Source organism: Rhodococcus sp. As11, from assembly GCF_048957735.1.
GTDB classification, from domain to species: Bacteria; Actinomycetota; Actinomycetes; order Mycobacteriales; family Mycobacteriaceae; genus Rhodococcus; species Rhodococcus gordoniae.
Window position 1 is genome coordinate 342727 of the sequence record NZ_JARDJE010000001.1, and the last position, 57671, is coordinate 400397.

Below are 57671 nucleotides of genomic sequence, written 5' to 3' on the forward strand. Positions count from 1 at the left end.
AGGTTCTCGGCGCCCGCCCAGTCGGCGACATCGTCGCCGTTGACGACGGCCTCGCCACCGGCCGCGCGGATCTCCTCGACGACCAGTTCACCGGGGCTCTCCCCCGTGGCCGATCCGTCGCCCCCGACACCGATGTCGTTGACCACGACCTTCGCGCCCTCTGCCGCGAAGGCGAGGGCGTGGGCGCGACCCAGGCCACGTCCGGCGCCGGTCACAATGACGACGCGCCCGTCCATCAGTCCACTCACTTCGTCTCCTTCGTTCGGGCCGCTGCCAGATAGGCAGGGCTTTCGCCGCCGCCGTGGACGGTCAGTGTGGATCCGCTGACGTAGGCCGACAGCGGGGAAGCCAGGAATGCGGCGCAGTGGCCGACGTCCTCGGGCTGAGCCAACCGTCCCAGCGGGACGGTCGCGCCGACCGCCGCGATGCCTTCGTCGTCTCCGTAGAACAGGTGCGACTGCTCGGTTTCGACCATGCCCACGACCACCGAGTTCACCCGCACCTTGGGGGCCCATTCGACGGCGAGCGACTGCCCGAGGCTGTCGACGCCCGCCTTGGCGGCGCCGTAGGCCGCGGTGCCGGGCGACGGCCGCGACCCACTCACGCTCGAGATGTTGACGATCGATCCGCCCGTGTCCTGCTTCTGCATCACCGCGTTGGCGGCCTGCGCGACCAGCAGCGGAGACAGCAGGTTCAGCTCCACGATCTTGGCGTGGAACTTCGGACTCGCGTCGGCCGCCAGCGCATAGGGCGAGCCGCCGGCATTGTTCACCACTGCGTCGAGCCGGCCGTGGCGGTCGATGATGCTGTCGATCAAGGCTTTCACCTGATCGGCGTCCCGGACGTCGCACGGCAGGAATTCCGCGGTCCGCCCGTCCGTTTCGACGGGGTGTTCGGGTTCGTTGCGTGCACATGTCACGACGGTCGCTCCGGCGCGGAGGAACACCTTGGTGATACCTGCGCCGACTCCCCGTATGCCTCCGGTGACGAGCACGACTGCGCCGTCGAGTCCCAGATCCATTCACTGCCTCCACGTCGTTCACCCCGCAGGATGCGCGGGTTCCACGCCCACAACTTACCAAGCAATCGCTTGGTTCGGTACCGGCTTCCGGTGTCCGCCGTCACGCTCCTGCTCAGTGGGAATCGGGGGATCCCGCTTGTCGGCCCCCCTTAGCGTGACGACGAACGCGCGTGCCGAAGAGGAGTGAGTGGGCCATGCAGACCGTCGAGCAGGACTACGAGAAATACGTCGGGCAGGTGGCCGAACCGCCCCGTGTGGCCCGATACGTCGTCAACGACGCCATGATCCGGAACTGGGTCGAGGCCCACGACGACTTCAATCCGATCTACGTCGACGCCGAGGCCGCCCGCGAGACCGGGCGCGAGTCGATCGTCTGCCCGCCCGCGATGATCTCGACCTGGATCATGGCCGGCTACCGTCGCTGGCGCGAGGTCCAGCGCAAGCGCACCGAGGGCGTCGTGGAGGACTTCGCGTACTCCCGGATGCTCGCCGACCTGGACCGCGAGGGTTTCACCTCGGTCGTCGCGACGAACGTCGAGCAGGACTACCACCGCGAAATCGTCCCGGGCGACCACATCACCGCCCACTACACGATCGAATCCGTATCCGGAGTCAAGCGAACGGGTCTCGGCGACGGGCGATTCTTCACCCTGTACAAGCGCTACGAGGATCAGAACGGCGAACTCGTCGCCGAGGAACGATTCCGGATGCTCCGGTTCAACCCGAACACCGACAAGGAGACGCGATGACCGCCGTCCCCCGGCTCACCATCACCCAGGACAACCAGTTCTGGTTCGACGCCGTCCGTGAGGGCCGACTCGAGATCCAGCAGTGCAACGAGTGCGACACTCTGCGCCACCCGCCGGGCCCCGCCTGCCCCGCCTGCCGTTCGTTCGAATGGAAGACGGTCGAATCCTCGCGTCGCGGAACGCTCCACAGCTGGACCGTCATCCACCACCCCCAGGATCCGGCCTTCGAGTACCCGCTCGCCGTCGGACTGATCGACCTCGAGGAAGGCATCCGCATCGTCGCCGACATCGCCGGTGTCGACCACGACACGCTCGAGATCGGCATGGAACTCGAGGTGGGATTCTCCGAGCACGCGCACGGTGAGATCCTGCCCCAGCTGCGCAAGCCCGGAGGACACGCATGAACCTCGCCGAATGCACTGTCGGACAGGAACTTCCCGAACTCGTCCTGCCGATCGATCGCACGACCATCGTGGCCACCGCGATCGCATCACAGGATTTCGAGGACGTGCACCACGATCCGGATGCCGCACTCGGACGCGGTACCCCGGACGTGTTCATGAGCATCAACGCCACCAACGGATTCGTCGACCGGTACGTCACCGACTGGACCGGACCGTCGGCGCGCGTACGCCGCGCGTCGCTGCGTCTGGGCGTGCCCTGTTTCCCCGGCGACCCCATGCACATGAACGGTGAGGTGACCGCCGTCGAGGGCGCGACCGTCACCCTGAAGGTGCAGGGCCGCAACAGCAGAGGCGTCCACGTCACCGCCGAGGTCGTGGTGGAGCCCTACGAGAGGAAGACACGATGACCGTCAAGGGCTTCTCCGGAGCCGCTGCTATCGCCGGCATCGGAGCCACGGAGTTCTCCAAGAATTCCGGCCGCAGTGAATGGCAACTCGCGTGCGAGTCGGTCCTCGCCGCTCTCGAGGACGCACAAATCGGTGTCGAAGAGGTCGACGGCTTCGCGCTGTTCACCATGGAGACCAACCCGGAGATCGCCGTCGCCCGCGCGCTCGGCATCCCCGAACTCAAGTTCTTCAGCCGCATCCCGCACGGCGGTGGCGGCGCCTGCGCACCCGTGCAGCAGGCTGCACTCGCCGTTTCCAGTGGTGTGGCCGATGTCGTGGTCGTCTATCGCGCGTTCAACGAGCGCTCGGGCCACCGTTTCGGTGCCGGTCCGCCGCCGTTCGCGTACAACTCGAACACCGACCAGGAATACCGGAACTGGATCAACCCGTACGGTCTGCTCACTCCCGCTCAGCAGGAAGCCTTCCTGGCACGCACCTACATGCACAAGTACGGGGCGACCAGTGCGGACTTCGGGCAGATCTCGGTGCTCTCGCGCAAGCACGCGGCGAACAACCCCAAGGCCTGGTTCTACGAGCGGCCCATCACCCTCGACGATCACCAGAACTCCCGGATGCTCGCCGACCCGCTGCGCCTGCTGGACTGCTGCCAGGAGAGCGACGGCGGCCAGGCACTGGTCATCGTGAGCGCCGAACGCGCCCGAGATCTTCCGCACCCTCCGGCGATCATCACCGCCGCGGCGCAGGGCGTCGGTCCTCAGCAGATCTCGATGAGCAGCTACTACCGCGAGGACATCGACGCGATGCCCGAGGTCGAACTCGTCGCCCGGCAGATGTGGGCACAGGCCGGCTTCGGTCCCGAAGGTATCGACGCCGCGATCCTGTACGACGCCTTCACCCCGATGGTGCTGCTCCAACTCGAGGAGTACGGCTTCTGCGGCCGCGGCGAGGCCAAGGACTTCATCGCCGAAGGCAACCTCGAGGTCGACGGCCGCCTGCCGATCAACACCCATGGCGGGCAGCTCGGCGAAGGCTACATCCACGGCGTGAACGGCATCGCCGAGGGTGTCCGGCTCATCCGCGGCACCTCCGTGAACCAGCCCACCAAGACTCTCGACAACGTGCTGGTCACGGGCGGATCGCCGGTGCCGCACAGCGCGCTCGTCCTCTCGGCCGACCGTTAAGCCCGTAACCCCGGGCCCCGAACACTTCTCAGGAGACCATATGCATCCCGAGCTGTCCGACAAGTCACGGCGGCTGCGCACCGAACTGCGAGAGTACTTCGCCCGCATCATCGACGATGAGGATCGGCGTGCCCTGGTCGACCAGACCGAGGGTGGGCCGGTCTTCGACAAGATCTACCGGCAGATGGGCGCCGACGGCTGGCTCGGCCTGGGATGGCCGGAAGAGTACGGCGGACGCGGCGAGGACCCCGAAGCGCTCTACGTCTTCTACGACGAGACGATCCGCGCCGGCGCACCGGTATCGCTGGTGACGCTCAACACCGTCGCCCCCGCACTGATGAAGTACGGCACCCAGGAACAGAAGGATTTCTTCCTCCCCAAGATCCTGACCGGTGAACTGAAGTTCGCGATCGGCTACACCGAGCCCGGCGCCGGCACCGACCTCGCCGCACTCCAGACGCGGGCGCGCGTCGAGGGCGACGAACTCGTCATCGACGGCAACAAGCTGTACACGAGTTCCGCGATCTTCGCCGACTGGGTCTGGCTGGCCGTGCGTACCGATCCGGACGCTCCCCGCCACAAGGGCATTTCGGTCGTGCTCGTGCCGACCTCCTCGCCGGGCTTCTCGGCCACCGAGATCCAGACCGTCGGTGGTATCAGCACGGCGGTGACCTACTACGAGAACATCCGCGTCCCGCTGAGCAATGTGGTCGGTGAGCTGAATCAAGGCTGGACCCTGATCACCAGTCAGCTCAACCACGAGCGTGTGGCACTCGCCGCCCGCGGCGGCATCGCCAACGAGATGTACGACGAGGTCCTCGCGTGGGCCAAGCAGGAACCTTTCGGTCCCGGTGTGCTGTTCGACGTGCCGTGGGTCCGCTCGACCCTCGCCGAGGTCTACGCACTGCTGTCGGCGACCGATCTCGTCAACCTGCGCCTGGTGTCCGACATCGCCGCCAACACCCTCAGCGGTGGTGATTCCGCTGCCGCGAAGGTCTTCGGCACCGAAGGTGTCGTCGCGGCCTACGGCATGTTGCAGGAAGTGCTCGGAGCCCGCGGACTGCTGCGCCCCGGCAGCCCCGGTGCGGTGATCGAGGGCCGGGTCGAAGCTCTGGGCCGACGCGCCCAGAACAACACCTTCGGCGGCGGCAGCAACGAGGTGATGCGCGAGATCGTGGCCGCGAAGAACCTCGGAATGACCCTGGGCGCGCGCAGGCGTCCCGATGCAGCGGCCACCCGCTCGCAATCCGACAGGACGGCCCAGGCGGACGTGAAGACGCCGGCCGAGACGAGGAGCTGACATGGAATTCGAGCTCGATGACGACCTGATCGCGGTCGAGGACCTGGCATCGCAGGTCTTCGGTTCCCTGGCCAAGGTCGAGCGTGTGGTCGAGGTGGAGCGCAAGGAGGGCGGCTTCGACGCTCCCCTGTGGCAGGCACTCGCCGACTCCGGGCTTCTGGGACTGGCTCTTCCCGAATCCTCGGGTGGCGCCGGCATGGGCATGCTCGGACTGACGACGATCCTGCAGCAGCAGGGCCGGCGCGTCGCCCCCGTCCCCGTGTGGTCCACCGTGGCGGGCGCAGCTCTTCCGCTCGCGCAGTTCGGCACGGAAACGCAGGTGGGCCGTTACCTTCCGGGACTCGTCGACGGTTCCGTCGTACTGACCGGCGCCTTCGACGACACTCCCGGGGCGAGCCCCACCGTGACCGCGATCCGCAAGGGTGACGACCTCGTCATCAGCGGACAGATCCCGTCGGTTCCGTGGGCACCCATCATCGCCGGTGTCGTCGTACCCGTTCGGTGCGACGACGATTCGGTCGCCGTGGTGATCGCACCGGTGGATGCGCCCGGCGTCGAGGCCGTCCCGGCGGCCGTGACCGGCCGCGGCGCCGAGGCAGCCGTGCAGTTCACGGACGTACACATCGGAGCCGAGGATGTCCTGCCCGGCGACGGTGCGGAGATCGCGGCCTGGACGCGGCGCCGCATCCGCATCGCTCTGGCTGCCGTTCAGCTGGGGGTATGCGAGGAAACGCTTCGGGCCACGGCGGTGTACACCTCGGAGCGCGTGCAGTTCGGCCGGCCGTTGTCGACGAATCAGGCCGTTGCGTTGCGCGCGGCCGATGCCTACCTCGACACCGAAGCGATCCGGCTCACGATGCGCCGGGCCGCATGGCTGCTCGACGTCGGGCGCGAGGACGAAGCCGAGTCCGCGGCGCTCGTCGCCAAGTGGTGGGCATCGCGCGGTGGTGTGCGAGTCGGCCTGACCGGCCAGCACCTGCACGGCGGTATCGGCGCCGACATCGACTACCCCATCCACCGCTACTTCCTGTGGGGACGGCAGTTGGCGTTCACCTTCGGCGGAGCGGAAGCTACCGCAGCGGCCCTCGGGGACGCCCTCGACACCGCACCCCCGATCGGGGCGGCCGGGTAGCCGGCCGGTCGTGATCACGCGAGTCCCGTTCCCCGCACGACGGTGGAACGGGACTCGTGTCGTTTCCGGAGCCCTTCCCTAATCCCCCAGATGGGCGAGCAGCAGCTCGCAACTGCTTCGCACATCCGCCTCGGTCTCCGCGAGAGTCGCTCCGCCGTTGAGATATGTCACCAGCAGCCCGGACCACAACATCGACAACAGTCGCAGCGTGTTGCGATCCTCGTCGGTGGGGTCGTCGAGTCCCGCCTTGTCGAACAGGATCCGGAGGAACGTCCGCCGCACTTCCACGGAGTCGGGCACCACGTTCGCCGGCGCGGTGCTGTTGGACAACAGCATCGCGGACGCCAGGCGGGGCCGGTCGACGAACCGCCGGGTCATCTCGATCAGCACCTCGGTGATCGCATCCCGGGCGTTCATCCCCGGTTTCCGCACGGGAAGCCGATCCGCGCCGAGTTCGAGGCGATCGAGGAGCAACGCCACGAACAGATGCGTCTTCGATGGGAAATACCTGTACAGCGTGCCGATCGCCACCCCGGCGTTCCGTGCGATCTCCGTCATCTGGACGCGAGCGAGTTCGTGCTCGGAGCCCAGCCGTGCCGCGGCCTCCAGGATCCGCACCTGCCGTCGCCGCTGCTCGGCGGAGGTCGGCTCCGCCCCGTCGCGCGCCTTGCCGATTCTGGGCACCGGTTCCCCTCTCCACGATCACGGCCCGTCGTTTCCGCACCGCATCACCGGCCAGATTGTCGCATTGCGGATCCTTCGCGGTCCCGAACGGTGGGATGGAAGGGCCCAGACGTCCCGTGCACACGGCGCGGCGACCGGATGTCCACTCAGCGAGAAGCCGTTCCGGGGTGTCGCGCGTCACCCATACGCTCGATTCGTAGGACGTCGCCGGAGGCCGCGACCAGAGCGAATCGGAGTGAGGCACATGCAGACCGGAATTCAGACCCAGGACGCGACGTTCGAACTCGGCGTTCCCGGCCCGGACGAGATGCGACGTGCCATGGGACGTTTCGCCAGCGGAGTCACCGTCGTGACCGGTCTCGACGAGGACGGCCCCACCGGTTTCGCGTGCCAGTCGTTCGCGTCGGTCTCGCTCGAGCCGCCCCTCGTGCTGTTCTGCGCCGACCACCGTGGGCGTGCATGGCCGCGGTTGCGCCGTACCGGCTGGTTCACCGTCAACGTCCTCGGCGAGAACCAGACCGATCTGTGCGCTCGCTTCGGGTCCGGCCGCGGCCTCAAGTTCGACGGTCTCGACTGGGATCTGTCCCGCTGGGGCACTCCGTCGCTGCCCGGCGTTCTCATGCGGGTGCACGCCTCGGTCGAGGATGTGCACGTGGCAGGTGACCACGATGTCGTCATCGGACGTGTCGCCGAACTGGAGTGCGTCGGCGACCAGAGTCCGATGGTGTTCTACCGCGGGGCGTTCGGGCTCGACGCGCGGTAACTCCGCCGATACTTCCTCCGTCCGCCGCTACCGGCGGGCGGAGGAAGTCGTCGTCACACCCTCACGGAGGGCGTCGCGTCGGCGTCGACCTTCGCGAGACGGGCCCGGCGCGACTGCGGAACGGCGACGGTGAGGACGGCCGCGAGAAGCGCGACGCCTGCGCCCGTCAGCAGGACGACCCGGAAGCCGGACTCCGTGGGAATGGTATGACCGGCGAACGGCACGCTCATCTGCGCGAGGACGACACCGATGACGGCGGAAGCGGAGGACGTACCGACCGACCGCATGAGACTGTTCACGCTGTTGGCGGATGCCGTCTCCGTGGCAGGGACCTCCCCCATGATCAGGGCGGGCATCGCACCGTATGCGAACCCGACTCCCGTGCTGCAGATCGCGGCGACGACCGCCAGGCCCAGGACCGATCCCATCAACAGCAGCCCCGCCGTGTACCCCAGAGCGATGATCAGGCAGCCCACCAGCAGCGTGGTCTTCGGACCGCGGTGAGCCGAGAGCTTTCCTCCGATGGGAGAGACCGCCATCATCATCAGACCACCCGGTGCCATGCACAGACCCATCATGATCATGGACTGGCCCAGTCCGTGACCGGTCTCTTCCGGCAGCTGCAGGATCTGCGGGAGAATCAGCGACTGGGCGTACATCGCGAAACCCACCACGATCGAAGCACTGTTGGTGAGCAGCACGGGCCGGCGGGCGGTGACGCGCAGATCCACCAACGGATCGCGGACCCGCAGCTCCCACCATCCCCACACCACGAGCAGCAGGACGGCAGCGGCGAGGAAACCGATCGTGAGGGTGCTCGACCAGCCCCAGTCGGCGCCCTTGGAGATCGCCAGCAACAGACAGACGAGGGCCGCACTCAGACCGACCGCTCCCACCGCGTCGAAGCGTCCGCCGGACTGCAGGACGGGAACATCGCGGAGAACCCACCACAACGCACCCAGCGCCACCGCACCGAGCACCGCCACGCCCCAGAACAGGAACCGCCAATGCACGTACTGTGCAACGGCGGCAGATGCAGGCAGTCCGAGAGCACCGCCGACGCCCATGGACGCACTCATCAGTGCCACGGCCGAATGCAGACGGTCGTACGGCAGTACGTCCCGAAGGAGGCTGATTCCCAACGGGATCAGACCTACGCCGATTCCCTGCAGACCGCGACCGATCACCATCGGCACGAGTGTGGACGAGAGCGCACACACGATCGAACCGGCGATCACCGGCACGAGGCAGACGAGCATCATGCGGCGTTTGCCGTACATGTCGCCCAGTCGTCCGGTGACCGGAGTCGCCACGGCACCGGCGAGCAAGGTCACGGTGATCACCCATGACGCGTTCGCGGCAGAGGTGTTCACCATGGTCGGCAGGTCCACGATCAAGGGCACGACCAGGGTCTGCATGAGCGCCGCGATGATGCCGGTGAAGGCGAGGACACCGACGAGAGCCCCGGAACGGGCCGGGGTATTTTCGGATATGTCTGTCATAGAACTCCTGAAAGGAAAGAAATATGCATGATGCATATTCGACGCATCATGCATTCGATGTGTACAGTACATACTGATGACGCCGCAACGTGGCGACCTACTCGGGTGACGTTCTTCACGAAAGACTTTCGATGACCAAGCCGACCCACTTGATCGAGTTCGAAGCGATGCTGCTCGGCCGGCACCTGGCGAACATCAACAGCCGCAAACGCGGCAGGCATTCGCTCGACCGCAGCGCCTATACGGTTCTCAGCCGCATCAGCATGCAGGGCCCGATGTCGATCGGCCAACTCAGCGACGCACTCGATCTGGACAGTTCGACACTCAACCGGCAGACCTCGGCGATGACCGCCGCCGGGCTGGTCGAACGTATCCCCGACCCGGACGGCGGGATGGCCCGCAAATTCCGGATCACCTCCTCGGGCGAGGAGAAGCTCGCCGCCGAGCGCGCCCACGGAGTCGCCGCGCTCGAGCGCGTGCTGACCGACTGGTCCGAGGACGAGGTCGCCACCTTCGCACGGTGGCTCGAACGCTTCAACAACGACATCGAACGCTTGACGGGGCATCCGTGGCCGCGGCCCACCGGGTCCGCAGTGCATCTTCCCGACGGGTCCGTCGGGGGGATGTGAGCCGGGGGTACCGCGCGAGCACGGTTCGGTGGCCGGCCGAGACCACCGGCAGACCGGAACACCTGCGGTACGAGTGATGCCACCGCCGTCGAGACGGCGGTGGCATCACTTCCGGTCACATGTCAACCACGATGCTTTCCGTGGGCAATACCTCCGGCGGGCGTCGTCGACGGCACCAAGGACGGAAGTTCCTCGGTCCTGAGCCGGCGGGGACGTTCCGTCATCACGGTGGGCTGGACCGTGTGCACCTCGCTGAGCAGGGCAGCCGGGAAGTAGACCGACGCCGTGACACCCGCGTTCGTCTCGGTGTCGAAGGTCGGCCTCAGACGCACGCTCATGCCGTTGCGGGCCGCCAGACGCCCGATCACGAACAATCCCAGTTGACGCGGGGCGTCGACATCGGCATTCTCACCCGCCGCGAGACGGATATTGATCTCCTCCATGGTATCTCGGGGAATACCGATTCCGCGGTCGGCGATATCGAGAAGGAGGCCACCCTCCACGGCAGAGGAGAACTCGAACCTGACGGGAGTGGTGGGCGGGGAAGCCCGCAGCGCGTTGTCGACGAGTTCGGCCACCAGATGCACCACGTCGTTCACCGCCTTACCGACGAGATATCCGTGCGGGGTGTTCCCGATCTGCACCCGCTGGTAGTTCTCCACCTGGGACACCGCACCGCGGAGCACGTCGCCGAGCGGTGCGGGCCCGCTGCGAGTACGCGGGCGCGTGCCCGCGAGAACCAACAGGGATTCGCCGGTACGCCGCATGCGCGTCGCCAGATGATCGAGAGCGAACATGCTCTGCAACCGCGCGGGATCCTTCTCCTCGTATTCGAGAGATTCGATCAGCGAGAGTTGCTGTTCGACGAGGGTCTTGTTGCGACGTGCCAGCGTCTCGAGCATCACGTTCACCTGTTTCCTCAGGTGGGCCTGCTCGCCGGCGAGACGCAGCGCCTGCGTGTTCATCGAATCCACGGCTCGGGAGAGTTCGCCGATCTCCTCGTCCGTATCGGTGCCGACGGGAGCGAGACGGACGGTGTCGATGTCGGCCCCGTCCTTGACCGCCGCGATGGCGGCGGGAAGCTCGGTGTTCGCCGCTGCGAGAGTGTTGTCCCGTAGACGCCCCAGGGGTACCGACAGGGAACGGATGACTGCTATCGCGAGGAGCAGGGCGAGTACGAGCGCTGCCGTGACGAGGAGCGCGTCGCGGGTGGCCGCGGTACGTGTCTCGTCCGCCAGTTCTTCGAGCGTCCCGATGATGCGCGCGCTGGCGCTGTCGATCCCCTCCGCATAAGGCTGGGACGCCGAAATCATGGCGTTGCGGAGGTCTTCCCCGAATTGCCTGCTCGGCGTGAAGTTCTCGATCAGCCTACGGCGCGCTTCGATATCGCCGAGCATCCCGTCGATCTGCCCGGTATCGAGCCCCGATCCTCGAAGGAGTCGCAGCGTCGACTCTTCGGTGTTCATGGCGTTGGTCGCCAGGAGCCGGGCGGCCTCGGGGTTGGTGGACAGCAGCCGGAAGGACTCCATCTGGTCGAGGAGGTTGAGCTGCGCGTCCCACATCAGGAGCAGGTTCGTGGCGTCGACGAGAGCGTCGTGGTTCTCGAACAGGTCGAACACGTCCCGGAAGAGATTCTTGCACCGCACCAGGAAGTCGGTGGTCCGGCGACCGAGCTCGTCGACGCCGAGGGAGGAGTTCATGACCGCGGCGTAGAGCTGGTCGCCGTCGGCGAGCAGCGCATCGAGTTCTACGGCGACATCGGAGTTGAGATCGGCTCCTGCGGCGAGTTCCCTGAGAGTGGCCATGGACTGCGTCACATCGTCCGAGGTTGCGTTCTTGGGGGTGAATCCGAGGCTCGTGGCGGTAGCGACGCTGATCAGAGCGGTGGAGAAGTCGAGCAGTGCCGGGGCGACAACGGTCTGTTCGGACAATGCGGCCGACCGCTGCGCTTCGTCGAGCTGAGTCGTGACGCGTACGGCACCGAGAGCGACAGCGACGACGAGGGGAATCGACAGCACGGCCGCGAGTCTGTATTTGAGACGCCAGCGGCCGATCTGCAGGGCACGTATTCGGCTCGGATCCACTTCTCGGATATCCCTTTCACGATGAAGAGAACGTGCTTTTCGGACATAAGTTACATCTTTCCGAAATGTTCTACACCAGATCCTCGTTCGGGTACATATTTCGTCCCGGGCACGGAGACGAATTCCGTGCCGGTCGGCCTCGCCGGAGGGCCGGCCCCTGACAACCGTGCCCAGTCCTGCGTTCGTTCATCGATGCCCCCCTGTTCGCGGCGTCGAACATACACAATGCGTGCAGAGGACGGTGAGGAGGTCCGCCCTTTCCGTGTACGGCGACAACGCTCCTCGCGTGTTCGACTACCCGATCAGGCCGCGCACCCGGCACCGAGGTCCGGTCGCCGGCCTCCGGCGCGAATTGCAGAGCCGGCGCACGGCTGGGGTCGCGAACCCGGCATTCCCCCGCGGCAGGCTCGCACGACACGAGATGCGGAGCCCTCCCGGACCCGGATCCGGAATGCCCCGCTCATCGCGTCCGAGGGGACATTCCGGTGCCACTCACTTCGCCGCCGCACGCATTCCCGCGCGCCGGCCGAAGAAGCTACCGTCACCGAGGGAGATGCCGCTGCAGTAGCCCCACGCCGAGAGGCCGGATGTACAGCGGCCCGCCGCATACAGACCGGGAATCGGATCTCCGTCCACATGAAGAACTTCCGAGTCCACCGAGGTCTGCAGTCCCCCCAGGGTGAAACCTCCGGTCATGCCGCGCAGATCGATCGCGGCGATCGGCGATCGGAGGGGCCGCACCCACTCCGCCTTCTTTCCGAGGACCGGATCCGCCCCCGATTCGGCGTGCCGATTGTAGAGCTCCACCGTCGAGACGAGAGTTCCTGCGGGAAGACCCATTTCGGACTCGAGTTCCGACACCGTCCCACACACCCAGGTCGGCTGGTGACGGAGTTGCGGACTCGAAGTCGGTGTGGCCATTCCTTCCTCGTAGGCCTGTTCGTCGATGACCAGGAACGCCTGATTGTCGTTCTGGTACATGGTGAGCTGGCCGATCCGCCCGGGATAGGTGTCCTCGGTGACGTAGCGCTGCCCCCGGCCGTTGACCAGGATGCCTCGCGCGATCAGTTGCGGGTCGCAGAAGAACGCGACCTCACAGGCGTCCATATGCGCCAGTCGCGCTCCGAGTGCCTGAGCCATCGCGATTCCACGACCGTCGTGCTCCTCCACGGTCGCGGCAGGCCGCTTGTACAACCGCGGGGCGTGCGCCTGCATCATCTCGTCGTTGTAGGCGAACGACCCGGTGGCGAGGACGACACCGCCACGCGCACGTACCGTGAGCGGAGCACCGAACCTCGTAGCGACGATCCCTACGATGCGTCCGGTCTCGTCGACGACGAGACGCTGGACCCGGACATCGGATTCGACACGCACGCCGAGATCGGCAGCCTTCGCGATCAGGGTGGTCATGAGCACGTGACCGGCAGCCTGATCACCGTTGCGCGGCATCGGCACCTGAGCGAGATGCCCACGGGGAGCGGGGTCGACGAGTGTGGTGAACGGCGCGGCGTTCTCACCACCGCTGTACATGAGCGAGTCGTCCGCGGGGCACTCCCACCCGGGCTGCGACCAGAAGCTCTCCTTGTAGGGCACGCCGCACGCTTCGAGCCACTCGAAGTGGTCGACGCTGCCCTCGCAGTAGACGTCGAGTTTGTCCTCGTCCACACCCGGGCCGAGGGCCGCGGCGAGAAAGGTCTTCATCTGCTCGGGGGTGTCGTCGAATCCGCACGCCTTCTGCAGTCGCGTGCCACCGCCGAGGTAGACGATACCGCCCGACAGCGCCGCCGCTCCCCCACCGCCACCGGTACGTTCGAGCACCAGTACGTCGGCGCCGCTCTCGGCCGCACCGATCGCCGCGGAGACACCGGCGATACCGAAACCGGCGACCACGACGTCGGCTTCGAGATCCCAGCGTTCGATCTCGCCGGCGGGGACAGGGCGAACCGGAGAAGTGCTCATGGAAGGTCCTTCCGAAAACGGAGAGCGGCACACGATCCCGCAGAGGGTGGAGTGATCCCCTCGGACCGTAGAGGCCGTTCCCCCTCGGCGGTGAAGAATTCCCGGTGGCCGGGAGAACGGGCAGAAACACTCGCGGCGTCCCCACCGCGAGCGCGGAGATCAGATGAGGTTGTCCTCGACCGGCAACCCGAATGCGTCCCGTCCGTACAAGGCATAGGCCCGCTCGGGTTCGTTCGCGACGTGGACGCTTCCGGCATGTGCGTCGCGCCAGGCACGTTCGATGACACCGCCGAGGAACAACGACGTCCCCCCGGCCGTCTTGAACAACAGGTCGATCGCCTCGACCGCTCGCTCGGTGGCCCGCACCTGATCCCGCCGGGTACGCAAGCGCAGTTGCAGCGGGATCTCCGCGCCCGCCCGCGCCAGCGTCCACAGCTCACGCATATTACGGTCGAGCTGGAGCGTCGCCGCGTCGATATCCGATGCTGCCCGTCCCACCGCGACCTGCGCGAACGGATCGTCCACGAAACGTCCCCCACCCAGACTCAGCCGCACCCGCTCGCGCATCGCCGACAGATACTCGTCGTAACATCCGGCGACCACTCCCACGATGGGCACGGCGACGGTGGTGGTGAACATGGCGGCGAACGGAAGCCGATAGAGCGGACCGGTGTTGACCTTCTGGCCCGGTCCTCGCAGCTGCGAGGTCTCGTAGTTGCTCTTCACCCGGTAGCCGGGGACGAACACGTCGTCGACGACGATCTCGTTGCTGCTCGTCCCTCGCAGTCCCACGACGTTCCACACGTCGCGAATCACGTAATCGCACTTCGGAACGAGAACGGTGACGACATCGACGGGTTGCCCCTCCGACCCGACGATCACCGCACCGAGCAGCGCCCACGACGCGAACCCGCAGCCGGAGGAGAACATCCACGTTCCGGACAGGCGGTAACCACCACCGTCGACGGGGACGAGTCTTCCGACCGGGGCGTACGCCGAGGAGATGAGCACGGAATCGTCCTCACCCCACACGTCGCGTTGCGCCCGGTCGTCGAACAGAGCGAGATGCCAGGGATGGACACCGACGATGGAGGCGATCCATCCCGTCGAGCCGCAGACCTCCGAAATCGTCCGCACCACTTCGTAGAACCGCGCGGGTTCGGTCTCCGATCCGCCGTACCGGCGGGGCTGCAACATGCGGAACACCCCGGCCGAGACGAGATCGCGGATGGTCTCGTCGGGAATGCGGCCGAACTGGTCGACACGTGCGGCCCGATCGGCGATCCCCGGGGTCGATTCCCGGACCGCGTCCAGAACGTCGTCGGCGGTCATCGGACTCCTCGTGTCGTGTGTGCGCTTCCCCCGCAGCATATCCGGGTTCCACGCGCTGCCCCTTGTGCACCCGCGTGCGGCTACGGCAGCGACCGGCCGTGTCGGAGTTCCGGGTGGATACTTCCGCCGCCGCGTCCCGAGGTCACTCGACGCGCAGGAGCGGTGCGAGTTCGGTCGCCACGTTCTGCACGGAGCCGAGATCGCGAACCGTCCGGGCGAGCCGCTCGAGTCGTTCCACGGAGACGAGATCACCGCAGAAGTCCACCGCTTTGCTCATCACGCTGTCCCAGTCCGCACGGGTCTCCGGGGTCCAGGGGTCTCCCCGAGTGAACTCCGTGTCCACCGCGTACTCCCGGCCGCGGGCGCGCACCGTCATCGAGGCACGGGTTCGGCGGGGGCGGCCGATCGTCGAATCGGCCACGGCGTCTCCCCAGTCGCGGTCGAGTTCGGGATCGGGTGCCGTCACGATTCTGGACGCGATGTCCCACACCTTCGGATCCTGAGTGTGGATCGGATCGAACCACGCGGGTCCGGGTGTGATCTGCAGGACGGCCAGTGCGAGCAGATAGGGGATGTTGAAGGCTCCGTGGATCGCGGCACGATGGTCGGGTTCGATCTCCGTTGCCGGCGTGTGGAACACCCGCTGGCTGTAGGCGCCGGGGTTGAGCCGAACCTCGATGTGTTCGATATCGTCCGGCCCCCAGCCGTGTTCACGGACGAGCGCGCGCAACGCATCGATGGGGCACCCGTGTAGCGGCAGGCCGGGTAGTACTTCACGGCACTGTCGAGTATCCACCAGTGGTCTCCGATGTCCTCGGTGATCGCCTCGCGCCGCACCGAACGGAATCCCTGGGCCTCGAAGAATCCCGGTTCGAGGTCGAGCAGGTCCGGTTCCCCCAGATAGCCGGCCTCGGCAAGGATCAATGCCGTCATTCCTGCCTGCACCACATGCATGTTCGGGCAGTACTTGTAGGTGGCCAGTTCCGTGCGTTCGGTGTTGTGGGTGTTCCGGGCCGTCGGGGCTGTCGCCGCAGCGAGCGCGAGCGCGTGGATCATCCGGTCGCGGGACACACCCGACACCAGGCCGGCGGAGACGACCGTGCCGAGAGTGCCGTATCCGCTCCCGAAGAGTTCCGACCACTTCATCTTTCCGTCGACGACCTCCATGAACGAGCATGCGAGGTTGAGCCGCGCGGTCATGTCGTAGCCGACAGCGACGGCACGGAGCAGGTTGTCGCCGGACGCACCGACGCGTTCGGCCTCGGCGAGGGCCGAGGAGACCACGATCGTCGCGAAGTGCGCCGAGTTGAAGAGCGTGTCGTCCGCGTCGAGCGCGTAGGTGATCTCGGAGTTGAACGCAGCGGCGACGGCGGCAGGCGCTTTGGTCGAACGGCCGAACACCGTGGCTTCCTCGGGCCCACCGAGGCGATCGATCACCTTGTGTGCCATGCGAGTACGTTCCATGCGTGCTGCGGCGAGGCCGCACACGAGGGTGTCGAAGACGATGAGTCCGGTGTAGTCGGCGACTTCCGGCGGCAGCGCGCGGGCATTGCGCGCGGCGGCGAAGTCGGCGATTCGTTCGGTCAGCAGTGACGTCACAGGAGCACCTCGGGCATGCGTAGGGACGGCCCGCGTCGAGATGCGTGAGGATCCGGCACGAGCTGTAATCCACATCACTCTTGCCGAAGCCTGTGACGCACCGCCTTCCGGTCCCGCTCACCGGGAGCCACCCTCCCCGGTGCACCGGGGCGATCGGACAGGGCCACCGACGCGACGATGCCACGGCGTCGTACGCCGTGGCATCGTCGGAAGGTATCCGGGTGGACGAACTCGATCAGCCCACCGGAGGCGAGAACGCCGCGAGCGGTTCGGAACCCGACCAGTCGTGGCCCCAGTAGCTGTCCGCGGTGATTTCCTCTGCGGTGTAGAAGGCCTCGTCGACGAGCATCCCCTCCGTGCCGAACTCGATGTCCCATCCGCCCGGAGCCCGGACATAGAACGAGACCATCTTGTCGTTGGTGTGGCGGCCCAGCGTCGACGAGATCGAGAAACCGAGCTTGTTCACCCGATCGAGGGCCTGACCGACCGCGTCGAGGGTGTCGACCTCGAGCATCAGATGCACGAGACCGGGCGCGCTCCCGGGCGGGGCCGGGCACAGCGCGAGGCTGTGATGGCGGCGGTTGACGCCGAGGAAACGCACTCGCCGGACCGGCGGGGGGGCCGAGAGTCCGCCGAGCCGGGTCGCTCCGCGCGGGAGGAAACCGAGCACCTCGGTGTAGAACTCGTAGGACTCGGCGAAGGCTGCGGTGGGCAGGACGACATGTCCGAGCCCTTCCTCACCGGTGTGGAAGGTGCCACCGAAAGGCGTCACGATCGGGCTGTGGTCGAGCACCGGCCCGAAGAAGACCTCGGTGCGAGTTCCGCCCGGGTCGTCGAAAGCGATGACCTGCTCGGCGTCGCGGTAGGTGGACTCTTCCTCCGAGAGCACCTCCACCTCGATACCGGCCTTCTCGACCGCCTCGCGCACGCGGCGGAGAGCGAACTCGTCGCGCACCTCCCAGCCCACGGCGAGCGCCTTGTCGACCTCGCCGGGAAGCACGATCAGACGTGCACGGCGCTCGTCGATACGCAGGTAGAGACCGTCGGCCTCGGGCCCGGTACCGACCGCCATGCCGAGCCCGTCGACGACGAGTTCTCGCCACCGAGTGATGTCTGTGGTCTGGATCCTGAGATAACCCAGGCCCCGGATGTCCGTCATATCCGAATATTCCTTCGCCGTCAGTGGTGTGATGTCAGATCATCGACCGCATCATGCCCTGCGGCTCCTCGCCGAGCTGGCAGAGCGTCGCGGCATGGAAGATGGATCCGGGCACGTGGATGGCGTGGCTCAGACCCGCGTGGGCGTCGCGCCAGAAGCGCTGCAGCGGATTGCTCAACTGCAGTGCGCCACCGCCGGCACGGCCGAAGATCTCGTCGACCGCTGCCACGGCCCGCCAAGCGGCGGCCGTCTGCGTGCGCCGGCCGATGGCGCGCTGTTCGAAGGTGACCTCCACGCCCTTCTCCGTCAGATCCCAGAAACGATCGACGGTCTCGAGGATGGCGGCCCGGGACGCGGCGATCTCCGCGGCAGCGTTGCCGAGGGACGACAAGACGTAGGGATCCTGCTTGATGGCCGTGCCGGACACCGTGACCCGCTCACGCTGCGACTCGATGTAGCAGTTCAGAGCGCCCTCGGCGATACCGATGAGCGACGAGGTGATACCGAGCGGGAAGATGCACGAGAACGGGAACTTGTAGAGCGTTTCGTCCCGGCCGGCGTCCTGCCATGCCACACCGCCCATGACGCGCTCCGCGCGCAGGGTGCGGTACTCGGGGAGGAAGGCATCCTTGACGATGAGGTCCTTGGATCCGGTGCCACGCAGACCGACCACGTTCCAGCTCTCGTGGTCGATGGTGTAATCGGACCGCGGCAGGAGCACGTGCAGGCTCTGTGGCGGGTTGAGCCGGTTGCCGTCCTTGTCGCCGACGGCCGCGCCGATCATCACCCAGTCGCAGTGATCGGTGCCCGAGGAGAACGACCAGCGGCCGTTGAGGATGTACCCGCCGTCGACGGGGGTCGCGACACCCATCGGCGCGTACGGGGAGGCGATCCAGGTGTCGGGATTCTCGCCCCACACCTCTTCCTGCGCCTTCGGGTCGAAGAAGGCCATCTCCCACGGGTGCACACCGACGATGCCGCTGACCCAGCCGGTCGCGCCGTCCATCGCACCGATGGCCATGGCCGTCTCCGCGAATTCCCGCGGGTGCGCTTCGAGACCGCCGAATTCCTTCGGCTGCAGGAGCCGGATGACACCGGCGTCACGGAGTCTTTTTGCGCTGCGGTCGGTCAGACGCATGAGGGTGTCGCCTTCGGCGCCGTCCGCGCGGATTTCGTCTGCGAACTCCGAAACGGAGTCGAGCACCTGTCCCATGATCTCTCCAGCTCTGTGAGGGTGACGCCCCCGGTACGGCATGGTGAGCGTCGGTTCCGTTGGCGCTTACGGTCCCAGGAGAACGGTTCTCGTATCGTGGATTTTCCACTGAGCGGGAACCGCTCGGCCGGCGCCGAGGGTTCCCGGCGGGGACCCTCGGCGACCGGTGCCTAGGAGTCTTCTCGGGTGAGGAACGCGAGCACGGTCGACAGCCATGCCTCGCGTGCTTCGATCATCGTCCAGTGCCCGCAATTGGGGAACACGTGCAGTTCACCCCGGCGCAGCTCGCGCATCGGGAGCATTCCCATGTCCACGGGACTGACCCGGTCGTCCCGGCCCCAGGTGAGCAGGGTCGGCGCGGTGATCTTGTGCAGCTGAGCCCAGTACGGGGTGGCGTCGGAAGCGGCCGCGGCCTTCGCGGAGGCGGCGAAAGCAGCAGTGCTGTACATACGCCGCGCGATCTCGAGGGTCTTCGGTTCGGTGGCGAGTGCCCACCGCTCCTCGATGAGTTCCTCGGTGATGATCGCCGGGTCGTACACCATGGAACGCAGCCAGCGGACGAGCTTCTCCCGGGTCGGATCGTCGGTGAACTCCATGAGCAACCGGATGCCCTCGCCGGGGGACGGAGCGAAGACCGACCGTCCCGCCCCTCCGATGGTGACCAGCTTCTTCACCCGATCGGGCTGGGCGATGGCGAATTGCGTTCCGACGATTCCGCCCATCGAGTTACCGATGACGGAGACCCGGTCGAGGCCGAGTCCGTCGAGGAAGTCCGTCACGGCCACCGACGCCATCGCCATCGGGTGGCCCTCGCACGGATCGCTCACTCCGAAGCCCGGAAATTCCAGGACCAGGCAGCGGAAGTGCTCCGCGAGATCGGCGAGCACACCTCGGTAGTTCCGCCAACCGGTGACACCCGGCCCGGATCCGTGGAGCAGCAGGAGCGGTTCACCCTGGCCCGCTTCGTGATACCGGAGGGTGCCGCGGTCGGTCGCGAGTTCCCTCGCCGTGGTCTCGAAACTCAATTGCGTCGTCATACCGACGAGGTTTCCAGTGATCCCACTCACGTCGCGCGTACGCTCCCGATCACCGGGATGCCCCGAGCAGGGACCGGGGGTGCGGGCGTATGAGTGTTACATCCAGCCGTCGGACTGCGTTGCGAGCATGCGTTCCATGACCTGCGGTGACCACGACGCATCCGCCGCCCGAGCGGCACGATTGCGGCGGGGGGTGCTCAGTTCGGGGTACAGCGTGCGGGAGATGTCCCGGACGGCGTTGGCGACCAGCGGTGCAATGCGTTCGAGGTGTCCGGGGCGGGTGGGCCCGCACAGGGAGATCGCGGCGACGGGCGACGCAGGGCTGCGGATCGCGGCGCCCACGCAGGACATACCGGCGGTGGCCTCGCCGGTTTCGAAGGCCAGGCCGTGACGGCGGCGGATCCGGTTGAGTTCGAGATGCAGGGTCGACAGGTCGGTGATGGTCCGCTCCGTGCGCGGGGGCAGTTGCGGACCCACGTAGAGAGCATCGACCTGCTCGGGTTCGAGACCTGCGAGCAGTGCCTTACCGCCGGCGGTGGCATAGGCGGGTGCGCGTCCCCCGACACGGGAGGGCAGCGCTGCGGCGAGCTGACCACCGATCTTGTCGAGGTAGACGCAGTCGCGACCGTCGAGCACGGACAGGTGCGCGACCATGCCCGTCGTCATGTGCAGTTCGTGGAGCAGGGGCGCCGCCGCCTCGCGGATGCGGATGTGCCCGCCGTCGCCCTCACCCATGGTCTTGGCGCGGCGACCGAGGCAGTACCCGAAGGATGCGTGGTCGATCCAGTCGAGCCGTACCATCTGGTCGAGGATGCGGTGGACCGTCGAGCGCGGCAGGTGAGTGCGGCACGCGACTTCCTCGAGGGTGAGCCTGGAGGACATGTCGTCGAACGCGTCGAGAATGAGGGTCATACGTTCGACCATCGACGCGGGCAGTTCGCGCTTCGATGCCTGGGAGACCTGCGCATGTTGCGAGTCGGACATCGCCACCCTTTCTCCGAACCTGGTCACCCACCACAGCGACGAAACTGAAATTGATTCTTGTGGGCGCTCTCCAGAGTACTCGATGGTGACCTGTTGCACAATTCTCGTTGAGCGGACACCCCGCGGGCCGGACGTCCTCGCCGCTCCCTCCGCGCGTCTCACTGAGCAGGAGATACTCGGCCTCGCGGCTCGGACTGTGGGTACAACCGAGGCGCGGGCCGAATCCGCCCTGCAGCCGTCATCCTACGAGTCGAAAGAGCCGAGACCGCGATGCCAGAAACCGAGTCCCCCCTCTTCCGCCCCCTGACGGTGCGCTCTCTCGAGCTCCGCAACCGCATCGTGATGTCCCCGATGACCCGCTCCTACTCGCCGGGTGGCGTGCCCGGTGCGGACGTCGTCGAGTACTACCGACGCCGGGCCGCGGGCGGTACCGCCCTGATCGTCACCGAGGGTGTCGCCATCGACCACCCGACGGCGGTCGACAACTCGCGGGTGCCGCACATGTACGGCGAAGCAGCCCTCGAAGGCTGGCGCCGCGTCGTCGATGCCGTCCACGCCGAAGGTGGACGTATCGTTCCTCAGCTCTGGCATGTCGGCCCCCTCTGGGGGGCGATGACCGCCGATGTCGATCCCGCTCTCACCCCCATGCGGCCGTCCGGTATCTGGGGCGAGCTCGGCGTCACGTCCTACGGGAAGAGCTACGTCGAACGGGCATCCGCCCCCACACGGGCCATGACCCTCGAGGACATCGAGCAGGTCGTCGCCGCCTACGCCGACGCCGCCGCCGCGGCGGCCCGGGTCGGCTTCGACGGCATCGCCCTGCACGGAGGGCACGGTTACCTGCTCGACTCGTTCCTCTGGGAGGGAACGAATCTCCGTGACGACGAATGGGGCGGAGACCTCACGCGCCGCACCCGCTTCCCTGCTGCGGTTGTCGCCGCGATCCGCTCGCGCATCGGCGACGACCTGCCGATCTTCTACCGGTTCTCACAGCACAAGCAGCAGAACTACGAAGCGCGGATCGCCCACACGCCGGACGAGCTGAAAGCCGTCCTCACGCCGTTGGCCGAAGCAGGTGTCGACGTGTTCGACGCGAGCATCCGACGTTTCGACATGCCGGCATTCGAAGGCAGCGACCTCACGCTCGCGGGCTGGGCGAAGAAGGTCACCGGAGCACTCTCGATGGCGGTGGGCAGCGTGGGAATCGCGACCTCCTTGCGCGAGAGCCGCCTGCAGGGCAGTGCGCCCGTGCGCAACAACGTCCCCGAACTCGAACGACGTTTGGGCGAAGACGAATTCGACCTGATCGCCATCGGACGTCTGCATCTGGCCGACCCGGCGCTCGCAACGACCCTGCGCACCGGTGCCGAGCTGCCCGAGTTCGATCGCACGGTGCACGAGGCCGCACTCATCTGATCTCCGGCACGCGGTCCCGCTCATCGGGATCACAGAGCGGGACGACTCTCACCTGCTCTAGAAAGTGATCCGAGACACTCCCATTCGTGGGTCGGGAACCGCGGCCCGAGATCGGGCCGCCGAGAGTATGGAATGTGCTGTGACGTCCTACGCCAACGAACTCTCCCACTCGGAATCCGTGACCCGCACAGGCCGGGGTCGGTTCGACCGGCGGCAACCGGTGTGGGTGATCGTGTCGGTTCTGATCGCCGTCGAGATCATCAGTGCGTTCGAAACATCCATGATGTTCGCCGCGATTCCGACGCTCATCACCGAATTCGGTAGCGACGCATCGACGGTCGGGTGGGCCGTGACGGCCTTCCTGCTCGTGTCCGCGGCATCCGCCGCGGTGTGCGGGCGGCTCGGCGACATGTACGGCCGGGAACGAATCCTGATGATCCTTCTCGCCGTCGCGGCGGTGGGCTCGACGATCAGCGCCGTCGGTGACAGCCTCACCAGTATCATCGTCGGTCGCGCGATCCAGGGCGTGGCCGGTGCGATTCTGCCGTTGTGCATCGGACTGGCACGCGAACACCTTCCGGTCGAGCGCGTTCCCGTCGCGGTGGCACTGATCTCCGGTTCCGCCGTCGCCGCGGGTTCGGCGTCGCTGCTCGTCGCCGGCCTGCTGATCGACAACGCAAGCTGGCACATGATCTTCGTCGTGGCGGCCGTCTATGCGCTCTTCGCGCTGCTGCTCGTCTGGTTCGTCCTTCCCTGGCGCCGCCCCACCGGGACCTCCGAGAAGATCGACTACCTCGGAGCGGTGGGCTTCGCCGGTGCTGTCGCCGCGATCCTGCTCGGTGTCAACAAGTCCCAGGCGTGGGGTTGGTCCGATGCGCGCACCCTGGGCCTCATCCTCGGTGGCACCGTCGCACTGGTCCTGTTCGTGCGGTGGGAACTCCGGATCCCCTCCCCCATCATCAACGTGCGCCTGTTCACCGATCGCAAGTTCTCCCTCACGATGCTGGCCACCGTGGCGATCGCGGCAGGACCACTGGGTGTGATCACCATGATCATCCCGATCATCATGCAGACGCCCTCGACCGGCGGCTTCGGCCTCGGTCTCAGCGCGACGCACGCAGGCTGGCTGTCGTTCATCGGCTCTCTGTTCGGCTTCGTGTGCACCCCGCTGAGCGGACGGATCTCCGCCGCAGTGGGTTCACGGGTGTCGATGCTGCTCGGTACCGGCCTCTTCGTCGTCGGAACCGTCGTCATGCTCACGGCACACCACTCCGTGGTCGCCATGACCGCGATGGTCGTGGTGGTCTCCGTCGCCACCGCCTTCGCCTACACGGCAATTCCCAATCTGATCGTCGAGGCAGTGCCCGAGCACAACACGAGCGAGACGACCGGCACGAACGCCGTGCTGCGCACCGCGGGCCAGGGTGTCGGTACGTCGATCGCCACCATGCTGCTCGCCTTCGCGGCGACCCCACTCGCCGGAATCAACATGGTCGGTGTCATGCTCATCGTCCTGTCCGTGGTCACGATCGGGATCACCGTGCTGATCCCCCGCACCGCACGCGCCGCCTGATCCCGAACAGCCTGTCTCCTCCCGGTGTCCCGATTACCGGGAGGAGACGCGCGTGTGTATCGGGCGGCGTTCTACCGTGGTCCGATCGAAAATTGTTGTATCGAAGGGAACCCGCTGCGATGACAGCCGTCCAGGCACCGGTCAGTTCACGTTCCGCTGTGCTGACCGTCAGTGCAGTCGTCCAGGAGACCGCAGACGCGTGTTCACTGGTGTTCGACGTACCACAGGATCGCCGCGCGGACTTCACCTACAAGCCCGGCCAGTTCCTGACCTTGCGCATCCCCAGCGAGGTGACGGGTTCCGTGGCTCGGTGCTATTCCCTGGCGAGCTCACCGCACGCCGACGAACCGCTCAAGGTCACGGTCAAGCGCACCGCCGACGGATACGGCTCGAACTGGCTGTGCGACAACATCACCGCCGGCCAGAGCATCGAGGTGCTGCCTCCCGCAGGAGTCTTCACCCCGGTCGACCTCACCGAGAAGCTCGTACTGTTCGCCGGCGGAAGCGGGATCACCCCCGTCATGTCGATCCTCAAGTCGGCACTGCACAGCGGAAACCGTAATGTGGTGGTGATCTACGGCAATCGTGACGAGAAGTCGGTCATCTTCGCCGAAGAACTCCGTGAGCTCGCCGCACGACACTCCGACGCCCTCACCGTCGTCCACTGGCTCGAGAGCGTGCAGGGCCTGCCGTCCCCGCAGCAGCTCGCGACCTTGATCTCCTCCTTCGCCGATCACCGCGCGTACATGTGCGGGCCCGGCCCGTTCATGGACACCGTCCGTAACAGCCTGCTCCTGGCGGGTGTCCCCAAGGACCGGATCCACGCCGAGGTCTTCACCTCGCTGTCCGGCGATCCGTTCGCCGACGTCCCCCTCGTCGAGATCGACGAGTCGGATGCCGACGCGACCTCTGCGACAGTGCAACTCGACGGCGAGGAGCACGAGCTCGTGTGGCCGCGCAGCGCCACTCTGGTGGACATCATGCTGTCCAAGGGCCTGGACGTGCCGTATTCGTGCCGTGAGGGCGAGTGCGGATCGTGCGCGTGCACCGTCGTCGAAGGAGAGGTGGACACCCCGCCCTCCGCGATTCTCGACGAGGAGGACATCGCCAACGGTTACGTCCTCGCGTGCCAGGCCCGGCCGAAGAGCAAGAACGTGCGCATCGACTTCTGAGTCCCCCACAACGAGATCGTCCCCGGATGCCGTGAGGCACCCGGGGACGATCCGTATGTGGTGGATCAGCGATTGAGCAGTGCCCGCATCGCTGCCGCGGCACCGTGGACGAGCTTGTCGCGAGGGAACCCGCTGCGCTTGACCGCGGCCTCGTAGTTGCCGCCCGCGACCCATACGGGACCGTCCTGGAGGTGTTCGAGACCCTCGCGCGCGACATCCTCCGGCTCGGCGACGAGCATCCCGGGAATGTCGAAGTTCAGACCCGCGCGCACCATCGCGGGCGTACGGGTCACACCGAGGACGAGTTCGACGACGTGCACACCGTGCGGCGCGAGTTCGAGCCACAGGCTCTCGGCGAAGACGCGGCTGAACGCCTTCGATGCCGCGTAGATGCTCTGATGCTCGGCTCCCATGTACCCGGAGAGCGATCCGAGCAGCATGATGCCACCGCGACCGCGTTCCTTCATCGGTCCACCGAACAGATGCGACAACTCGACCTGACGGTGGACGTTGAGTTCGATCACACCGCGGAATCCGTCGATGTCACCGGTGACGAACTCGTGGCCGTAGCTGTTGGCGCCGGCGTTGAAGATGAACAGCCCGACCTCGATGTCCTCGGTCGCCCGGCGGATCTGGTCCACCGCGTCGTCGTCGAGGAGGTCCAGCGCGAGAGTGCGCACCTGCACGCCGTTGCTGCGCGCCTTGTCCGCCGTCTCCTCGAGAGGTCCCGGCTTACGGGCGATGAGCACGAGATCGAATCCCGCGCGGCTCAGTTCGTCGGCGAACGCCGCACCGACACCTTCGGATCCGCCGGCGATGACGGCCCACGGGCCGTAGTGCGAGCGATCGAGGTCGAGACGTTCGGTCATGATCGGGTCCTTACGGGAAGTAGTCGGAAAACGAGAGTTCGGTGCGTGGACGTCAGTGCACGATGGGAGGTTTGATCGGGGTGTCGTCGAACACCTCGATGACGCCCGCGGTGGCCGCCCGGGTGATCGCCGCATCCAGATGCGGGCACGACATCCGGGGCGCGCCGGGGCGGCCGTCGCGACCGTCGTCGTCCTGAACGACAGGACAACGACGGCGCGCGTCGGCGTTCCACTGGATGGACGTGTGCTCCCAGCTGTTCTTCTGGACCAGCACCTGCGCGGCGCATTCGCCGCACCGCAACGGCTCCATCCGGTTCTGCATGTTCTCCGCTCCTAGTCCGCGGTGGTGGACTGCTGCGCGCCGGCCTGTTCGGCAGCGCCGGCTCCGTCGAGGGCGGTCTTGCGAGCGATGTTCTCCTCGACCTCCTTCATCCAGGCCGCCACCGGACGGGTGGTGTCCATCTCGAATTCGAAGCGGTCGGTCATTTCCGGCTTGACGTCCTCGACGTCCACATAGAACTGCTCGTACCAGCGACGCAACTGGTAGACGGGGCCGTCCTCCTCGCACAGGAGCGGGTTGTCGATGCGCGTCTTGTTCCGCCAGATCTCGATGTCCTGCTCGAAGCCCTTGGCGATGAAGGTCCCGAACTGCTGAGCGGTCTGCAAGGCCTGCTCGCCTTCGAGACGGTCGGACTTCTTGACGATCATGCCGTACATCAGCACGAACTTGTCCTGGGAGACCGGATAGTGGCAGTTGATCAGAACCGACTCGACGTCGTACCCCTCGTACTGGTAGACGAGGTCGTCGATCATGAAGGACGGTCCGAAATAGCTCGCATCCGAGCGGCTGCCCAGCATCTTCGGCTGTCCGGCCGCATGCGGACGGGCATCTTCTCGGGCCTGACCGCGCATGAACTGGCTCGCCACCTGCCCTTCGAAGACGTTCTTGAAGTACGTCGGGAAGGAGTAGTGCACATAGAAGAAGTGCGCCATGTCGACGATGTTGTCGATGATCTCACGGCAGTTCGTGTCGACCTCGGTGGTGTACCAGACCCAGTCGGTCCACTCGTCGCTCGTCGCACCTTCGATGCGCGGGATGGTCACGTCGGCCGGCGGCGGGTTCCCCTGCGGGTCGTGCCACACGAAGAGCATGCCGTCCTGGTCGAGGGTGTGCCATGCGCGGGTCTTCGCGATCGGAGGAACTCGCCGCGCATACGGGATGTTCTTGCAGCGACCGTTGCCGCCCCAGCGCCAATCGTGGAAGGGACACGCGATCTCGTCGCCCTTGACGGTGCCCCGGCTGAGGTCCCCGCCCATGTGCCGGCAGTACGCGTCGAGGATCTTGATCTCGTCGTTGCTGTCGGCCCACACCACGAGCTTGGTGCCGAAGGCCTCGACCGAGTGGGGCTTGCCGTCCTTGAAGTCCTTCGACAGACCCAGGCAGTGCCAGCCCCGGGCGAAGCGGGCGGGAGTCGACCCGGCGACGATCTCACGGATCTCGGATTGTTCGGAAGTGCCGAGGCTCACGGTCATCCGTCCTTTCGGGAGGAAGGGAAGCGTTGGGGTTCAGGCGGCGGAGTCCGATGAAGCGTTCCGTCGCTATACGACCTGCACGCTAGGTGATCGGAATCACCCCTGATGAGGGCATCTCACTGGTCGAGACCTCCGCCGGTGCCGGAAACGAAGGCCCCCTGCGATCACGCGACCGTAGCGGGCTCCGCGGTCGGCAACAGGGCCGCCCGGCCGTTGGCGACGAACTCCTGCTCGATGCGCGCTCGCGCCTCGTCGTCGAGCAGAACGTACTCCGGCGTCCGTCCGACACGCACGTAGACCGGATCGGTGGTGTTCCACGCCACCGCCCGCAGCGGTGCCTTGTTCACCTTGTTGCTCCCCGTCAGCGGGATCTGTGCGGTGACGCGCACGAACCGCGGCCACCACTTGTCACCCATGTCGGGCTGCTCGGCGAGGACGGCCCCGAACACCGCCGGATCGAACTCCGCGCCGGGGTCGAGTTCGACGGCGCACATGACCTGATCCCCGGTGGTCGGATCGGGCACGGCGAAGACCGGGGCGGACAGGATGCCCGGAACCCGGAGAACGATTCGTTCGACGGGGGCGGCGGAGAAGTTCTCGCTGTCGACACGGAGCCAGTCGGAGGATCTGCCCGCGAAGTAGAAGAAGTCGTTCTCGTCGCGGTATCCGAGGTCTCCCGACCAGAAGTCGTTCCCCTTGATCCGGTCGGCCATCGCCTCGGGGTTCTTGTAGTAGCCCTCGAAGGTGTGTGCGGTGTTGCAGGCGACGATCTGGCCGACGGCCTCACTGTTGAGGAGACGACCCGACTCGTCGAAGCGTGCGCGGGGACATTCCTTGCCCGTGGCCTCGTCGAGAATGCGGACGTCGACGTCACCGACGGCGACTCCGAGCGAACCGGCCGGGGTGTCCGGGGTGCGGTTGATGCGGAAGACCCCCTCGCTCATGCCGTAGCCTTCGACGACCGTGCACCCGAAACGTTCGGAGAAGCGGGCCACGTCGGCCTCGGACGCCTCGGTGCCGAACGCCAATTCCAGGGTGCTCGTGCGGTCGCGGGGGTCTTCGGGACGGCTCAGGACATACGACAGTGCCCGTCCCACGTAGTTGACGAAGGTGGCGCCGTAGCGGTGGATGTCGTCGGAGAACCGGCTTGCGGAGAACTTCCGGATGAGGCAGACGGTCGCACCGGCCCGCATGGCCGTGCCGAGGTTGAGCATGACCGCGTTGCCGTGGAAGAGCGGCATGCACAGATAGGCGACCGAATCCTCGCGCATGCGCACACGCTCGGTGAGCGGCCCGAGAAGGCGGGCCAATCGTCCCTGCCCGACGATGACGGCCTTCGGCGCACCGGTGGACCCGGAACTGAACAGCAGCAGCGCGATGTCGTCGGCGGACGGGATCGTCTCCGGCAGGTCTGCACCGCGGAACGGCTCGAGGAACTGCCCGTACCGCGCGTCGTCGATGTCGTAGATCCTGTCGTCGGCGAGACCGTGATCGACGCCCTCGAGCAGGTGCGCGAGCCGGGATTCGGTGATCACCAGGTCGATATCCGCGTGCCGGATGTCCCGGGCGATCTCCGGGCCGCTACGGCTGGCGTTGATGCCCACGACTGCCGCCCCGGCCATCGCGCCGGCGCCGATCCAGAAGACGAAGTCGGGGACGTTCTCGAGCAGCACCCCGATGTGGCGCTGCCGATCTGCGGGAGCAGGCACGGTCGCGATGAGCGCGGCGGCACGATCCGAGCTCTCCTGCACCACCTCGTCCCAGGTCCACTGCCGGTCCTCGAAACGCAACCCCACCTTCGGGTCACCGTGACGAGCGCGCACTACTTCTGCGAACGTGTCCAAGTCTTTCCTCCAGACGGTTGTGGCAATCAAGCGAATACGGCGCGACCGCCGGACAGGACGGAACCGGTCTCCGTGACGACGTCGAACCGGGCGTCCGCGGCATCACCCCAGGCGCGCACCTGCGCGGTGTCGCCGGGGAAGACGGGGGCCGCGAACCGGCCGAACAACGTCGTGAGGTCGGCGGGGTGGACCCCGAGCATGCGTGCGAGCGGCAACGTCGCGGCGGCCAACGTGCACAGTCCGTGCAGGATGGGGCGGGGCTGCCCGATCCGCGCCGCGGCGTCGGGATCGATGTGGATGTGGTGCCGGTCACCGGTCAGCCGATAGAGAACGGCCTGATCCGGGCTGGTCACGAGGGTGCCGACGAGGTCGGCGTCACCCTCCGGCGCCGCCGGTGCCGACGGCCCGCGTTCGCCGCCGAAGCCGCCCGCTCCGGGCGCGAACAACGACCACGTCGCGACGAAGAAGTCGCTCTCCACGACGACCTCGAAGACGGCCGCCCGGCCCTTGTCCCAGACCTCCCCCACGCGCGCGGACATCGTGATCTGCCCTGATCGCGGCAACGGCGCGCGAACCTCGAGACTCTGGGAACCGTGGAGCGCGGTGCTCGTGTCGAATGCGCCGAGCGCACCGAGCGCATCCGGCGCCCACTGGGCGAGGGTCAGCGCGAAGGTCGGCAGTACCCGCAACCGGTCCTCGAACACGAGGTCGAGGTCGGTCGCGCCGGCCCCCACGGCAAGCGCGTACAGGATCGCGTCCCGTTCGTCGTAACCGATCGTGCGGGTGCCCAGATCGTGGCCGCGCCACTGCGCGGGCGACGACGCGGTCGTTGCGGTCATGCGGATGGAAGTCCTTTCTCACAGAGGGCGCCGGGCGGCGGCCCGACCGAGACAGGACCTCGCTTCCCACAGACGCCCAGGTCACAGGCTAAAGAGACCGGTGGTGCCCGTCACCGCCCGTCCCACTCACCGGTACATTCGAAGCCGGGGTGACCGGCCGTGAGATTCTGGCGGTACGCACTGGATGGAGGAGGGGACGTTCGTGAAGCGTGCAGGGGAACAGATGGGATTCGAGCGATGACCATCCCCTCCGATCCCTCCCACTACGTCGATCAGCTCGTGTCGCGACTGACCGGTCCGGGCGGCGAGTTCGAAATCGCGGTACAGGACGTCCTGGGTACCGAGATGCCCGTCATGCGCAAGCGCGATCTCGCCGTCGCGGATCTGCTCTCCCAGTCCCTCGTCTGGGGCGACCGCGAGTACCTGGTCACGTCCGATCGGCGCATCACGTTCGCCGAGAATGCGCGCATGTCCTACGCCCTCGCGGCCGCACTGCACGAGCGATACGGGGTGCGGACGGGCGACCGCGTGGCGATCCTGTCGGCGAACCGGATCGAATGGATCACCGCGTTCTGGGCGACGCAGGCTCTCGGCGCGATCTCGGTGGGCCTGAACGCCTGGTGGGTGCAGCCGGAACTCGAGTTCGGTATCCACCACTCCCGGCCCCGGGTGCTCTTCGTCGACGGTCCCCGCGCTGCCGCCGTGGCCGGCATCGACCGCGCACGGACCGTGGTGCTGTCGATCGAGGAGGACCTGCCGCGCCTCATCGCCGAATTCGACGGCGCGCAACCGCCTCCCCCGCGGGTCGCCGAGGACGATCCGGCCGTCCTCCTGTACACCTCCGGCACGAGTGGTGATCCGAAGGGTGCGCTGCACTCCCAGCGCAATCTGCTGGCGGTGGTCGACTACCACCGGTACCTCGACGCGATCACGACGATCTGGACCGGCGGCACCTACACCCGGGCCACGCCGTCGGATGCCCGGTATCTGCTGACATCCTCGCTGTTCCACATCACGAGCCTGCACAACACGATCGTGCCCCGCCTGGCCACCGGCAGCACCGTGGTGATGAACCAAGGGTGGTTCGGAGTACGCCCCGTCCTCGAACTCATCGAGTCCGAGCAGGTCACGCACTGGATGGCCGTGCCGTCGATGGCGGCGCGAATGCTCGAGGACGAGGACCTCGACGGCTACGACCTCACCTCCCTCACGCGGTTCACCCTGTCGTCGGAGCCGCTGACACCCGAGTTCAAACAGCAGCTGCGCGAACGGCTTCCGTTCGGCCGGCAAGCGATGGTCGACAGCTACACCATCACCGAATGCAGTACCTCGATCGCGGTGGCCTCCGCCGCGGAACTCGAGCAGTATCCGGGCACGGTGGGCGCACCGATCATCACCGTGAGCCTCGAGATCCGGGATCAGACGGGCGCGTGGCTGCCCGACGGGCATGTGGGTGAGGTGTGTGTCCGCAGCCCCTTCGTGATGTTGGGCTACTGGGACGACGAAGCAGCGACGGCGGAGGCCATCACCCCCGACCGCTGGTTGCGCACAGGGGATTTCGGTTTCGTGGAGGACGGCCGGTTGCGCCTGGTGGGCCGGCGGGCGGATCTGATCCATCAGAACGGCGAGAACGTCTATCCCTCGGAGGTCGAACGCGTGCTGGCCCAGCACCCGGCCGTCCGCGAGTGCCTGGTGACCGGCGTGCCCCACCCCGAATGGGGGCAGGAGGTCGCCGCGGTGGTCGCGCTCGTCGAGGGCTCCTCGGTCACCTCCGAGGAACTGACGACCTTCGCTTCCGAGCATCTCGCCTACTTCAAGGTCCCGACGCAGTGGACACTGACCCGCAGTCTGCTGCCGCGCAACGCCACCGGAAAGATCATCCGCAAGCGCTGGCGGGACACCCACGGACCCTGGTGACCCCCTACGAATCCTGACTGCCGCTGCGGGTGGGCCGAGACCGGACCCGGCCCACCCGCGAGGCATTCCGTCAGCTCAGGCGCTCGAGCACCATCGCCATGCCCTGGCCGCCGCCGACGCACATCGTCTCGACACCGAACTGCTTGTCGTGAGTGCGCAGATTGTTGATGAGCGTCGTGGTGATCCGGGCACCGGTCATACCGAAGGGGTGACCCAGTGCGATCGCCCCACCGGCGACATTGAGCTTGTCCTCGTCGATACCCAGCTCACGTGCCGAACCGAGCACCTGCACGGCGAAGGCCTCGTTGATCTCGAACAGGTCGATGTCGCCGATGCCCATGTTCGCATTCGCGAGGGCCTTGCGGGTGGCGTCGATCGGCCCGAGGCCCATGATCTCCGGCGACAGGCCCGAGACACCCGTGGAGACGATCCGGGCGAGCGGGGTCAGCCCGAGTTCCTTCGCCTTGACGTCGGACATGATCACCAGGGCGGCCGCACCGTCGTTGAGCGGGCACGCGTTGCCGGCGGTCACGGTGCCGTCCGGACGGAAGACCGGCTTGAGCTGGCTGACCGCCTCGTAGGTGGTGCCCGGACGCGGGCCGTCGTCGGTGGACACGACCGTGCCGTCGGCGAGGGTCACCGGGGTGATCTCCCGCTCGAAGAAGCCGCTCGCGATCGCTTCCTCGGCGCGGTTGTGCGAGCGCACGCCCCAGCGGTCCTGGTCCTCGCGGGAGATCCCGGTGAACGACGCGACGTTCTCCGCGGTCTGCCCCATGCCGAGGTAGACATCCGGCAGGAGTCCCTCGCTGCGCGGGTCGGTCCACTTCACGCCGCCTTCGGCGAGCGTGGCACTGCGGGCCTGTGCATCGTCGAACAGCGGGTTCTTCGTGTTCGGCAGACCGTCGGCGTTGCCGGTGACGAAGCTCGACACCGACTCGACGCCGGCCGAGACGAACACCTCGCCCTCGCCGGCCTTGATGGCGTGCAGCGCCATGCGGGTGGTCTGCAGCGACGACGAGCAGTAGCGGTTGACCGTGACACCGGGCAGGAAGTCGTAGCCGAGCTGGACGGCGACGACGCGGGCGATGTTGAAGCCGGACTGGCCGGCGGGCTGACCGCAGCCGAGCATCAGGTCGTCGATCTCGGCGGGGTCGAGGTCGGGAACCTTCGCCAGCGCCGCCGCGACCATCTGCGTCGCCAGGTCGTCCGGGCGGATCGACGCAAGCGAGCCCTTGCGTGCTCGTCCGATCGGCGACCGTACTGCGGACACGATTACTGCTTCGGGCATCTTCTCTCCTCGGTGTTCCGGTCGTACTGCGACCTTACGACCCTCTGGGTCAAGCGGCTATCCTGTGCTAACTTACCAAGCAATCGCTTGGTTCGGTACAGACGTTAGGAACATGCCATGGGCATCACCTCGACCTCCGACAGCGCCGGTATCACCACGGTCACCGTCGACTTCCCGCCCGTGAACGCTCTCCCCTCACAGGCCTGGTTCGACCTGGCCGAGGCCGTCACCACGGCCGGGCGCAGTCTCGACACCCATGTGGTGATCCTCCGTGCCGAGGGCAGGGGCTTCAACGCAGGTGTGGACATCAAGGAAATGCAGGCCACCGAAGGGTTCGACGCCCTGATCGCCGCCAACCACGGTTGTGCTGCCGCATTCGCCGCCGTCTACGACTGCGAAGTACCGGTGATCGTCGCCGTCAACGGCTTCTGCGTCGGAGGCGGCATCGGCCTCGTCGGCAACGCGGACGTCATCGTCGCCTCCGACGATGCGATCTTCGGTCTGCCCGAAGTCGACCGTGGTGCGCTCGGAGCCGCGACGCATCTCGCGCGCCTCGTCCCCCAGCACATGATGCGAACCCTGTACTACACGGCACAGAACGTGACCGCGCAGCAACTCGAGCACTTCGGCTCGGTGTACAAGGTCGTGCCGCGCAGCGAACTCGACGCTGCCGCACGCGAGGTCGCCGAGATGATCGCCGCGAAGGACACCCGCGTCATCCGCCGCGCGAAGGAAGCCATCAACCGCATCGACCCCGTCGATGTCAAGACGAGCTACCGCCTCGAGCAGGGTTTCACCTTCGAGCTGAATCTCGCCGGCGTCGCCGACGAGCACCGCGACGAGTTCGTCGCAACCGGAAAGCCGCGCAGCAACAGCTGACGCCCATACCACCAGGAGTTCGGAACACCATGCGTGACAAGAGAATGTCGCTCGACGACGTGGTCGGCGAGCTGCGCAGCGGAATGACCATCGGCCTCGGCGGCTGGGGATCGCGCCGCAAGCCCATGGCCCTCGTCCGGGCCATCCTCCGTTCGGACGTGAAGGATCTGACCGTCGTCACCTACGGCGGTCCCGATCTGGGTCTGCTGTGTTCGGCGGGCAAGGTGAAGAAGGCGTACTACGGATTCGTGTCGCTCGACTCGGCACCGTTCTACGACCCGTGGTTCTCCAAGGCCCGCACGGGCGGCGAGATCATCGCCCGTGAGATGGACGAGGGCATGGTCAAGTGCGGCCTGGAAGCCGCCGCCGCGCGCCTGCCGTTCCTGCCCCTCCGCGCGGGCCTGGGTTCGGCCGTGGTCGACTTCTGGGAGGGCGAACTGAAGACCGTCACCTCGCCGTATCCCGGACCGGACGGCACCGAGACCCTCATCGCCATGCCGGCGCTGAACCTCGACGCGTCGTTCGTGCACCTCAACATCGGCGACAAGCACGGCAACGCCGGTTACCAGGGCGTGGACCCCTACTTCGACGACCTCTACTGCATGGCCGCAGAACGTCGCTACGTCTCCGTCGAGAAGATCGTCGAGACCGAGCAGCTCGTGAAAGAGGTTCCGCTGCAGCAGCTCCTGCTCAACCGCATGATGGTCGACGGGATCGTCGAAGCGCCGAACGGGGCGCACTTCACCCTCGCCGGCGACAGCTACGGTCGCGACGAGAAGTTCCAGCGCCACTACGCCGAGTCCGCCAAGGACCCCGAGTCGTGGAAGGCATTCGTCGACCGCTTCCTTTCGGGCAGCGAGGACGACTATCAGGCCGCAGTTCAGAAGTTCGCACAGGAGCAGTCATGACCACCACCGAGACCGTGACCCGCGCCGAGTACTGCGCGATCGCCTGCGCCGACATCTTCTCCGGTGCCGGCGAGATCATGGCGAGCCCGATGGCGACGCTGCCCCAGATCGGGGCGCGGCTGGCCAAGCTCACCACCGAGCCCGACCTGCTCATCACCGACGGTGAAGCACTCATCCTCGCCGACGTCCCGGCTCTCGGAGCGAAGGCACCGGTCGAAGGATGGATGCCGTTCCGCAAGGTGTTCGACGTCGTCGCGTCGGGTCGCCGTCACGTGGTGATGGGCGCCAACCAGATCGACCGCTACGGCAACCAGAACCTGTCGGCCTTCGGCCCGCTCCAGCAGCCGACGCGTCAGATGTTCGGTGTGCGTGGTGCTCCCGGCAACACCATCAACCACGCGACCAGCTACTGGGTCGGCAAGCACTCCTCGCGCGTGTTCGTCGACACCGTCGACATCGTGTCCGGTGTCGGATACGACAAGGTCGATCCCGAGAACCCGGCGTTCCGCTTCCTGGACATCCCGCGGGTCGTCACCAACCTCGGTGTCTTCGACTTCGGCGGCCCCGGCCACACCTTCCGGGCATTGACCCTGCACCCGGGTGTCGAGGCCGCGACCGTCGCCGAGAACACCTCCTTCGAGGTCGCCGGTCTCGACGAGGCCGGTGTGACCCGTGAACCCACCGCCGAGGAACTGCGCATCATCCGAGAGGTGATCGACCCCAAGGGATTCCGCGATCGCGAGGTCGCGCTGTGAGCACCCTGCGCACAGCCCTGACGGAGCTCGTGGGCATCGAGCATCCCATCGTCCAGACGGGCATGGGCTGGGTGTCCGGCCCGCGCCTGACCGCCGCGACCTCGAACGCCGGTGGTCTCGGCATCCTCGCGTCGGCGACGATGACCTATCCCGAACTCGAAGCGGCGGTCGCGAAGACCAAGTCGCTCACCGACAAGCCGTTCGGCGTCAACATGCGCGCCGACGCTTCGGACGCCGGCGAGCGCATCGACCTGCTGATCCGCGAGAAGGTCAAGGTCGCGTCGTTCGCGCTCGCCCCGAAGAAGGAGCTGATCGCCAAGCTCAAGGACCACGGCATCGTCGTGGTGCCGTCGATCGGTGCGGCGAAGCACGCCGTGAAGGTCGCATCCTGGGGCGCGGATGCTGTGATCGTGCAGGGCGGCGAGGGTGGTGGTCACACCGGACCGGTCGCGACGACGCTGCTGCTGCCGAGCGTGCTCGACGCCGTCGACATCCCGGTGATCGCCGCCGGTGGTTTCTTCGACGGTCGGGGACTCGCAGCTGCGCTGTCGTACGGTGCCGCGGGCGTCGCGATGGGCACGCGCTTCCTGCTCACGAGCGACAGCGCGGTGCCCGATTCGGTGAAGCAGCAGTACCTCGCGCGGGGTCTGCAGGACACCACCGTCTCGCTCAAGGTCGACGGCATGCCGCACCGCGTGCTCAACACCGAACTGGTGAACAGCCTCGAGAAGTCGAGCTACGCCAAGGGACTGGTCGCAGCCGCACGGAACGCGACGAAGTTCAAGGCCATGACGGGTATGAAGTGGTCGACCCTCGTCAAGGACGGCCTCGCCATGAAGAAGGCGAGCGACCGCACCTGGCAGCAGATCATCATGGCCGCGAACACCCCGATGCTCCTCAAGGCCGGCCTGGTGGAAGGCAACACCGAAGCCGGTGTACTGGCTTCCGGTCAGGTCGTGGGCATGCTCGACGACCTGCCGAGCTGCCAGGAACTGATCGACCGCATCGTCGCCGAGGCCGTCGAGCGCATCGACGCCCTTGCCGGCCTGCGCGATCAGGGACGTCCCGTCGCCTGATTCCGATCCCGAGCACGTCGAGACCGGCGTCGTTGTCGAATATCCGCGAGAAATCGACAACGACGCCGGTCTCGTTCGTTTCCAGCGACCGCTACTCGGCGGCGAGCGCGCTCAGGTTGCCACGATCCCAGCCGCCGAGCTCGGCGGCCGCGTCGTAGGTGCTGCGCAGGAACTGCAACAGTTCCGCGTCGGGGTCGGCCGCGGTCCGCACCGCCTCGTAGGGCAGCACGAACTCCCCCAGTTCGGCAGCGTAGTGAGCGGCGTCGGGGCGCACCGGGTACTGGGCGAAGCCCTCCAGTGCAGGGTAGACGTACGAATAGAACGCGCCTTCGTCCCCACCTCCGGGCCAGAATCCACAGCTGCTGAGCTCGTGGGAGTAGGCCTCCCTCATCACTGCGTCGGGACAGTTCGGGATTCCCCCGGGATGGGGCGGAGCAGGGCGCCCGGAGAATCGGGTGCATGCGAGGTCCATCGCACCCCAGAAGAAGTGCACCGGACTGACCTTGCCGAGGAACTCTGCTCGGAACCGGAGCAGGACACGATGCGCCTGCACGAGTTGCCGCCAGAAGAGATGGGCCGCCTCGGCGTCGTACGAATCGTGCTCACGGTCCTGGGTGAACGGGATCGCCGGGTCCACCTCGTTGGGCGTAGCCTGGATCCGGGTCGCGATACCCAGCTCGTCCAGAGCCGTGAAGGTGCGGCTGTAGAAGTCCGCGACCGGTTGCGCGACCAGAGGGACGGAACGACTGCGGCCGTCGCTCGCCCGGATGTGCAGGCGGTGTTCGAAGAAATCGAACTCCATGTCGAAGACGGAGTGCTCGTACGGAATCGACGAGGTGCCCAGCCCTCGTGGCGTGACGTACAGCGTCGTCTGCCACCAGTGGTTGACCATCGGTGAATGGGCCATGCGGATCTTGCCGACGATCTGCAACCACATGTGGAGCGTGTCCCGGGTGTCGGTCCATTCCGCCGTGCGCAGGCTCGGCCACGCCTCGCCGGAAACAGGTGCTGGGTCGTTCACGATGCCTCCCGCGGTCCGGGAATCGACCCTACTCCGCCGAAGCCCGGCCCATGGCCCGGTCAGGAGGATTCCCGAGACCGCGTCACAGCAGTTCCCCACAATTTCAGGGAACTGTGTTCGGAAGCGGACCGGAGCTGCCGCACCGATCAGGCCTGTCACGACGACAGCGAGAAACGAAACGGCGGTGATGGAGATCGCCAGTGGGAACGGACTGTGACGCAATCGCTTCCAGCCCGATGGCAGTCAGGTTTCCCGGTCCGGATCCGAGTACGAGCACGATCGTGCTCCGACCGAGTGCATCCCGGAGCAGGTAACGAGCGAAAGCCCCGACAGCGCCGAGGTCGTCGAGGTGAATCGGCCTTCGGCGCAACGGAGATCTCGGGGACCGAGGAACATGCATCCAGCGTCGCCGAAGGGGTATCCCGGGCGCCGCGCATGGGTCGAGTTCGCTCATCCATCGAAAGTCGGAGATCCAGGATCGGTACGGCACGGTGGCGGACGGCGGGACTAGAGTGGCGAGATGCGGAGTTCCGATGTGTCCCACGCGGGCGGGGCCCTGCCGGTGCTGCGCGCCATGCAGCTCGGCGCCCATCTCCTGTTCTTCCTGCTTCTCGCGGTGGGTGTCGTACGCACGGTTGCCGACAGTGCTCATCCCGTTCCGATCATCGCGCTCGCTGTCGTGGTGGCGGGATGGTACGTCTTCGGAATCTTGTTCGCGCGACGTAAGGGCTTCGAGAACGGGGAGCCGGTACAGCGCCGATGGGGACAGATCTGGTTCGCGGCGCTTGCACTGGGATGGCTGGCACTCGTGGTGGCGGAGGTCAACTTCGTCTGGCTGGCGTTCGCGTTGTTCTTCTTGTGCTTCCCCTTGTTCTCCACTCCGGTCGCGTTGACGGTGACGAGCGTACTGACCGCGGCGGCGATCGCGGCGACCCTGTGGCACGGCACCACGAACACGGTTGCCTCGATTCTCGGTCCGGTGTTCGGAGCGGCAGCCGCTGCCGGCATGGCCGTCGTCTATCAGCAGCTGGTGCGGCAGTCCGCGCAGCGACAACAGTTGGTGGACGAGCTCACCGAGGCGCACCGTGAACTGCTCGGCGCGCAGGACGAATTGGTGGCGCTGCAACGGGAAGCGGGCGCACTGACCGAACGTTCCCGCCTCGCGCGCGACATCCACGACACACTGGCGCAGGGATTCTCGTCCATCCTGCTGCTCTCTCGTGCCGGGCAGCGCGCGTCCGACGACCCCGCCGCGATCTTCGTGCAGATAGCGGACACCGCGCAGCAGAATCTGGTCGAGGCCCGCCGAGTGGTCGACGCGCTCGCACCGGTTGCACTCGAGTCCGCGCCGCTCGAATCCGCACTGCGGCGCCTGCTCGAGCAACTCGAGCAGCAGACCGGGATCAGCGGTGAGCTGCTCACCGACGGCGAGCCGGTCTCGCTCGTGATGGACTTCGACGTCGCCCTGCTGCGTGTCGCCCAGAGCGCCCTCGCGAACGTGCGGCTGCATTCGCGGGCCCGTCGGGTGCGGGTGACATTGAGCTACGCCACCGACGAAGTGCGGCTCGATATCGTCGACGACGGTATCGGATTCGATCAACGTCAGGATGGTGGATTCGGCTTGCGGTCGATGCGGGAACGACTGGCCGAACTGGGCGGCACACTCGTCGTGGAATCGGCGCCCGGAGACGGAACCGCGGTTGCCGCAACCCTTCCGGTCGGTCGGGTCGCATGAGCGCGGTGCGTGTACTGCTCGTCGACGATCACCCGGTGGTGCGGGCGGGACTGCGCGCGTTGCTGGCGTCGCACGACGACGTCGTGGTGGTGGCGGAGGCATCGTCGGGTGAGGAGGCCGTGGCGTCGGCGGCTGCCGCGAAACCGGATGTGGTGTTGATGGATCTGCGTCTGGGATCGGGGATCGACGGGGCGCAGGCGACCGCCCGGATCGTGGCGGCGGCCGATCCGCCGAGGGTCGTCGTGCTCACCACCTACGACACCGACGCGGATATTCTGCGTGCGGTGGAGGCCGGTGCGGCAGGTTATCTCCTCAAGGACACCGACCCGAAAGTGCTGATCGAATCGGTGTTCGCGGCGGCCCGTGGGGAGACGGTCCTGGATCCGGACGTGGCCCGGCGCCTCTACCGCCGCATGCAGCAGCCCCGCGCCGACCTCAGCGCCCGTGAGATCGAGGTGCTCTCGCTCGTGGCCGAAGGGTTGTCGAATCGCGCAATCGCGAAACAGCTCTTCGTCAGCGAGGCAACCGTGAAATCTCATCTGGTGCATGCCTTCACCAAACTGGATGTGGACAACCGCACCGCCGCGGTGGTGGCCGCACGCGAACGGGGCCTGATCACCTGATCCGTGGCCGGGACCGGATCAGGAGAACGAACCGTGGCGGCCCTCGCCGGAGGCGAACCGCGCGGCCCCAGCGACCGTGTCGCTTCCGACGGACTCCAGGCCGATGGCGAATTCGAATCCGAGCGCCTCGGATTCGGAGCGGCCGAACTGTTCGTGGACCGACCGACGATCGTTGCGCATGCAGGTCTGCGGGAATCCGGCGATCTCCCGCGCCAGGTGTTCGCCGGCGTCGCGTGTGGTTCCGGGTTCGACCACACGGTTGGCCAGACCGAATTCGCGCGCTTCCGCCGCACCGACGGGTCGACCCGTCAGGATCATGTCCATGGCCCGGCTCGTGCCGATCAGACGGGGCAGCCGAACGGTGCCGCCGTCGATCAACGGCACTCCCCACCGGCGGCAGAAGACACCGAACACCGCGTCGGAGGAGACGACGCGCAGATTGCACCAGATCGCCAGTTCGAGCCCACCGGCAACCGCGTAGCCTTCCACCGCCGCGATCACCGGCTTGGAGAGCACCAGACGCGTCGGTCCCATCGGACCGTCGCCGTCCACGCCGAGAACGTTCTGCCGGTCGGTACCGATCGCTTCGAGATCCGCTCCTGCACAGAAGTTTCCGCCGTCCCCGTAGAGGACCGCCACATCGGCGGCAGCGTCTGCGTCGAATGTCCTGAACGCGTGGGCCAGCTCGGCGGCCATCGGACCGTCGACCGCGTTCCGGCGCTCGGGGCGGTCCATGATCACGGTCGTCACCCGATCGCGCGTCTCGACGCCGATCGATTCGTACGGCGTCATACCCGTCCTCCCCCGCTCAACAGCATCGACTTGCCGGGTTCGCATCCGCTGCGGCATGCCGCTCACGCCAGTAGTCGCGTTCGCTCGGCGGCGGCCGATCGGGATGCAGGCGGCGGTGCAATTCGACGTACCTCGCGTAGTCGTGGTCGCCCATGACCGCCCCGACCCACCACCACGCGCGACGCAGTGCCGTGATCACGACCCACCTCCGTCCCCGTCGCGATGCCGCGAGGCGTGGGTGTGTGCGGCGCCCGGGGCGCGGACCCTGCCGGATGCGATCAGCTCGTCCCACTCCTTCTGCAGTTCCCGCTCGGCCGCGGTCGGCACGAAACCCGCGGGCGCGAATATCTTCGACGGCACGTCGGGTGTCTCGGTGGTGGGCATACCTCCGGCCCGGACCGATCTGATGCACACCACAACACCGGCTGTGACGACGATCAGTACGAGACCCGCGAACACGATCGACAGGGTGCCCTGGATGAACGTGTTGCGGATGACGGCGTCGATCTCGTCGGCCGTCTTCGCCGAACCGAAAGTGGTCGCGCCGGAGTTCTTGGCGTCGACGAAGGCCCGGTGCTGCGCCCAGTAACCGACCGCGCGGTCGCCGGAGAAGATCTTCTGCCACGACGCCGTCATGGTCACGATCAGATCCCACACCAACGGCACACCGGGGATCCACGCCCACTTCACCAGCCCCTTCTTCACGACGATGGTGAGCACGACCGTCAGGGCGATGGCGGCGAGCAACTGGTTGGCGATGCCGAACAGCGGGAACAGAGTGTTGATACCGCCCAGGGGGTCGGTGACGCCCATCAGCAGGATCGCACCCCACAGGCCGACGACCACCGCGGAGCACAGCCACGCACCGGGGCGCCAGGACGGATCCTTGAAGCGGCGGGCCGGACCGCCGAAGTTGCCGAGCGAGTCCGACAACATGAACCGCGCGACACGCGTTCCCGCGTCGACGGTGGTGAGGATGAACAGCGCCTCGAACATGATCGCGAAGTGGTACCAGAACGATTTGAGGCTGTCGCCTCCGAACAGGTCGCTGAGCACCTGCGACATGCCGAAGGCGAGCGTCGGTGCGCCGCCGGTGCGGGAGATGATCGATTCCTCGCCGACCGATTCGGCAGCGGCGGAGATCTGTTCGGGCGTGATGTCGGGCGCACCCAGCCCGAGACCGTTGACGTAGGCCGCTGCGGTTTCGGGGGTGCCGCCGGTCAGGGCCGCAGGGGCGTTGAGCGTGAAGTACAGGTGCTGGTCGATGATGCAGGCGGTGACCAGTGCCATGATCGCGACGAACGACTCGGTGAGCATGCCGCCGTAGCCGATGAGCCGGATCTGCTTCTCCTTCTCGATCAGCTTCGGTGTGGTGCCCGACGAGATCAGGGCGTGGAAGCCCGAGAGTGCACCGCAGGCGATGGTGATGAACAGGAACGGGAACAACGATCCCGCGAACGCCGGACCATCACCGTCGATCGCGAACGACGTGACGTCGGGCATCTCCAGGTTCGGTCGTGCGACGAGGATCCCGATCGCGAGCAGGACGATCGTGCCCACCTTCATGAAGGTCGAGAGGTAGTCGCGCGGGGCGAGCAGCAGCCAGACCGGCAACACCGACGCCGCGAATCCGTAGGCGATCATCAACCACGAGATCGTCACCGGGGACAGGGTGAACCAGTTCGTCCCCCAGTCGGTCTCGGCGACCCAGCCGCCCGCGATGATCGCGACGAGCAACAGGACGACGCCGATCAGCGACACTTCCGCGACCTTGCCGGGTCGCAGGTACCGGAGATAGACCCCCATGAACAACGCGATGGGGATGGTCATCGCGATCGAGAACAGTCCCCACGGGCTGTCGGCGAGCGCATTCACGACCACCAGCGCGAGCACCGCGATGAGGATGATCATGATGACGAAGACCGCGATCAGGGCCGCGACGCCACCGATCGGTCCGAGTTCCTCGCGGGCCATCTGACCGAGGCTGCGGCCGCGGCGGCGCGACGAGATCCACAGGACGAGGAAGTCCTGGACCGCACCGGCGAAGACGACACCGACGATGATCCAGATCGTGCCGGGCAGATAGCCCATCTGGGCGGCGAGAACCGGGCCGACGAGCGGGCCGGCGCCGGCGATGGCGGCGAAGTGGTGGCCGAACAACACCCGACGGTCCGTCGGCATGTAGTCCTTGCCGTTCTCCAGTTCTTCTGCGGGTGTCGCACGATCGTCGCGTGGCTGCACGATCCTGCGTTCGATGAACTTCGCGTAGAAGCGGTAGGCGACGAGATAGGTGCACACGGCGGCGATGACGAACCAGACCGCGTTGATCTCCTCACCGCGCACCAGCGCGATGATCGACCACGCGACCGCACCGAGAATCGCGAGCACGAGGAAGACGATGCGCGCGGTGGGCGAGATCGGTGTCCGGTCGACGACACCGACCGGTGGAAGATCGGGATCGGTCCGGAGGTACTCGACTTCGCTCGTTCTCGACGCCGGATCGACGGCCATATCGGCTCCTCACCAGGACCGTCGCGACTCCGTATACCGCCCGTTACGGTCCTCGACAACGTGCACGCTGCTGACCAACGTGACGCTACCCGACCCGGCCGGTTCGCCGACGGGACTTGCATGTCTCGATACGCCGTCTCCGAGCGCAGCACATGCGCCGGTCGCGGGTATGCGAGGTGATCACCGCCGAGCGGGCCGACGTTCGAGTTCCGTACCGTTCCGGACCGGCGCCACCCGCTGTACCACGACTCGACGACCCGGTCGCGGGTCAGCCGCGTGCGGCGATCCTCGCGCGTACCTCGGGTCGCCGAAGCGGCGGAACCGTCGGCGGCGGTTGCCGCCGCGCGGGAAGCGCCCCGAGCAGCCGAGTGGTCGTCGCGGTGACCTCGGCGACGGCCTGTTCGAAGGGTTCACGCGTGGCATCGGAGAGTGTGGTGATTCCGCTGACCTTACGGACGTACTGCCGTGCGGCCGCTTCGATCTCCTCGGCGGTCGCAGCCGGCTCGAGCCCGCGCAGCTCCGTGATGTTCCGGCACATGCTTCGAGGGTAGACGCCACCCGAGTGCCGGACCATACATCCGCGCGCCCGCTGTCCATCCGCTACAGCAATCGCTGTAGCGGATGACGAACGGGCGCGCGGAGGTGAAGGAGCAGATCAGACGCGTTCGATGATGGTCACATTGGCGGTGCCGCCACCCTCGCAGATGGTGAGCAGGCCGTAGCGGCCACCGGTGCGCTCGAGTTCGTTGAGCAGCGTCCCCATGAGCTTGGTGCCGGTCGCGCCGAGCGGGTGGCCGAGGGCGATCGCACCACCGTTGACGTTGACCTTCGACGGGTCGGCGCCGATCTCCTTGATCCACGCCAGGACGACGGGCGCGAAGGCCTCGTTGATCTCGATCAGATCGATGTCGTCGATCGTCAGACCCGTCTTCTCGAGCGCGTACTGCGTCGCCGGGATCGGAGCGGTGAGCATGAAGATCGGGTCGTCGCCGCGGGCGCTGAGATGGTGGATGCGGGCGCGCGGCTTCAGGCCGTACTTCTTCACGGCCTCGTCCGAGGCGAGCAGCACCGCGGACGCACCGTCGGAGATCTGGCTCGCGACCGCCGCGGTCAGACGGCCCCCTTCGACGAGGGTCTGCAGCGAGGCCATCTTCTCGAGGCTGGTCTCGCGCGGTCCTTCGTCGACGGCGGCGTCGCCGAGCGGCACGATCTCGTTCTCGAAGCGACCCTCGGCGATGGCCGACTTGGCGCGCTCGTGGCTCTGCAACGCCCACTTCTCGAGTTCCTCACGGCTGAGGTCCCACTTCTCGGCGATCATCTCGGCGCCCTTGAACTGGGAGACCTCGTCGCTGCCGTAACGCTCGGTCCAGCCGGTCGACCCGCCGAAGGGGGTGTCGAAACCGTACTGCTGGCCGACGATCATGGCCGCGGAGATCGGGATCTGCGACATGTTCTGCACGCCGCCGGCGATGATGAGGTCGGCGGTGTTGCTGAGGATCGCCTGGGCTCCGAAGTGCAGCGCCTGCTGGCTCGACCCGCATTGACGGTCGACGGTCACGCCCGGCACGTGCTGCGGGTAACCGGCGGCGAGCCACGAGGTACGGGCGATATTGCCGGCCTGCCCACCGATGGCGTCGACGCAGCCGAAGACCACGTCGTCGACGTCGGCCGGGTCGATACCCGTGCGTTCGACGACGGCCTTGATGACGTGCGCGCCGAGATCGGCCGGATGCACGCCGGACAGACCGCCGTTCTTCTTGCCGATCGGGGTGCGTACCGCGTCGACGATGTAGACCTCGGTCATTGCTGCTCCTTAACTGGAATTCTGGTTCGACAGTCCGTCGAGAACGATGGAGAGATACTGCTGGGCAACCTGTTCGATACTGAGCGGCCCCCCCGGCCGGTACCAGCGGACCGCGACCCAGACCGTGTCGCGCAGGAACCGGAAGACGAGTTCGACGTCGACGTCCGGCCGGAACGAGCCGTCTGCGACACCGCGTTCGATCACCCCCACCCACAGCTCTCGGAACTCGATGTGAAGTTCGGCGATGTACGCGAAACGCTCCCCTTCGAGATGCTTGGCCTCGCCCTGATAGATGGCCACTGCGGGATGCGACTTGTCGATCGCGTCGTAGGAGGTCGTCACGAGTGCCGCGAGGGTGTCGCGGGAAGAAAGACCGGACGCGACGATCTTGCGGTACCGGTCGAACAGGTCGTCGAGGAACGCGCGCAGGATCTCGTCCACCATGGACTCCTTGGAGTCGAAGTGGTGGTAGAGGCTGCCGGAGAGGATTCCCGCCGCGTCGGCGATGTCGCGCACGGTGGTTGCTCTGACACCGCGGGAGGCGAACAGATCGGCGGCGATGTCGAGCAGTTCGGCACGGCGTCCGGACTTGCCGTTGGTGTCGTCGCGGGATGGAGTCATGGAGACATCCTTTCAAGCTGCCGTGCGCGGTTCCCGAGCGCAGGCGTGACGGGAACCGCGCACGGACGCGGTCACGCGCGCTGCGAGGAGATCGACACGACCTCGCCGGTCAGATAGGTCGTGTAGTCGCTGGCGAGCATCGCGATCGTCGCCGCGACCTCCCAGACCTCCGCAGCCCGTCCGAACGCCTCACCGGCGGCCAGATTGTCGAGCAGTTCCTCGCTGGTGACCTTCGCGAGGAAGGGATGCCGGGCGATGGACGGGGCGACGGCGTTGATGCGCACACCGTATTCGGCGGCCTCGATCGCGGAGCACCTGGTGAGTGCCATGACGCCGGCCTTCGCCGCCGCGTAGTGCGCCTGCGAGTGCTGCGCGCGCCAGCCGAGCACCGACGCGTTGTTGACCAGCACACCGCCGTGATCGACCGAGCGGAAGTACCGCAGTGCCGCGCGGGTCGCGCGGAAGGTGCTGGTGAGGGTGATGTCGAGGACGCGATCCCATTGCTCGTCGGTCATGTCCACGACCGGGGTCTCACCGCCGAGACCGGCATTGTTGATCAGCACGTCGATACGCCCGAGAGTCTCGGCCGCACCGCTGATCAGGGCGTCGACCTGTTCGGTGGACGAGACGTCGCACACGATCGACGCGACCTGCTGTTCCGGGAATTCCGCGGCCAGCTTGTCCGCGGCCTCCCCGAGACGACGCTCGTGGAAGTCGGAGATCAGCACATCGGCACCCTCGAGCAGCGCCCGCCGTGCGGACGAGAATCCGATCCCGGTGCCGGCCGCGGCGGTGACGACGACCTTCTTACCGGCGAGGAGGCCGTGACCGGGGGTCTCGGCGGGCGGGGTCGCGAGGGGCGAGGTGGTGTGGGGTGAAACGGTCACGGACGTGCCTCCCGGGGAAGGCCGAGCACACGCTCGGCGATGATGTTGCGCTGGACCTCGTTGGATCCGCCGTAGATGGTGTCGGCGCGGGTGAACAGGAACAGGCGCTGCCACTCCGCGAGTTCGAGATGCTCGGGGTCGGTGATGTCGGAAGGAGTCCCGGCATGGTCGTGGTCCGGTCCGACGAGCGACGACGCGCCCTGCACGTCCATCGCCAGCTCCCCGAGGTCACGGTGCCAGCCGGCCCACAGCAACTTCGCGACCGAGGCTTGTCCGGGGTCGGCGTCGCCGAGTGTACGTAGCGCGTGAGCGCGCATGACACGCAACCCGATTCGCGCGCGTGCGATCCGTTCGCGGATGTGCGGATCGTCGAACGCCCCGTTACCGCGGGCGATCTCGACGACGCCGTCGAGCTCGCGGGCGAAGCCGATCTGCTGACCGAGCGTCGAGACGCCGCGTTCGAAGGTCAGCAGACCCATCGCGACCTTCCACCCGTCGCCGGGGGCACCGACGACGAGGTCGGCGTCGGTGACGGCGTCGTCGAAGAAGACCTCGTTGAACTCGGAGGTACCGGTGAGCTGCTGGATGGGCCGCACCGTCACGCCGGGCTGATCGAGCGGGACGAGCAGGAAGCTCAGACCGTGGTGGCGGGTCGAGCCGGGTTCGGTCCGGGCGACGACGAACGCCCATTGCGCGACGTGGGCGAGCGACGTCCAGACCTTCTGGCCGTTGATCACCCACTTGTCGCCTTCGAGGCGCGCGGTGGTGGAGACGTTGGCGAGGTCGGAGCCGGCGCCCGGCTCGGAGTAGCCCTGCGCCCACAGTTCGGTGACGTTGCGGATCCCGGGCAGGAAGCGCTTCTTCTGCTCCTCGGTCCCGAAGGCGATGAGGGTGGGGCCGAGCAGTTCCTCACCGAGGTGGTTGACGCGTGCGGGCGCGTTCGCCTTCGCGTACTCCTCGTGGAAGATCACTCGTTGATCCATGCTCGCACCGCGACCGCCGTACTCGGTGGGCCACCCGATGCAGGTCCATCCGGCGGCCGCCAGGTGGCGGTCCCACGCGAGTCGCTGATCGAAGAATTCGTGTTCGCTTCCGGGCCCACCCTTCCCCCTGAGCTCGGCGAACTCGCCGGTCAGGTTGTCTTCGAGCCACTGTCGTACGGTGGCTGCGAACTCCGCATTGTCCTGGCTCTCGCTCTCGTGCACGTCTGTACGATAACCTACCAAGCAATTGCTAGGTAGGGAGCTACGTGAACACAACACCCGGAACCACGCCGGCCGCCCTCAACCGTGCCGTCCGCGACCACGCCGACCGGTGCGCCCTCGTCGACGGCAACATCCGATTGAGTTTCGCTCGACTGCACGAACACGTCCGGGCTTTCGCTGCCGCGCTCGTGGCGCGGGGTCTGCAACCCGGTGAGCGGGTCGCGATCTGGTCCCCGAACACCTTCCACTGGGAGGTCGCCGCACTGGGCGTGCACTGGGCGGGTGGGGTCGTCGTCCCCGTCAACACCCGGTACACCGGCAGCGAGGCAGCCGACATCGTCGAACGTGTGCGGGCCGCCGCTCTCGTCGTCGCGGGCGACTTCCTCGGCTCCGACCGATTCGGCGCCCTGCGCGAGGCCGCGCCCGACCTCACCGTTCCCACGGTGATACGAATCCCACTGGGTGGCAACGACACCCCGCGCGGCGATGTCTTCGAGTGGGAGGACTTCCTCGGTCTTGCCACGGAGCGATTGCTCGAGCTGGCGGACGAGCGCGCGCGATCGGTACGGCCCGACGACGTGTGCGACATCCTCTTCACATCCGGTACGACAGGTCGCAGCAAAGGCGTCCTGAGCGCACACCGTCAGTTGATCGGTGTCGCACAGGCCTGGGCCGAATGCGCCGCGCTGACCCCCGACGACAACTACCTGATCATCAACCCGTTCTTCCACAGCTTCGGCTACAAGGCGGGTTTCGTCGCAGCGCTGCTCGCCGGCTCCACCGTCGTGCCGATGGCCGTCTTCGACACCGAGAAGGTCATGGCCATCGTCGCGCAGGAGAACATCAGTGTGCTGCCCGGCGCACCGACGATCTACCAGAGCATCCTCGACCACCCGCGTCGCGGCGACTACGACCTGAGCAACCTGCGCATCGCCGTCACCGGCGCCGCACCCGTGCCCGTCTCCCTCGTCGAACGTATGCAGACCGAGCTGAGCTTCGACGCGGTGCTCACCGCCTACGGGCAGACCGAAGCCGTGGTGGCCACGATGTGCCGTATCGACGACGATCCCGTGACCGTGTCGACCTCGTCGGGCCGCGCCACCGCCGACTTCGAGGTACGCATCGGCGACAAGGGTGAGATCCTTCTGCGCGGCCCCAATGTGATGTTGGGCTATCTCGACGACCCCGAAGCCACCGCGAAGACGATCGACGAGGACGGCTGGCTCCACACCGGTGATGTGGGTGTCCTCGACGACCGCGGTTATCTCGACATCACCGACCGGCTCAAGGACATGTACATCAGCGGCGGATTCAACGTGTATCCCGCCGAGGTCGAGGCGGCTCTCCTGCGCCTGCCGGGTGTACACGAGGTCGCCGTGATCGGTGTCCCCGACGGGCGCATGGGCGAGGTGGGACGCGCCTTCGTCGTCCCGCTGGACGGGTATCCCCTCACCGAGGACGACGTGATCGCGTATGCCAGAGAGAAACTCGCCAACTTCAAGGCACCGCGCTCGGTACGGTTCGTCGATGCGCTGCCCCGAAACCCGTCCGGCAAGGTACTGAAGAACGTTCTGCGTGAGGAGAAGTCATGACCGTCCCGTACGAACCCGATGTCGTCACCTACGAGGTGCGCGACGGCATCGCGATCGTCACTCTCAACCGACCCGACTATCGCAACGCCCAGAACTCGGTCATGACCTACGCCCTCGACGCGGCCTTCGAGAAGGCCGTCGAGGACGACGAGGTGAAGGTGATCGTGCTGGCCGGCAACGGCAAGCACTTCTCCGCCGGTCACGATCTGGGCACCCCGGGCCGCGACCATCACGTCCACTACGAGAACAAGGCCGTCATGTGGTGGGACCACGTCGACAAGGAGGGCGGCGACCAGCGCTACGCGCGTGAGATGGAGGTGTACCTGGGGATGTGCCGCCGCTGGCGCGAGATCCCCAAGCCCACCATCGCCTCGGTGCAGGGTGCGTGCATCGCCGGCGGCCTGATGCTGGCCTGGGTGTGCGATCTCATCGTCGCGTCCGACGACGCCTTCTTCTCCGACCCGGTCGTGCGCATGGGTATCCCGGGTGTCGAGTACTTCGCCCACCCGTGGGTCCTCGGGACGCGTTTCGCGAAGGAGATCCTCTACACCGGCGATCGTTTCTCGGCGCAGCGCGCGTACGAGGTCGGCATGGTCAACCGTGTCGTCCCGCGTGAGCAGCTCGAGTCCGAGACCCTCGCCCTCGCCGCCCGCATCGCGGAGATGCCCCGTTTCGGTCTCGCGCTCACCAAGCGTGCCGTCAACCAGTGCGAGGACCAGATGGGCATGCGCAACGGCATGGACTCGGTCTTCGGTCTGCACCACTTCGCTCATTCGTACAACGCCGAGGTCGGCACCGACTCTCTCGGCGGCATGAACGCCAAGTCGATGGCCGCGAGCGCGCGCCCGGTCCAGGAAGGGTCCAAGTAGTGAATCTCGAACTCGACGATGCCACCGTCGCGTTCCGCGACGAGGTGCGCGCCTTCCTCGAGGCGAACGTTCCCAGCACACCGCTGAAGTCGATGGACACCGCGGAAGGCTTCGAACAGCACCGTGAGTGGGAACGGCGGCTCGCCGACGCACGACTGGCGGTCGTCTCGTGGCCCGAGGAACTCGGTGGCCGCGATGCGACGCTCGAACAGTGGGTGGTCTTCGAGGAGGAGTACTACCGTTCGGGCGCACCCGGACGTGTGAGCCAGAACGGCATCTTCCTGCTCGCCCCCACTCTGTTCGAGCACGCGCACCCCGAGCAGCTCGCACGCATCATGCCCCGCATGGCCCGCGCCGACGACATCTGGGCGCAGGCCTGGTCGGAGCCGGAATCGGGTTCGGACCTCGCGTCGCTGCGTTCGACGGCCACGAAGGTCGACGGCGGCTGGCTGCTCAACGGCCAGAAGACGTGGAGCTCGCGCGCCTCCTACGCCGACATGGGCTTCGGCCTGTTCCGGTCCGATCCGGAAGCTCAGCGCCACAAGGGAATCACCTACTTCATGTTCGACCTGCGGGCCGAAGGGGTCACGGTCCGACCCATCCCGCAGCTCGACGGCGAACCCGGTTTCGCCGAGATCTTCCTCGAGGACGTCTTCGTGCCCGACGACCCCGAGAAGCCCGGTGAGTCCGGCGTCATCGGTGGGGTGAACGAGGGCTGGCGTGTCGCGATGAGCACGGCGTCCAACGAACGCGGGCTGTCGCTGCGTTCGCCGGGTCGCTTCCTCGCCGCCACCGACCGGTTGCTGCGCTCCTACCGCGACTCCGCCCTGCACGGCGATCCCGCCCTCCGTAACCGCGTCGCCGACGCCTGGATCGGTGCTCGTGCCTACGAGCTGTCGACCTGGGCCACCGTGACCCGGCTGCAGGCCGGTGGGCAGCTCGGCGCCGAATCGTCGATCAACAAGGTGTTCTGGTCCGACTGGGACATCGCCACTCACGAGACCGCGCTCGACCTGCAGGGTCCCGACGCGGAACTTGCCGATGGCTGGACCGACGGTTACCTGTTCTCCCTGTCGGGACCGATCTACGCCGGCACCAACGAAATCCAGAAGAACGTCATCGCCGAGCGGCTGCTCGGCCTCCCGAGGGGTGACCGATGAGATTCGCACTCGACGAGTCCCATGAGGACTTCGCGTCCAGTATCGATGCCCTGCTCACCAAATCGGACATGCCCGCCGTGATCCGCGCCTGGAACGACGGCGACACGGCTCCCGGTCTGCAGGTGTGGCAGCGACTCGCCGAGACGGGCGTCAACGGCCTGCTCGTGGCCGAGGAACACGACGGACTCGGCGCCGACGCGGTCGATCTCGTCGTCGCCGTCGAACAGCTCGGCCGCCACGCCGTGCCGGGCCCGGTGGTGGAGACCGTCGCGGTGGCCCCGGCCCTGCTCGCATCCGTGGCACCGGAACGGCTCGCGCTGCTCGCGGCGGGTTCCCTCGCCACGGTCGCGATGCTCCCCCACGTTCCCTATGCGGTGGACGCGCACGTCACCGATCTCGCGCTGCACGTTGCCGACGGCACCGTCTCGGTGGGCACCGCCGGAGAAACACGCAGGTCGGTCGACCGGTCCCGGACGCTCGCCTCGCTCACTCCGACCGAGTCCCTCGGATCCTGTGACACCGCCGCGGCCTTCGACATCGGTGTGCTCGCCGCGGCCGCCCAATTGCAGGGTCTCGGCCGGACGCTGCTCGACACCACGGTCGAATACGCTCAGCAGCGCAAGCAGTTCGGGCGGGCCATCGGTTCCTTCCAGGCGGTCAAGCATCACCTCGCCGAGGTGGCGGTCGCACTCGAGATGGCGCGTCCGTTGCTGCACGGCGCCGCGCTCGCCGTCCGCGACGGTCTGCCCACCGCGGCCCGCGACGTCTCGGCCGCCAAGGTCGCGTGCGGCGATGCCGCGTACCTCGCGGCGCGCACGGCCCTGCAGGTGCACGGCGCCATCGGTTACACCCAGGAATACGATCTGTCGCTGTGGATCACGAAGGTCCGCGCGCTCGTCACCGCATTGGGCACCCCCGACGAGCACCGGGCACGCGTGGTCGCGGCACTCGAGAGCGAGGCGTCGTGACGTTCGAAACGGAAGAGCGTGCCGCACTGAGGGAATCGGTGCGCACTCTGCTCTCCAAGCATTCCGATTCGGCTGCCGTCCGGCGCGCGATCACCACCGCCGACGGTTACGACGGCGACCTGTGGACGATGCTCGTCGAGCAGATCGGTGTCGCGGCCCTCGCCGTCCCGGAGGAATACGACGGTGTGGGTGCGTCGTGGGTCGAAACCCACGTGGTGCTCGAGGAACTCGGCCGCACGCTCACGCCCTCCCCCTTCCTGGGTTCGGCGGTGCTCGCGGCGCAGACCGTGCTGTCGTCCGGTGATACCGACGCGGCGGCGCGCCTGCTTCCCGGCATCGCGGCCGGCGAGGTCGTGGCGGTGTGCTGGGCGTCGGCCGCCGGATGGCAGCGTCCCGGAGTGAGCACCGACGGGGACGTGCTGACCGGTACCGCGCACTACGTGCTCGGAGGTGACACCGCGTCCGTCCTGCTCGTTCTCGCGGCCGACGGCGACTCGGTGGCCCTCTTCGAGGTCGATCCGGATGCCGACGGGGTGATGCGACGCCGCGTGCCCACGATGGATCCCACGCGTGCCCTCGCGGAGGTGTCGTTCTCCGCGGTGACCGGTCGTCGCCTGTCGTCGTCCGACGATCTCGTCGACCGGCTGCGGGTGGCCGCCGCGATCGCCCTGTCCGCCGAGCAGGTCGGCGCCGCGCAGGCGGTACTCGACCTGACCGTCGAGTACACGAAGAACCGCAAGCAGTTCGGACGCGTCATCGGCTCCTTCCAGGCGCTCAAGCACCGCATGGCCGACATGTACGCACTGGTGGAGACCGCACGTTCGATGTCCTACGCGGCGGCACTGTCGCAGGATCCGCAGGACGCGTACGCCGCGAAGATCTACTGCTCGGAAGCTCTCCAGCAGGTCGCCGCCGAGGCCGTGCAGCTTCACGGCGGGATCGCGATCACCTGGGAGCACGACGCACAGTTGTTCTTCAAACGGGCGCACGGCAGCGCCCAGCTGTTCGGGCAACCTCGCGAATACCTGGGCGCAATCTCGGCCTGAGCAATATCGTCGGCGGCGATCCCTGCGGAAGGAGATACATGAGAGTCCGATACGCGAGTGCCGCCGCCGTCCTGTCCGCCGCTGCGATCACCCTGGCCACGCCGGGCGTGGCCGGGGCCGCAGCGACCGCGGAGGTCGTCCCGGGACGCACCCGGATCATGGTGACCGTGCACGGTGTGCCGGTCCATCCGGAGAGTTGCCGGGTCGACCCCGACGCGAACGGGAACACCCGGAGCCTGCCGGTGGAACCGTCGGGGACGATGATCGCGCACTTCGTCGACCCCGGTCCCCGGCGGGTCCTGGTGTGGTGTCCCGACGGAGGCATCGTCTACGACCGCATCGTCGACGTCCGGCCCGCCGATCCGCTCGCCGATGCCGCCGACACGGTCTTCCGCACCGCCGGGAGCGGCGACCGCGTCACCGACCCGACCCTTCGGTGACGAGCCTCCTCGATTCCCCGGTATCCGCGGTCCGGAACCCCTGATCATCCGGGATTGCTCGCGCCCGCCGCGGTGGCTCGCTAACGTCGGAGAGATGACACCTCCCACGATCACGCTGAATTCCGGAACGACGATCCCGCAGCTGGGCCTGGGTGTCTGGCAGGCCACAAACGACGAGACCGAACGCGCGGTCCGATACGCGATCGACGAGGCCGGCTACCGGCACATCGATACGGCCGCGGCCTACGGCAACGAGGAGGGCGTCGGTCGCGCGCTCGCCGCATCGCCGGTGCCGCGCGAGGACATCTTCGTCACCACGAAGCTGTGGAATTCGGATCAGGGTTACGAACCGGCGCTGAAGGCCTTCGACACGAGCCTGAAGAAGCTGGGCACCGAGTACGTCGACCTGTACCTCATCCATTGGCCGCTGCAGGACCGTGAGCGGATCCTGCGTACCTGGGACGCGCTCGAGAAGATCGCCGAGTCGGGTCGCGCGAAGGCGGTCGGGGTGTGCAATTTCGAACCGCACCATCTGCAGGTGCTGGTCGATCGCGGCGGACTGTTGCCGGCGGTGGATCAGGTGGAGTTGCATCCGCATCTGCCGCAGCAGGGGATCCGCCGGTTCGCGTCCGAACACGGCATCGCCGTGGAGTCGTGGAGCCCGCTCGGGGGCACGAGCAACTCGGGGTGGGGTCCGAACTCGAAGCCGAACACCCTGCTCGTCGATCCGATCGTCACCCGTATCGCCGATCGTCACAGCAAGTCGGCCGCGCAGGTGCTCATCCGCTGGCACCTGCAGAACGGTCTGATCGTCATCCCGAAGTCGGTACACGAGCAGCGCATCTCCCAGAACATCGACGTCTTCGACTTCGAACTCGACGAACTCGACCTCAGCGAACTCGACACCCTCGACGACGGCACCCGGGTGGGCGCGCATCCCGACGAGATGAACATCGGCGCACCAGCCTGATCCCTTCCCTCCATAATTGGAACGTGTTCTCATTACTGGAGTGCGCACGTCCGACTTCCGGAAGGCAGCGATGAGCGAGACGACGACGCATCTCGTGTTGGGCAGACCGGTCACGATGCCCGTGCAGGTCCGGACCGCCACGGCGTTCATGGGGATGTTCTCCGTTCCCGTGCACCCCGCGCAGGAACTCGTCGCCCACACCGGGCTCGAGATCCTGCAGTACCGGCCGGGTCACGGGATCTGCACTCTCGTCTTCGTGGACTACGTCGACGGGGATCTCGGTCCGTACAACGAGTTCGGGGTGTGCTTCCTCGTCCGCGATCATCCCGACCGCGGAGACGGCATCATCGGAGACTGGCGGAGCCTCCTCGGCGGGCGCGCCGGGGCACTCATCCACCACCTGCCCGTCGACGGGGACTTCACCCTCGCGGCCGGACGCGGCATCTGGGGCTTCCCCAAGACCCTCGCCGACTTCGACGTCGACCACGACAGCAGTACCGGACGCGGTTCGGTCTCTGCGGACGGAGCGCTGATCGCCGAATTGACGGTAGTGCCAGGAATTCCCGTCCCCGGCAAAGGTCTCGCCGCGTCGCTCGCCGCGTATTCGCACATCGACGGCATCACCCGGCGCACGACCTGGGAGATGAACCCGAGCGGGGTGCGCACCCGGTTCGGCGGCGCGACCCTGCGGTTGGGTACGCATCCGATCGCCGACGAACTGCGTTCGCTCGGCCTGCCCCGCCGCGCACTCGCCTCGTCGTCGATACCCGACCTGCGGATGACCTTCGGCGACGCGACCGTCGTCCGACGACGACCACCGCGCTCAGGAGAGCGCGCCCGTCACGGCGAGAACGATCACCGCGACACCCAGGAGGGTGTCGAGTACGCCGCAGAACTCCGCCAGCGAGCGAGCGACCACGGTGTTCCGCCGGAAGTGGAGACAGTCCCACGCAGCGTGGCCGAGCAGTCCGAGTCCGACGACCACTCCGGCCGGGACGGGAGCGAGCATCAGTGCAGCCACCGCGACGGCCCCGAATCCGAGCATGGCCACGGCCGACGGCCCGACGAGCATCGTCCGGCCGGCCGGGGTGCGCGCGAGCCCGTAGACGGCGCCGGCGGCACCGAGAGCGACCATCACCCCGGTGACCGGCACCGGTATGCCGAAGGCGACGACGGCGACCTTGCCGATCCCGATCAGCACGACGGCGCCGAGGAACAACGGCCAGGCCGTACTGCGGCGGCCCAGTACGGCCGCACCGAGATAGACGAGCGCCGCGCCGGTCAGGATCGCCGGGAAGTCGGTTCCCCCGTCCGCGAGGACGAAGGCGGCGAGGGCGACCGCGACGAGGCTCGGCCACCGACGCAGCACCCCTCGTAGCAGCACCTTCGGGCCGGCGCCCGCCGCAGGTCGATCCACGGGGACAGTGGTGATGCCGGAACTCGTCATGGCGATCCGCCTAAGTTGAACAGTGATGTTCGATTTGTCGATCAGCGTAACCTGAACACCGGTGTTCGACAAGAGGAGGATCCGTGACCACCGGTAAGACATCCCCCCGATCCGAAGCCGTCCGACCGAGCTCCCCCCGCGTCAGGAAACGCGCGGACGCCGAACGGAACATCGAATCGATTCTCGAGGCCGCACGGATCTCTCTGAGCCGCAACCCCGACGCGAGCATCGGGGAGATCGCCGAGACCGCCGGCGTCGGTCGCGTCACGCTCTACGGCCACTTCCCCACTCGCGCAGAACTCGTCACAGCGGTGGTGCACCGCGCGCTCGCCGAGGCGGAGGAGACCGTGGACCGGATCGACCTCACCGGCGACCCACGCCACGCCCTGCGCCGCCTGATCACCGGTTCGTGGTCGCTGACCGCGGACGCAGGGGCACTGCTCGCCGCCGCCGGACAAGCGCTGCCCGCCGAGGAGGTCCGTGCCGCCCACGACGGCCTGCTCGCCCGCGCGACCGCCCTCATCGATCGCGGTCGAGCCGAGGGGGTCTTCCGCACCGACCTGCCGTCACCCTGGTTGGCATCCGTTCTGCACAGCCTGGTCCATTGCGCCGCAGTCGAAGTCGTCGCCGGACGACTGTCGACGAAGGACGCCGCGGACTACATCGCCGCGACGGCCCTGTCGTCGTTCACCCCACCCGACTGACCGGCATCAGCTCGAGGCGATCACGCCGTCGACGTCCTGACGCTCGCGGAGCCGGGTGACCGTGTCGT

54 protein-coding genes and 2 pseudogenes (2 of these 56 only partly in view) are annotated in these 57671 nt (G+C 67.1%); 27 read left to right on the forward strand and 29 right to left on the reverse strand.

Translation table 11 applies throughout. From position 1 onward, the window contains the following. Positions 1-248 carry the 5' end (the start) of an SDR family oxidoreductase gene (locus tag PV766_RS01685; protein WP_026002790.1) on the reverse strand. 667 nt of this gene lie to the left of the window's left edge, so the window shows 248 of its 915 coding nt (coding positions 1-248); its start codon is at positions 246-248; its stop codon lies beyond the left edge, outside the window. After that, positions 245-1021, reverse strand: coding sequence for an SDR family oxidoreductase (locus tag PV766_RS01690; RefSeq protein ID WP_129977224.1), 777 nt, complete (start codon positions 1019-1021; stop codon positions 245-247). Before PV766_RS01690 ends, PV766_RS01685 begins: the two co-directional genes overlap by 4 nt. 194 nt (positions 1022-1215) lie before the next feature. Here PV766_RS01690 and PV766_RS01695 point away from each other — a divergent pair, with 194 nt between their 5' ends. Genes PV766_RS01695 through PV766_RS01720 form a run of 6 tightly spaced genes read left to right on the forward strand, consistent with a single transcriptional unit; the run spans position 1216 to position 6194 of the window. Continuing rightward, positions 1216-1770 (forward strand): FAS1-like dehydratase domain-containing protein, encoded by a 555-nt coding sequence (locus tag PV766_RS01695; RefSeq protein WP_060653721.1) that lies wholly within the window; start codon positions 1216-1218, stop codon positions 1768-1770. After that, the gene (locus tag PV766_RS01700) at positions 1767-2174 is read left to right on the forward strand and encodes a Zn-ribbon domain-containing OB-fold protein (protein ID WP_060653719.1); all 408 of its coding nucleotides are present in this window, start codon (positions 1767-1769) and stop codon (positions 2172-2174) included. The genes PV766_RS01695 and PV766_RS01700 overlap by 4 nt, the downstream gene beginning before the upstream one ends. Then, positions 2171-2581 (forward strand): MaoC/PaaZ C-terminal domain-containing protein, encoded by a 411-nt coding sequence (locus PV766_RS01705; RefSeq protein WP_064063463.1) that lies wholly within the window; start codon positions 2171-2173, stop codon positions 2579-2581. Before PV766_RS01700 ends, PV766_RS01705 begins: the two co-directional genes overlap by 4 nt. Next, positions 2578-3762 (forward strand): lipid-transfer protein, encoded by a 1185-nt coding sequence (locus PV766_RS01710; RefSeq protein WP_016931873.1) that lies wholly within the window; start codon positions 2578-2580, stop codon positions 3760-3762. Before PV766_RS01705 ends, PV766_RS01710 begins: the two co-directional genes overlap by 4 nt. Before the next feature lie 40 nt (positions 3763-3802). After that, complete coding sequence (locus PV766_RS01715) at positions 3803-5062, forward strand: acyl-CoA dehydrogenase family protein (protein WP_064063462.1); 1260 nt, start codon at positions 3803-3805, stop codon at positions 5060-5062. A gap of 1 nt (position 5063) precedes the next feature. Continuing rightward, the gene (locus PV766_RS01720; RefSeq protein ID WP_016931871.1) at positions 5064-6194 is read left to right on the forward strand and encodes an acyl-CoA dehydrogenase family protein; all 1131 of its coding nucleotides are present in this window, start codon (positions 5064-5066) and stop codon (positions 6192-6194) included. A 78-nt stretch (positions 6195-6272) separates the two neighbouring features. On the opposite strand, the gene PV766_RS01725 is transcribed toward PV766_RS01720, so the two are convergent. Next, positions 6273-6878, reverse strand: a complete 606-nt coding sequence (locus PV766_RS01725; protein ID WP_421096279.1) for a TetR family transcriptional regulator — start codon at positions 6876-6878, stop codon at positions 6273-6275. A gap of 244 nt (positions 6879-7122) precedes the next feature. On the opposite strand from PV766_RS01725, the gene PV766_RS01730 reads away from it, so the two are divergent. Further along, complete coding sequence (locus PV766_RS01730) at positions 7123-7641, forward strand: flavin reductase family protein (RefSeq protein WP_016931869.1); 519 nt, start codon at positions 7123-7125, stop codon at positions 7639-7641. A gap of 53 nt (positions 7642-7694) precedes the next feature. Here PV766_RS01730 and PV766_RS01735 read toward each other — a convergent pair whose 3' ends face one another. After that, positions 7695-9143, reverse strand: coding sequence for an MFS transporter (locus PV766_RS01735; RefSeq protein WP_421096280.1), 1449 nt, complete (start codon positions 9141-9143; stop codon positions 7695-7697). A gap of 131 nt (positions 9144-9274) precedes the next feature. On the opposite strand from PV766_RS01735, the gene PV766_RS01740 reads away from it, so the two are divergent. Further along, positions 9275-9772, forward strand: coding sequence for a MarR family winged helix-turn-helix transcriptional regulator (locus PV766_RS01740; RefSeq protein ID WP_129977228.1), 498 nt, complete (start codon positions 9275-9277; stop codon positions 9770-9772). A gap of 122 nt (positions 9773-9894) precedes the next feature. Here the strand turns inward: PV766_RS01740 and PV766_RS01745 are convergent, their stop codons facing one another. The 9 genes and pseudogenes from PV766_RS01745 to PV766_RS01785 form a co-directional block, all read right to left on the reverse strand. Continuing rightward, positions 9895-11790 (reverse strand): ATP-binding protein, encoded by a 1896-nt coding sequence (locus tag PV766_RS01745; RefSeq protein ID WP_421096281.1) that lies wholly within the window; start codon positions 11788-11790, stop codon positions 9895-9897. A gap of 558 nt (positions 11791-12348) precedes the next feature. Next, complete coding sequence (locus PV766_RS01750; protein ID WP_421096282.1) at positions 12349-13815, reverse strand: FAD-dependent oxidoreductase; 1467 nt, start codon at positions 13813-13815, stop codon at positions 12349-12351. A 159-nt stretch (positions 13816-13974) separates the two neighbouring features. Further along, positions 13975-15147 carry a 3-hydroxy-9,10-secoandrosta-1,3,5(10)-triene-9,17-dione monooxygenase oxygenase subunit gene (gene hsaA, locus PV766_RS01755; protein WP_129977231.1) on the reverse strand — a complete coding sequence of 391 codons (1173 nt, stop codon included), beginning with the start codon at positions 15145-15147 and terminating at the stop codon, positions 13975-13977. A 142-nt stretch (positions 15148-15289) separates the two neighbouring features. Then, positions 15290-15943: a hypothetical protein gene (locus PV766_RS01760; protein ID WP_421096283.1), complete on the reverse strand. Its 654-nt coding sequence runs from the start codon at positions 15941-15943 to the stop codon at positions 15290-15292. A gap of 68 nt (positions 15944-16011) precedes the next feature. Further along, positions 16012-16821 (reverse strand): annotated as a pseudogene (locus PV766_RS01765) (MmgE/PrpD family protein); the annotation flags it as partial. A 160-nt stretch (positions 16822-16981) separates the two neighbouring features. After that, positions 16982-17905 (reverse strand): biphenyl-2,3-diol 1,2-dioxygenase, encoded by a 924-nt coding sequence (bphC, locus tag PV766_RS01770; protein ID WP_016931768.1) that lies wholly within the window; start codon positions 17903-17905, stop codon positions 16982-16984. Between the two features lie 34 nt (positions 17906-17939). After that, the gene (locus tag PV766_RS01775; RefSeq protein WP_064063454.1) at positions 17940-19118 is read right to left on the reverse strand and encodes an acyl-CoA dehydrogenase family protein; all 1179 of its coding nucleotides are present in this window, start codon (positions 19116-19118) and stop codon (positions 17940-17942) included. A gap of 170 nt (positions 19119-19288) precedes the next feature. After that, positions 19289-20155 (reverse strand): alpha/beta fold hydrolase, encoded by an 867-nt coding sequence (locus tag PV766_RS01780; RefSeq protein ID WP_016931766.1) that lies wholly within the window; start codon positions 20153-20155, stop codon positions 19289-19291. A 96-nt stretch (positions 20156-20251) separates the two neighbouring features. Beyond that, positions 20252-21145: an IclR family transcriptional regulator gene (locus PV766_RS01785; protein WP_421096284.1), complete on the reverse strand. Its 894-nt coding sequence runs from the start codon at positions 21143-21145 to the stop codon at positions 20252-20254. A 264-nt stretch (positions 21146-21409) separates the two neighbouring features. On the opposite strand from PV766_RS01785, the gene PV766_RS01790 reads away from it, so the two are divergent. The 3 genes from PV766_RS01790 to PV766_RS01800 all read left to right on the forward strand — a co-directional run bounded on the left by PV766_RS01790 (position 21410) and on the right by PV766_RS01800 (position 25300). Continuing rightward, positions 21410-22555, forward strand: coding sequence for a 12-oxophytodienoate reductase (locus PV766_RS01790; protein WP_064063452.1), 1146 nt, complete (start codon positions 21410-21412; stop codon positions 22553-22555). A 226-nt stretch (positions 22556-22781) separates the two neighbouring features. Next, complete coding sequence (locus tag PV766_RS01795) at positions 22782-24128, forward strand: MFS transporter (protein ID WP_421096324.1); 1347 nt, start codon at positions 22782-22784, stop codon at positions 24126-24128. A 119-nt stretch (positions 24129-24247) separates the two neighbouring features. Continuing rightward, positions 24248-25300, forward strand: a complete 1053-nt coding sequence (locus tag PV766_RS01800; protein ID WP_129977233.1) for a ferredoxin--NADP reductase — start codon at positions 24248-24250, stop codon at positions 25298-25300. 65 nt (positions 25301-25365) lie between these two features. On the opposite strand, the gene PV766_RS01805 is transcribed toward PV766_RS01800, so the two are convergent. The 5 genes from PV766_RS01805 to PV766_RS01825 form a co-directional block, all read right to left on the reverse strand. Further along, positions 25366-26169: an SDR family NAD(P)-dependent oxidoreductase gene (locus PV766_RS01805; RefSeq protein WP_016931761.1), complete on the reverse strand. Its 804-nt coding sequence runs from the start codon at positions 26167-26169 to the stop codon at positions 25366-25368. A gap of 52 nt (positions 26170-26221) precedes the next feature. Beyond that, complete coding sequence (locus PV766_RS01810; RefSeq protein WP_081494013.1) at positions 26222-26491, reverse strand: hypothetical protein; 270 nt, start codon at positions 26489-26491, stop codon at positions 26222-26224. An 11-nt stretch (positions 26492-26502) separates the two neighbouring features. Further along, positions 26503-27702, reverse strand: a complete 1200-nt coding sequence (locus PV766_RS01815) for a Rieske 2Fe-2S domain-containing protein (RefSeq protein ID WP_016931759.1) — start codon at positions 27700-27702, stop codon at positions 26503-26505. 164 nt (positions 27703-27866) lie between these two features. Next, positions 27867-29546, reverse strand: a complete 1680-nt coding sequence (locus PV766_RS01820; protein WP_421096285.1) for an AMP-binding protein — start codon at positions 29544-29546, stop codon at positions 27867-27869. Between the two features lie 26 nt (positions 29547-29572). Beyond that, positions 29573-30385 carry a MaoC/PaaZ C-terminal domain-containing protein gene (locus PV766_RS01825; RefSeq protein ID WP_129977237.1) on the reverse strand — a complete coding sequence of 271 codons (813 nt, stop codon included), beginning with the start codon at positions 30383-30385 and terminating at the stop codon, positions 29573-29575. Between the two features lie 237 nt (positions 30386-30622). On the opposite strand from PV766_RS01825, the gene PV766_RS01830 reads away from it, so the two are divergent. Continuing rightward, complete coding sequence (locus PV766_RS01830) at positions 30623-32302, forward strand: class I adenylate-forming enzyme family protein (protein WP_016931756.1); 1680 nt, start codon at positions 30623-30625, stop codon at positions 32300-32302. 70 nt (positions 32303-32372) lie between these two features. Here the strand turns inward: PV766_RS01830 and PV766_RS01835 are convergent, their stop codons facing one another. Continuing rightward, the gene (locus tag PV766_RS01835) at positions 32373-33590 is read right to left on the reverse strand and encodes an acetyl-CoA C-acetyltransferase (protein WP_026002776.1); all 1218 of its coding nucleotides are present in this window, start codon (positions 33588-33590) and stop codon (positions 32373-32375) included. Between the two features lie 117 nt (positions 33591-33707). Between PV766_RS01835 and echA20 the strand changes: the two genes are divergently transcribed. From echA20 to ipdC, 4 genes are read left to right on the forward strand one after another with little or no spacing between them, the layout of a single operon-like run. Then, positions 33708-34469 carry a (7aS)-7a-methyl-1,5-dioxo-2,3,5,6,7,7a-hexahydro-1H-indene-carboxyl-CoA hydrolase gene (gene echA20 / locus PV766_RS01840; protein ID WP_016931754.1) on the forward strand — a complete coding sequence of 254 codons (762 nt, stop codon included), beginning with the start codon at positions 33708-33710 and terminating at the stop codon, positions 34467-34469. 29 nt (positions 34470-34498) lie between these two features. Further along, positions 34499-35377, forward strand: coding sequence for a CoA transferase subunit A (locus PV766_RS01845; protein WP_198420222.1), 879 nt, complete (start codon positions 34499-34501; stop codon positions 35375-35377). Beyond that, positions 35374-36132 carry a cholesterol ring-cleaving hydrolase subunit IpdB gene (ipdB, locus tag PV766_RS01850; RefSeq protein ID WP_064063446.1) on the forward strand — a complete coding sequence of 253 codons (759 nt, stop codon included), beginning with the start codon at positions 35374-35376 and terminating at the stop codon, positions 36130-36132. The genes PV766_RS01845 and ipdB overlap by 4 nt, the downstream gene beginning before the upstream one ends. Then, on the forward strand, positions 36129-37208 hold the full coding sequence (ipdC, locus tag PV766_RS01855) for a (3aS,4S,5R,7aS)-5-hydroxy-7a-methyl-1-oxo-octahydro-1H-indene-4-carboxyl-CoA dehydrogenase (protein ID WP_016931751.1): 1080 nt from the start codon (positions 36129-36131) through the stop codon (positions 37206-37208). Before ipdB ends, ipdC begins: the two co-directional genes overlap by 4 nt. 91 nt (positions 37209-37299) lie before the next feature. On the opposite strand, the gene PV766_RS01860 is transcribed toward ipdC, so the two are convergent. Beyond that, entirely contained in the window at positions 37300-38232 is a 933-nt protein-coding gene (locus tag PV766_RS01860) for a DUF5996 family protein (protein ID WP_064063494.1), read from the reverse strand. Between the two features lie 517 nt (positions 38233-38749). On the opposite strand from PV766_RS01860, the gene PV766_RS01865 reads away from it, so the two are divergent. Continuing rightward, positions 38750-39964, forward strand: coding sequence for a sensor histidine kinase (locus PV766_RS01865; RefSeq protein ID WP_255162148.1), 1215 nt, complete (start codon positions 38750-38752; stop codon positions 39962-39964). Beyond that, positions 39961-40587, forward strand: coding sequence for a response regulator (locus PV766_RS01870; protein ID WP_421096286.1), 627 nt, complete (start codon positions 39961-39963; stop codon positions 40585-40587). The genes PV766_RS01865 and PV766_RS01870 overlap by 4 nt, the downstream gene beginning before the upstream one ends. 18 nt (positions 40588-40605) lie before the next feature. Here PV766_RS01870 and PV766_RS01875 read toward each other — a convergent pair whose 3' ends face one another. The 8 genes from PV766_RS01875 to PV766_RS01910 form a co-directional block, all read right to left on the reverse strand. Continuing rightward, positions 40606-41379: a crotonase/enoyl-CoA hydratase family protein gene (locus PV766_RS01875; protein ID WP_421096287.1), complete on the reverse strand. Its 774-nt coding sequence runs from the start codon at positions 41377-41379 to the stop codon at positions 40606-40608. Positions 41380-41395: 16 nt separating this feature from the next. Continuing rightward, positions 41396-41578 carry a YbdD/YjiX family protein gene (locus tag PV766_RS01880; RefSeq protein ID WP_172506079.1) on the reverse strand — a complete coding sequence of 61 codons (183 nt, stop codon included), beginning with the start codon at positions 41576-41578 and terminating at the stop codon, positions 41396-41398. After that, the gene (locus PV766_RS01885; RefSeq protein WP_129977239.1) at positions 41575-43890 is read right to left on the reverse strand and encodes a carbon starvation CstA family protein; all 2316 of its coding nucleotides are present in this window, start codon (positions 43888-43890) and stop codon (positions 41575-41577) included. The genes PV766_RS01880 and PV766_RS01885 overlap by 4 nt, the downstream gene beginning before the upstream one ends. Before the next feature lie 268 nt (positions 43891-44158). After that, positions 44159-44428: a DUF2277 domain-containing protein gene (locus PV766_RS01890; RefSeq protein WP_016931744.1), complete on the reverse strand. Its 270-nt coding sequence runs from the start codon at positions 44426-44428 to the stop codon at positions 44159-44161. A gap of 117 nt (positions 44429-44545) precedes the next feature. Then, complete coding sequence (locus tag PV766_RS01895; protein ID WP_421096288.1) at positions 44546-45694, reverse strand: acetyl-CoA C-acetyltransferase; 1149 nt, start codon at positions 45692-45694, stop codon at positions 44546-44548. Positions 45695-45703: 9 nt separating this feature from the next. After that, positions 45704-46315 (reverse strand): TetR/AcrR family transcriptional regulator, encoded by a 612-nt coding sequence (locus PV766_RS01900; RefSeq protein ID WP_016931742.1) that lies wholly within the window; start codon positions 46313-46315, stop codon positions 45704-45706. A 71-nt stretch (positions 46316-46386) separates the two neighbouring features. After that, a complete protein-coding gene (locus PV766_RS01905) occupies positions 46387-47202 on the reverse strand; it encodes an SDR family oxidoreductase (RefSeq protein WP_064063440.1) in 816 nt (271 codons plus the stop codon). Further along, positions 47199-48407 carry an acyl-CoA dehydrogenase family protein gene (locus PV766_RS01910; RefSeq protein ID WP_129977240.1) on the reverse strand — a complete coding sequence of 403 codons (1209 nt, stop codon included), beginning with the start codon at positions 48405-48407 and terminating at the stop codon, positions 47199-47201. Before PV766_RS01910 ends, PV766_RS01905 begins: the two co-directional genes overlap by 4 nt. Positions 48408-48451: 44 nt before the next feature. On the opposite strand from PV766_RS01910, the gene PV766_RS01915 reads away from it, so the two are divergent. The 9 genes and pseudogenes from PV766_RS01915 (at position 48452) to PV766_RS01955 (ending at position 57603) form a co-directional block, all read left to right on the forward strand. Continuing rightward, positions 48452-49999: a FadD3 family acyl-CoA ligase gene (locus PV766_RS01915; RefSeq protein WP_421096289.1), complete on the forward strand. Its 1548-nt coding sequence runs from the start codon at positions 48452-48454 to the stop codon at positions 49997-49999. Continuing rightward, a complete protein-coding gene (locus PV766_RS01920) occupies positions 49996-50868 on the forward strand; it encodes an enoyl-CoA hydratase (RefSeq protein ID WP_016934834.1) in 873 nt (290 codons plus the stop codon). The genes PV766_RS01915 and PV766_RS01920 overlap by 4 nt, the downstream gene beginning before the upstream one ends. Then, positions 50868-52028, forward strand: a complete 1161-nt coding sequence (locus PV766_RS01925; protein ID WP_129977242.1) for an acyl-CoA dehydrogenase family protein — start codon at positions 50868-50870, stop codon at positions 52026-52028. Before PV766_RS01920 ends, PV766_RS01925 begins: the two co-directional genes overlap by 1 nt. After that, positions 52025-52996, forward strand: coding sequence for an acyl-CoA dehydrogenase family protein (locus PV766_RS01930; RefSeq protein WP_421096290.1), 972 nt, complete (start codon positions 52025-52027; stop codon positions 52994-52996). Before PV766_RS01925 ends, PV766_RS01930 begins: the two co-directional genes overlap by 4 nt. Beyond that, positions 52993-54042, forward strand: a complete 1050-nt coding sequence (locus PV766_RS01935; protein ID WP_129977244.1) for an acyl-CoA dehydrogenase family protein — start codon at positions 52993-52995, stop codon at positions 54040-54042. The genes PV766_RS01930 and PV766_RS01935 overlap by 4 nt, the downstream gene beginning before the upstream one ends. Before the next feature lie 38 nt (positions 54043-54080). Further along, positions 54081-54482 carry a hypothetical protein gene (locus PV766_RS01940; protein ID WP_064063434.1) on the forward strand — a complete coding sequence of 134 codons (402 nt, stop codon included), beginning with the start codon at positions 54081-54083 and terminating at the stop codon, positions 54480-54482. A gap of 94 nt (positions 54483-54576) precedes the next feature. Continuing rightward, on the forward strand, positions 54577-55452 hold the full coding sequence (locus PV766_RS01945) for an aldo/keto reductase (protein WP_064063433.1): 876 nt from the start codon (positions 54577-54579) through the stop codon (positions 55450-55452). 70 nt (positions 55453-55522) lie between these two features. Beyond that, positions 55523-56257, forward strand: a pseudogene (locus PV766_RS01950) (acetoacetate decarboxylase family protein); the annotation flags it as partial. A 725-nt stretch (positions 56258-56982) separates the two neighbouring features. After that, complete coding sequence (locus PV766_RS01955) at positions 56983-57603, forward strand: TetR/AcrR family transcriptional regulator (RefSeq protein ID WP_421096291.1); 621 nt, start codon at positions 56983-56985, stop codon at positions 57601-57603. Positions 57604-57609: 6 nt separating this feature from the next. On the opposite strand, the gene PV766_RS01960 is transcribed toward PV766_RS01955, so the two are convergent. After that, positions 57610-57671 carry the 3' portion of a GntR family transcriptional regulator gene (locus PV766_RS01960; RefSeq protein ID WP_421096292.1) on the reverse strand. 634 nt of this gene lie beyond the right edge of the window, so only the last 62 of its 696 coding nucleotides appear in the window; the start codon falls outside the window, past its right edge; it ends in the stop codon at positions 57610-57612.

Coding starts and splice junctions, on each gene's coding strand:
- PV766_RS01735 (WP_421096280.1), bottom strand. CDS start 9,143: ATGACAGACATATCCGAAAATACCCCGGCCCGTTCCGGGGCTCTCGTC.
- PV766_RS01800 (WP_129977233.1), top strand. CDS start 24,248: ATGACAGCCGTCCAGGCACCGGTCAGTTCACGTTCCGCTGTGCTGACC.
- PV766_RS01720 (WP_016931871.1), top strand. CDS start 5,064: ATGGAATTCGAGCTCGATGACGACCTGATCGCGGTCGAGGACCTGGCA.
- PV766_RS01750 (WP_421096282.1), bottom strand. CDS start 13,815: ATGAGCACTTCTCCGGTTCGCCCTGTCCCCGCCGGCGAGATCGAACGC.
- PV766_RS01805 (WP_016931761.1), bottom strand. CDS start 26,169: ATGACCGAACGTCTCGACCTCGATCGCTCGCACTACGGCCCGTGGGCC.
- PV766_RS01780 (WP_016931766.1), bottom strand. CDS start 20,155: ATGACGACGCAATTGAGTTTCGAGACCACGGCGAGGGAACTCGCGACC.
- echA20 (WP_016931754.1), top strand. CDS start 33,708: ATGGGCATCACCTCGACCTCCGACAGCGCCGGTATCACCACGGTCACC.
- PV766_RS01945 (WP_064063433.1), top strand. CDS start 54,577: ATGACACCTCCCACGATCACGCTGAATTCCGGAACGACGATCCCGCAG.
- PV766_RS01710 (WP_016931873.1), top strand. CDS start 2,578: ATGACCGTCAAGGGCTTCTCCGGAGCCGCTGCTATCGCCGGCATCGGA.
- PV766_RS01815 (WP_016931759.1), bottom strand. CDS start 27,702: ATGACCGTGAGCCTCGGCACTTCCGAACAATCCGAGATCCGTGAGATC.
- PV766_RS01775 (WP_064063454.1), bottom strand. CDS start 19,118: ATGGGACAGGTGCTCGACTCCGTTTCGGAGTTCGCAGACGAAATCCGC.
- hsaA (WP_129977231.1), bottom strand. CDS start 15,147: ATGACCGCCGACGACGTTCTGGACGCGGTCCGGGAATCGACCCCGGGG.
- PV766_RS01885 (WP_129977239.1), bottom strand. CDS start 43,890: ATGGCCGTCGATCCGGCGTCGAGAACGAGCGAAGTCGAGTACCTCCGG.
- PV766_RS01810 (WP_081494013.1), bottom strand. CDS start 26,491: ATGCAGAACCGGATGGAGCCGTTGCGGTGCGGCGAATGCGCCGCGCAG.
- PV766_RS01890 (WP_016931744.1), bottom strand. CDS start 44,428: ATGTGCCGGAACATCACGGAGCTGCGCGGGCTCGAGCCGGCTGCGACC.
- PV766_RS01920 (WP_016934834.1), top strand. CDS start 49,996: ATGACCGTCCCGTACGAACCCGATGTCGTCACCTACGAGGTGCGCGAC.
- PV766_RS01700 (WP_060653719.1), top strand. CDS start 1,767: ATGACCGCCGTCCCCCGGCTCACCATCACCCAGGACAACCAGTTCTGG.
- PV766_RS01940 (WP_064063434.1), top strand. CDS start 54,081: ATGAGAGTCCGATACGCGAGTGCCGCCGCCGTCCTGTCCGCCGCTGCG.
- PV766_RS01825 (WP_129977237.1), bottom strand. CDS start 30,385: ATGACCGCAACGACCGCGTCGTCGCCCGCGCAGTGGCGCGGCCACGAT.
- PV766_RS01790 (WP_064063452.1), top strand. CDS start 21,410: ATGCCAGAAACCGAGTCCCCCCTCTTCCGCCCCCTGACGGTGCGCTCT.
- PV766_RS01715 (WP_064063462.1), top strand. CDS start 3,803: ATGCATCCCGAGCTGTCCGACAAGTCACGGCGGCTGCGCACCGAACTG.
- PV766_RS01835 (WP_026002776.1), bottom strand. CDS start 33,590: ATGCCCGAAGCAGTAATCGTGTCCGCAGTACGGTCGCCGATCGGACGA.
- PV766_RS01900 (WP_016931742.1), bottom strand. CDS start 46,315: ATGACTCCATCCCGCGACGACACCAACGGCAAGTCCGGACGCCGTGCC.
- PV766_RS01845 (WP_198420222.1), top strand. CDS start 34,499: ATGCGTGACAAGAGAATGTCGCTCGACGACGTGGTCGGCGAGCTGCGC.
- PV766_RS01870 (WP_421096286.1), top strand. CDS start 39,961: ATGAGCGCGGTGCGTGTACTGCTCGTCGACGATCACCCGGTGGTGCGG.
- ipdB (WP_064063446.1), top strand. CDS start 35,374: ATGACCACCACCGAGACCGTGACCCGCGCCGAGTACTGCGCGATCGCC.
- bphC (WP_016931768.1), bottom strand. CDS start 17,905: ATGACGGACATCCGGGGCCTGGGTTATCTCAGGATCCAGACCACAGAC.
- PV766_RS01895 (WP_421096288.1), bottom strand. CDS start 45,694: ATGACCGAGGTCTACATCGTCGACGCGGTACGCACCCCGATCGGCAAG.
- PV766_RS01695 (WP_060653721.1), top strand. CDS start 1,216: ATGCAGACCGTCGAGCAGGACTACGAGAAATACGTCGGGCAGGTGGCC.
- PV766_RS01865 (WP_255162148.1), top strand. CDS start 38,750: ATGCGGAGTTCCGATGTGTCCCACGCGGGCGGGGCCCTGCCGGTGCTG.
- PV766_RS01930 (WP_421096290.1), top strand. CDS start 52,025: ATGAGATTCGCACTCGACGAGTCCCATGAGGACTTCGCGTCCAGTATC.
- PV766_RS01830 (WP_016931756.1), top strand. CDS start 30,623: ATGACCATCCCCTCCGATCCCTCCCACTACGTCGATCAGCTCGTGTCG.
- PV766_RS01730 (WP_016931869.1), top strand. CDS start 7,123: ATGCAGACCGGAATTCAGACCCAGGACGCGACGTTCGAACTCGGCGTT.
- PV766_RS01875 (WP_421096287.1), bottom strand. CDS start 41,379: ATGACGCCGTACGAATCGATCGGCGTCGAGACGCGCGATCGGGTGACG.
- PV766_RS01705 (WP_064063463.1), top strand. CDS start 2,171: ATGAACCTCGCCGAATGCACTGTCGGACAGGAACTTCCCGAACTCGTC.
- PV766_RS01740 (WP_129977228.1), top strand. CDS start 9,275: ATGACCAAGCCGACCCACTTGATCGAGTTCGAAGCGATGCTGCTCGGC.
- PV766_RS01690 (WP_129977224.1), bottom strand. CDS start 1,021: ATGGATCTGGGACTCGACGGCGCAGTCGTGCTCGTCACCGGAGGCATA.